Origin of the sequence: Rhizobium glycinendophyticum, from assembly GCF_006443685.1 — a bacterium.
GTDB classification, from domain to species: Bacteria; Pseudomonadota; Alphaproteobacteria; order Rhizobiales; family Rhizobiaceae; genus Allorhizobium; species Allorhizobium glycinendophyticum.
Genome location: NZ_VFYP01000007.1, coordinates 57,672 through 113,853 on the forward strand (window position 1 = coordinate 57,672; position 56,182 = coordinate 113,853).

Genomic DNA, 56,182 nt, shown 5'->3' on the forward strand with positions numbered 1-56,182 from the left:
ATCGTAAGCCCCTTGCTCCGCGGCATAGTCGACCTTCACCAGTGCTGCCGCAGCGCGCGCCTGCTCGAATGTTTCCGCGATAACGATCGCGACTGCCTGGTGGTAGTGCTGGATCTCGCTCCCGCCGAAAAGCTTTGCTGTGTTCTTCTCGCCCTTGGGGAGGTCGCCGATATCTAGGGTCGTCAAGACATTAAGGACACCGGGAGCCTCTTTTGCGGCATCGGTATCGATCGCGGTGACATGGCCTTTGGCGATGGCTGCACCCACTGGATAACCGTACACATAGGCGAGGTCGGGGTCATGCCACTCATAGGCATAGGTCGCCTGGCCGGTCGTCTTGAGCGGGCCGTCGATGCGATGGGTCGGCTGGCCGACGACCTTCAGGCGATCGATCGGGTTGGCTGTTGCTGGCTTGTCGAATTTCATGATCTTATCCCTTCGCCTCGGCGAGCACTGACCCCAGCGTGCGCTGGACGAGATCGACCTTGAACCGGTTCTGCTCCGTAGGACGGGCCCCTTCAAGGATGGCCGCACTTGCCGCGCGGGCACCGTTCGGCAATGCCGTCTCTGCCTCCTCGACCCGCCACGGCTTGTGCGCGACACCACCGATCGCGACCCGGCCCGTCCCGTCCGGATGGATGACGGCTCCGACCGAGACAAGGGCAAAGGCATAAGACGCCCGATCCCTTACCTTACGGTAGATCTGCAGCCCTCCGATCGGAGCCGGCAGTGTCACGGCAACGATAAATTCGCCCGTTTCCAGCACGGTCTCGATATGGGGCGTGTCTGCGGGCAAGAGATGGAACTCGGCGATCGGGATCGACCGTCGCGACCCGTCCGCCTTGACCGTTTCGATAACGGCATCCAGTGCCCGCAGGGCAACAGCCATATCGCTGGGATGGGTTGCAATACAGGCATCACTAACGCCAATCACTGCCAGCTGCCGGGTGATACCACCGATGGCCGAACAGCCACTGCCGGGGTTTCGCTTGTTGCAGGGCAGATTGGGGTCGTAAAAATAGGGACAGCGAGTTCGCTGCAGGAGGTTTCCAGCGGTCGTCGCCTTGTTACGCAACTGACCGGACGCACCCGCCAGCAGCGCCCGCGACAAAAGCGCGTAGTCGCGCCGTACGATTGCATGCGAGGCAAGGTCAGTGTTGCGAACCAAAGCGCCAATGCGCAAGCCACCTTCCGGGGTCTGCTCGATCTCGTCGAGACCGAGACCATTGACGTCGATCAGATGCGACGGCGTTTCGATCTGCAGTTTCATCAGATCGAGTAGATTGGTGCCGCCCGCGATAAATTTGGCACTGGGATTGGCAACAACCGCCTGGGCTGCAGCCTCAACGGAGGCGGCGCGTTCGTAGGTAAACTCTCTCATGCCGGCTCTCCTGCAACGTCGAGAATGGCATCGAGGATGTTGGAATAGGCTCCGCACCGACAGAGATTGCCACTCATGCGTTCGCGGATCTCGTCCGCCGTCACCTCGGGTTCGCCGGTCAGGTCATCGGTGACATGGCTTGGAATGTTGGCGTCGATTTCGGCAAGCACTGCAACGGCAGAACAGATCTGCCCTGGCGTGCAATAGCCGCACTGAAAGCCATCATGCTTGACGAAGGCGGCCTGCATGGGGTGCAGATTGTCCGGCTGGCCAAGGCCCTCAATCGTGGTGATTTCGTCGCCCTCATGCATCACGGCAAGCGTCAGGCAGGAATTGATCCGGCGTCCCTCCACGATGACGGTGCAGGCGCCACACTGACCGTGATCGCAACCTTTTTTGGTGCCGGTCAAATGCAGGTGTTCGCGCAGCGCGTCGAGCAAGGTGGTACGATTGTCAATATCAAGCGAACAGTGCTCGCCATTGACCGACAATGTGAGTGAGCTTGTTGTCGTCACTTGGTTCCCCATGAATTTTGGCAGGTTAAGGTGCCACGGATCGGCACCCTCGAAACGGGCCAGTCGGAACACAAATTAGATCAGGGAGATAAAGTTCCGCCTCGATCCGAAAACGATGGAAACCTTCGATCCCTTTGCTGATAAACGGTATCTCGTTTGAGAATCAGCCTCGTGAGATCAAATCAAAGACGAGTTCCAGTTCATCAACTCACTATTCTTCAGATTACCTTCAGATTGCTTCGCTTTATAATTTTAGACAGTTGCTCGAACGGAACCTTGACCGCCTCACCGAGCCGAACAACATCCAACAACTCTCCGCTACTATCACGTATTTCGACACTAGATATCGCACAAGGCAACCCCTGTCGAATAGCCTCTGCGACTATATCTCGAATCCCATCTACCGCTGAAGCGCGTGCAGCACGAGGATTCTCAAGTTCGATACCATCCACGTCCACCACGGGGTTCCCATCGAACACGGCGTGGAAAAAATATCTTTGCAATCGACCACTCCTTCTTGAGACAGATCTGATCAATTTTGGAAAAACGGGCTACATCTTAACACAATCGGTAAGCAGGGAGGTATAGGCGTTTCGGACAGCAGCTTCTCGTTGGGTAAAAATAGACGCAGGATTTATATCAGACAACCCTATGAGATCCTGTTTCGAGCACTGAAATTTCGGACACGACGCAGTATTGAGAAGGCAATCTTAGCAAGGGCACGCTGGCTTTTAATCGTCTGCTTCAGTCGGACGAACGCTCCCGCCCCTGCAGCGATCGCCTTGCCCTTCCGCGTCACGGGCTTGGCCAGGGTGTAAAGATCGCGGGCCTCGCCACCAAACCCACTCTTATAGGCCATATCTCCAACAGAGAAATCCATGACAGTCAGGCCCTGCTCGCGGGCCCAGCGCATATAACGAGCAAGGATCGCCATGCCGGGGGAACAGGCTTGCCAGTCACCCCCGGCCATCGTGACGATCGTCAGGTGAATCGTTTTGTCATGGATCAGCGTATAGGTGGTTGCGATCCATTGGTCATCAACGGCAAGGCCAAAGATCTGCGCCGGCCCACGCCCGCCAATGCCAGCAAGTGCTGCCGCGCGATAGCAATCTTCGATGCCGGGGCCAGTCAGGTGATCGAAACGGCCCAAGTCGCGAAAGCGCTGACGGCGCTGCGCCACCATGACCGGCAGCAGGGTCTCTACCTCCTCGCGCGTCTGCGCTGCGACGAAACGTACTGTGCCCCGCTCCGCCATTCTGCGGGCCGAGGTCTTCAAGATCCGTCGTGTCTGATTGTTTACCAGACGATCGACAAGTGACTCGGGATCGCCCTCAATCATCACGTCGAAACTCTTCTTCGGCGAGAGGGTCAGTCCCGGCAGGCGGGCCAGAGGGTTGGGCCGCCCCTGGATCGTTTCTGTGATCTGATCGATGTGAACCAGATCGGCAGGCGGGAGCGCCGAGGCGATCGCGTGCCAGAGCGTCGGACCGGCATCATCAGGCAGTGTAAAATCCTTTGCCAGCACCGGTGCACTGATATCGCTGACCTCAGAGCCGAGAAAAACGATACGACGATGGGTACGTCGCCTCTGCAGCACCAGCGGCAGCAGCATCACGCATCCACCCGTTACCGTCTCCGTGACCTCGACGACGAAAGCGCGATCCCCGCGCGGGCGAAGAATATGCGTGTCGATCGCCTGCAGCCAGTCGTAGCGCTGGAAGGCAGACAGCGTGCCCTCGCCTTCCAGCCCGCGCCAGATCGGCTCCACTTCTGTGAGGTTGTCATGTCGCCGTGCGGCAAGGCCGAAGCTGGGTTGGCTGGATACTGTTGCTGAAGGGGAGGTTGTCAGGGGCCTGTCCACTCCGATGTGCCATTTCGCGGATATCGCTAATATCTCAGGCGCTCCCTTAATGTTCGGTATAGGAGCAGGCGAAGTGCAAACGGAACCGTACTTCGTCGACCGTCACAGCGAAAACTGTTTCAGCATGCTACAAGTGACACGGGAACCAGCAGCATGAGGGGCGATCATGGATGCATTGCGCGCGCGACTGACGGACCAGGCCTATGAGGAGGCCATCCGCCATTGCACCACGAGCATTCTTCCCATGCATATCGGCGAGCGGCTGATCAACAAGATCTTCGGCCGCAATCTGCAATCCCATGCCGCCGGTCTCCTCGCTGTGCTGCATTGCAAGGCAGAGCTGGGTCTGGGTCAAAGGCCGACGCTGACGCGAATCCAGGAGGAAATGGGGTCGTCACGCACGCTTTCTGCATTTTTCGCTCTGCTTAAATTTGCCGGGTATATCGAAGCGACGCCGGGAGATGACGATCGGCGCAAGAAGGTGTTGACCGCTGGCGAGCCACTTCTCGATGGTCTGAAGACCTGGCTGTCGCACCACATGAGCTGCGCTGAGGTTGCAGGTCTCCTGTCGGACGGTTACGCCGAACGCCTGCGCAATGACAAGGACTTTGCCATTGGCTTTATCGCCTCGTCGAAACCCGTCCTTGAGCGAACGCGGGAAGCGCTCACCCGGCCCGGAGCCTGGCCCTGGTTCGACGATTTCGACTGCGGCGACAGGATCGCGCTTGCGCTGCTGCGCAGCCACTATGCCGGTGCCGACCTCGATGGTGACCGCTGGTTTACCCTGGAATCCCGCGAACTGTCCGGGCAACTTGGTATCTCGCACTCGCATCTGCGCAATGTCGTAAATGCCGCAGAAGTGGAGGGCTACCTGCTCCAGGATCGCCAGTCGCACCGTGTGTCACTCACGCCACGAATGCTTGCGGATGTCCGCAGCTTCCACCTCGCCTTCTGGGGCTGGATCGCTGAAGCCGTCGATCAGGTCGCGGCACGGACAAGGCACAGTGCCTGAACTTGAAGCAAACTTTCACTGAGAGCGGGACTAGGCAGCGGCAACGCGCTCGCCTAGCCTGTCGCAGAACACGTGACAGGGCAGGAAAGGCCGCCGATGGACGAGACACATGACACGAGCCAGCTGGAAATGGTGGTGCTTATGACACCAGACATGGCAAATTTTTCCGGCAAGGTGCATGGGGGTGCCCTGCTCAATCTTCTCGACCGCGTCGCCTATTCCTGCGCCTCCCGCTACTCACAGCAATATGCCGTCACGCTCTCGGTGGATCAGGTGGTGTTCCGCCAGCCGATCCATGTCGGCGAGCTCGTCACTTTCCGCGCCTCGATCAACCATGCCGGTCGAACGTCCATGGAGATCGGCATCCGGGTGGAGGCGGAAAACATCCGAACCGGCGAGCGACGCCACACGAATTCCTGCTATTTCACCATGGTCGCAGTGGATGCAGAAGGGAGGCCCACCGCCGTTCCAGCTTATGAGGCGAAGACCGAAGTTCGCAAACGCCGCCAGCGCGCCGCCGAGATCCGCAGGGCGCTGAGGCTCGAATTCGAGGAGCGCTTCAGGGAGGCGGCAAGCTTGGCGCAAGAAGGCTGAGGATCTCCAACTTTCGCCAGTAGCTTGATTTGTTGCGACGCTGTCAGCCCCTCACCGCCTGATAACCCCGGCGGAAATAGACGAGGGCGGCGTCGCGCTGATTGGCGCGCACGTCCACCACTTCGCACATCAGGATGACATGCGTGCCAACTTCAACGGTCTCGGTGACCCGGCAATCGAAGGAGACGAGCGCGTCCTGCAAGAGGGGCGCACCGGTCATTCCGCGCGTCCAGCTGGCAGCTGCGAAGCGTTCGGCCATGGGCGTCTTGCCGCCGAAAAGCGAGGACACCGTCTCATGCCCCGGCGCCAGCGCGTTGACCGATACCACCTTGTTGGTGAGCACGGCCGGCGCTGCCGAACTCTGGCGGTTGAGGCAGACGAGCAGTGTCGGCGGATCGTCCGTCACGCTGGTAACGGCGGTCGCCGTGAAGCCAGCCGGACCTGCAGCGCCATCCGATGCAATCACGTTCACGGCGGCGGCAAGTGACGCCATGCCTTCGCGGTAGATCTCCCGCGTGACGGGAGGAAGAGCCACGGACGGTTCAATGGGTTTTGCTTCTGTCGCTATCATGGCTCTCTCCTCGTCGTTTCGCCGGATCGGTTCGAGATCTGGTGTCCTTTAGAATTCCCGAAGGTTGTCGCGCAGCAGGTCGTGCGTATAGCGCGTGCGGGCAAGGCCCCGTTTCTGCAGCGCCGGGACCAGTCCGTCGGCCACCTCCATCAGATAACGGCGCGAGACGCGCAGCACCGGCGTCGTCACGAGGAAGCCGTCGCCGCCGACTTCGTCCATCACCTCGCCCATGCGCTCTGCCACCTGATCCGGCGTGCCGATCAATTCGACGGAGGAGACGAGACCGCCGCCGCCGGACACGACCAATTCCCGCAACGTCTTGCCGCTTCCCCATTGCTGGAACTTGTCGAGCGAGCCGGATTCGCCGTTGGTCACGAGCTTTTCCGGAAGGGGTTTGTCGAGGTCGAATTTCGAGAAGTCGATTTCTGTAATAGCCGAGATCGAGGCAAGTGTGTCGGTGATGAAATACTCCGACGACATCTGACGCTTGTATTTTTCCTGTGCCTCGAACTCGGTTTCTCCCAATGTCGGCGTGATGCAGAAGAGCACCTTGATCTCGTCCGGGTCACGGCCGATCTTGGCAGCCCTTTCCCGGATATCGTCGCGGAAGGCTTTCATTTCAGCGGGGCCGGAAGCGACCGAGATGATGGAATCGGCAAAACGAGCGGCAAAGTCGCGGCCGCGCGGCGAGGCGCCCGCCTGGACATAGATCGGACGGTGTTGCGGCGACGGCACTGTGTTGAGGGGACCGCGGACCTGGTAATGCTTGCCGACGTGATCGATAGTCCGGACCTTGCTCGGGTCGACATAGACGCCGTTTTCGCGGTCGAGCACGACGGCGTCCTTGTCCCAGCTGTCGAAGAGCTTGTTGACGACTTCCATGTATTCTTCCGCCATCTCATAGCGCGTCTCGCGCAGCGGCAGCTTGTCCATGTTGAAGTTCTTGGCCGCGAGATCCTCGGCGCTGGTGACGATGTTCCAGCCGAAGCGGCCGCGCGTCAGGCTGTCGATGGTCGAGCAAAGGCGGGCAAGCAGGAAGGGCGGATAGGCCATGGTCGACATGGTCGCGACGACCCCGAGCTTCGAGGTCACCATGCCCATCGCGGTGGCGAGCGGTGCCGGGTCATGTTTCGGCACCATCATGGCGTTCTTCAGCGCAAAGTCGCGCGAACCGCCATAGGTTTGTGGCACCATCAGCTTGTCTTCGATCATGATGTAGTCGAAACAGGCGCGCTCCAGCGTCTGCGCCATTTCCATGTAGAAGCGACCATCCCAGGGATACCCGCCCTGGCCGAAGGGTTCGCGCCATTCGTCGGGCGTAAAATTCATGAACCAGGCGAGGTGCATCTTCTTGGGCATGGGGTTTTCCTCTTTCAACGGGCAGTTTGGAGTGGAATGATCTTGGACCGGGAAAGCTCGAAGCGCGCGCTCTCGCGCACGATGCGCGGCTTGGCTTCGAAGTCTGACGTAATACCGGCGCCGTAGCGCTCGGGCGCCTGCGGGTCGCGGCGCAGCTTGTCGATGGCAATCACGCGGGTGCCAAGTTCGAAAGCCTCGCCCATGTCGTGGGTGACCATGACGATGGTCATCTGCCGCTCGGTCCACAATTCGCGGATCAGCACGTGCATGCTTTTGCGGGTGACCGGATCAAGCGCACCGAAGGGCTCATCGAGCAGAAGCACTTTCGGCTGCATGATCAGCGCCTGGGCAATTGCCAATCGCTGCTGCATGCCGCCCGACAATTGCTGCGGATATTTGGAGGCTGCCTCTTTGAGGCCGACGCGCTCCAGAAGCGCCATGGCGCGGTCGCGCAGGGCTTTGCGCCTTGCGCCAAACAACGTGCCGAGAAAAGCGGAGCCGCGCCATTGCGGCCCCAGCATGACATTGCCGAGGACTGTCTTGTGTGGGAATACCGAATAGCGCTGAAAGACGACGCCGCGGTCATCGGTCGGTTCACCGGCAATCGGTTGGCCGTCGAGCAGGATCCGACCGCGTGTCGGCACCTCCTGGCTCAGCAGCAGGCGCAAAAGCGTTGTCTTGCCGACGCCGCTCGGGCCAACGATCGACAGGAACTCGTGGTCCTTTAGCGTGAGGCTTACATTTTCGAGTATGATGGCGTCGCCATATTCCTTCCAGACCTTGTCGAATACGATCTCGACCATGTCAGCCCTCCTTCAACACGGACCAGGGGAAGAGAAAGGCCGACAGCTTGCGCAGTGCGAGGTCGACGAGGAAGGCGAGCAGCGTGATCCAGACGACGTAAGGCAGGATGATATCCATCGCGAGATAGCGGCGGACGAGGAAAATCCGGTAACCGAGGCCGCCTTCCGCCGTGATCGCTTCCGCCGCGATGACGAAGAGCCAGGTGGCGCCGAGCGACAGGCGCACGGCGTTGATCAGGCCCGGCAGGATCTGCGGCAACACGACATGGATCAGCATGTGCCAGGATGAACCGCCGAGCGTCTGGGCCTTGATGATCTGCTCGCGCGGCAGCGCCTCAACCCGCAGCACCACATCGCGCATGAGGAAGGGCGCCACCCCAAAGACGATCAGGACGATCTTGGAAACTTCGCCGAGACCGAAGAGGATGAAGAGGATCGGCAGCATGGCAAGCGGCGGCACGAGCGAGATGGCGGCGAGCACCGGATCGAAGGCGGCTCGCAACTGCGGGATGAAGCCGATTGGCGCGCCGAGCACGAGACCGAGCAGGGCCGATAGACCGAGGCCGACAAAAAGCCGCCAGAGGCTCAGATAGGTGTCAAACCAGAAGAGCAGCGCGCCGCTTGCCCGGTCCTGCTCGAACATCATCCGGTTCATGGCCGAAAGGAAGGAGGACAGTGCCGGCATCAGCTTGTCGGTCGGATTGACGGAGAGCCGCGCTTCCGACGCCAGCACATAGGCGAGCAGGATGAGAATGAAGGGCAGGACGCCGAGAAAGAGGCGTTGGCCGCGGGAGGGAGGGTAGTTGATGATACGTTTCATGAAACCGTGTCCCTTCCCTCGCCGTCCCGATCAGAGCCCGCCGTCCGCGCCGAGCTTGGCGTAGGAGGCGTCGATGCGCAGTTTCACATTGGCGGGATCACCGAGCACAGTGCCATCGGCAAGCTCGATGCCGATGGCATCCACCGAGGTCGCCCCCTGGCCGAACAGGCCACGATCGAAGGAGAACTTACGGATGTCGTCCATTATCGTGCCGGTCTTGGCATCGCTGAGGAAGGTCGCGGCTTCTGCCGGGGTGTAGAAGAAGAAGGTCGTATCGATCTGGGTCTTCAGGCCCGCCTGGTCGGTGCCCAGCGCACTTGCCATGTAGTCGTTGACGGGCTTGGCTGTATCGCCTCCGGCCTTGATCGCGGCAAGCGCCTCATACCAGGCGCCGGTCAGCGCCTTGCCGAAGGCCGGATTGTCTTTCAGCACTTGTGTATTGCCGATGAAGACATCCATGATTTCGCCAGGGATTTCAGAGCTGTCAAACAGCACCTTGGTCTCCGGCGAGCCCGCAATCATGTCGGCCGTCATCGGCTTCCATGCGGCGGCATTCTGAATGTCGGCGTTGGAGAGATAGGCGGCGGCGATATCGGCATCAGAAATGTTGACGGTTTTCACCTCACCGACACCGCTCAGGCCATTCATGACAAGCGCGCGATTGAGGAGGTAGTGCGAGACGCTGTATTCGACGAGATAGACGTCCTTGCCCTTGAGGTCGGCAACAGACGTGGCCGACTTAGACATCAGCACATCATTGCCGTTGGAATAGTCGGTGATCAGGAAGATCGAAGTATCGACCCCGCCGGCAGCTGGCATGGTGAGTGCATCCATGCCGGCGACGCCGACGGCATCGAGATCGCCGGAAATGAACTGGTTGATCGAGCCGACATAGTCGTTGATCGGCATCATCTCGATCTCGATGCCGTATTTGTCGGCCCATTTCTTCAAGATGCCGCTTTCCTTCATGTAACCCATGGGCATGAAGCCGACATAGATGGAGTAGCCAACCTTGAAGGCAGTCTTCTGCGCAGCAGAAGCGCTTCCGGCCAAGGCCAGAGCGGCGCCAATTGCAATGATGAGGAACTGAGTTAAGGCACGCAAAGAGGTTTTCATGGGCTGGGCTCCCGACCTTGTCATGCTTGATATTGCACCTAACTAAGCAAGCGTTTAATAGCTTCGCAAGTGCAAAAATGACAAAGATCAAATTATGGGCAAGCTTGCGAGAGCCTTTGCGTAGAAGGCGTTTTTTTAAGCTGGGATAGATGCTGCACTGCACATTCACGCGCCACAAATTCACGCTGGTGAAGCTCTCGAAAGCGCTATAATCGAACAGGTCTGTCAGGGAAGGACGAGATATTTGGCCAAGGCTGCACGACAGAGACTGGATCCGAACCAGCGGATCGAACTCATCCTCGACGCGACGCTCGGACTTGTCGGCACCTCGCACTTCTCTGTTGTCACCATGCGCGACATAGCGCTTGCCTGCGACGTCAATGTCGCGCTGCTCTACCACTACTTCAGCAGCAAGGATCACCTGGTCAGGCTCGTGCTCGCACGGGCGCTGGGTCAGGTGACAGATGACTATGAGGCCCGGCGTGGCGCCCACGGCCAAGATTTCCTCGGCGATATCAGTGCGTGGTTCTCCACCCATGCGGCGATGGCGCCGAGCATGATGTCGCGCATGGTGAAACTCATGTCTGATCAGGCGGCACTTCCGGTGCGCGACCCGGAGCTTGATGCTCTCGTCATGGGCTTCTACCAGTTCGAAAGGGATCTGATCGTCCACACCCTGGAGCAAGGAATGGCCATCGGCCGCTACAAGAGAGTGGAAAGCGAAAAGCTTGCGCGTTTCGTCGGCCTGCATCTGGACGGCATTTTCCATGGCGCGGAAAGTCGCGGCCAGATCCGCATCGCAGATGATATTGCCGATCTGCGCGAGATGCTGGAGGCGCAGTTGCGTCCGTGAGGAACCTCAGGTGGTGATGCGGGAAAAGGCGGCGAGCACGGTGCGCTCGGACTGGGCAAGATAGGCTTCGAGCGCTGTCGCCGCCTCCTTCGGATGGCCCGTTTCCAGTTTCTCAAGGATCGCGGCATTGAGCTCGACATAGGGTGCGTGCAGCAATTCGGGATCGTCCAGCAGGCCAAAGCTCAGGCGCAGTTCGGCGGCGATCTGGGCGTAGAAGGCACTCAGCCTGACGCTGTCGGCAAGCTCGACGATCGCCGAATGGAATTTCATGTTTTCGCTGCCAACCCTGCCCCAGTCGCCAGCCTGTCGCGCGAGCCGGGCCTCGTCAACAGCGGCCCGCATGCGGATAACAGCTGGGTGGTTCGGATAAGCATCGGCAAGCGCGCGACATTCGACAATGCGGCGGACGCGGTAGATGTCGATGATCGAGGCCATGCTGGGCGTAGCCACGAAGACCCCGCGATTGGGCTCATGACGAAGGAGACCTTCCTTGGTCAGTAGCCGGAAGGCTTCGCGGAGCGAATTGCGCGAGACATCGAGATCAGCACTGAGGGCAGCTTCCGACAGGCGCTGACCGGGCTTCAGTTCCCCGCTAATCAGCTTGTTGCGGATATCCTCCGCCAGTCGTGGCGCCAAGGCTGCCGCCGGATCCGTTTCTGCCATGCTTGTCTCCCCTACCCCGACGATCGGTCGCCCCTTGCCGACCTCGGCCCTTACGGCGTCGACACGCTTTCTTCTCGCCACTCGCGACCGTAACCGCCGTCTGTTCACCTGCGTCAGCCTTATTGTCCAAACCCCCGAAAACGGCAACTACGACCGGGACGTCGATTAGAAATTGTCCGAAAGCAGGTCAAACATCGACCAAATTCTGGATTTTTGCTCAACATTTCGGCACAATAGTAGAACGATCAAATAATATCGTTGAACAATCTTGACAGAATTGTGAAACGCGGCGAGGCTGAGACCTGTCGATCATCAAGTCTGCCGGAACAACTGGCGCAGGATCACGGAGAGGGTAACATGGAACAGAATACGACAGTTCCGGCGAAAGCCGGGCCGGACGGCATGTCAAAAGCGAAACGCGGCGCCTTCGTCGCGGCGATATTTCTGATGGCGACCTCCGCCATCGGCCCAGGCTTCATCACGCAGACCGCGACCTTTACCACTAAACTCGGCTCGGCATTCGCCTTTGCGATCCTTGCTTCGATCCTGATCGACTTCGTCGTCCAGCTGAACATCTGGCGGATCGTGACGCTGACGAAAATGCGCGCCTCCGACATCGCCAATGCTGCAATCCCCGGAACCGGCTATGTGCTGGCCGTGCTTGTCATCATCGGGGGATTGTTCTTCAACATCGGCAATATTGGTGGGTCGGGGCTCGGCCTCAACGCGATGATGGGAATAGATCCCAAATGGGGCGGCGCGATCAGCGCCTTAATCGCGATCGGCATTTTCAGCTCCAAGCGGGCCGGTGTAGCGATCGACCGCCTGATCATTGTCGCTGGTATCGCCATGATCGTACTGACGCTTTACGTGGCGATCGTCTCGCAGCCGCCGGTCGGTGACGCGCTCTTCCAGACCTTCCTGCCGTCCACAATCGATTTCGCGACGATCACGACGATCGTCGGTGGTACGGTCGGTGGCTACATCACCTATTCCGGCGCCCATCGTCTGCTCGACAAGGGCACCGTCGGCATCGAGAACCTCGGCGCCGTCAACCGTGCCGCCTTGACCGGCATCGCAGTCACTGGACTGATGCGCTACGTGCTCTTCCTCGCCATCCTCGGCGTGGTCGCTTCCGGCGTGGTAATCGATATATCGGGCAAGGGCGCGAACCCCGCTGCCCAGGCCTTCCAGGCAGCCGCCGGCGACGTCGGCTACCGGATCTTTGGCGCCGTTCTCTGGTTTGCCGCCATCACTTCGGTCATCGGGGCTGCCTATACCTCGGTGTCCTTCATCACGGTGTTCAAGGCCGACATCAGCGAGCGCGCCCGCAACATCGCGACCGTGATCTTCATCGCTGTCTCCCTGTTCTTCTACGTCATTATCACAACGCCGCCTGCACAGATGCTGGTCTTCGTCGGCGGTCTGAACGGCCTCATCCTGCCAATCGGGCTTTCGATCTTCGTCTATGCTGCCTGGGCACGCTCCGACCTGATGGCGGGCTACCGTTATCCGCGCTGGCTGCTGGTGCTTGGCGCGCTCACTTGCGCCCTCACCTGGTACATGGGCTACAAGTCGATCGGCCCGATCTTCGCGCTGCTGACAGGCGCCTGATCACAAAACGCCTAACCGACACGGGAGGAAGACATGACTGCCATCGATCTCAACAGCGACCTCGGCGAAAGCTATGGCGCCTGGGCCATGGGCGACGACGAGGCCATGCTCTCGATCGTCTCCAGCGCCAATGTCGCCTGCGGTTTTCATGCAGGCGACCCGCTCGGCATCTGGAAGACCGTCAAGGCGGCGGCTGAAAAGGGTGTATCGATCGGTGCGCATGTCTCCTATCCCGATCGCGTCGGCTTCGGCCGGCGCGACATGGATGTGACCTCGGCGGAACTGACCGCCGACGTCATCTACCAGATCGGCGCGATCAAGGGCGTGGCGGCGGCAGCCGGCGTCACCGTCGGCTACGTCAAGCCGCATGGCGCGCTCTACAATCGCATCGCCCATGATCCAAAGCAGGGCCAGGCGGTGATCGACGGCATCAAGGCGATTGACCGAAGCCTGGTCTTGATGGGGCTTGCCGGCGCGCCGATCCTTGAACTCGCGCAGAAGTCCGGCCTCAAGACCGTTGCGGAAGCCTTTGCCGATCGGGCCTATACACCCGGCGGCGAGCTGGTCTCTCGCCGCGAAACCGGATCCGTGCTGCATGATACCGACCTCATTGCCCGCCGCATGCTTCAGCTCGCCCAGGAAGGTACGCTCGAGGCCATCGACGGCTCGACCATCAAGGTCGATGCGCAATCGATCTGCGTGCATGGCGATAGCCCAGGCGCTGTTGCCATTGCCCAAGAAATCCGCCGCGCCTTTGAGGCAGATGGCATCACCGTCCGCTCCTTCCTCAAAGCCTGACAAGATCGCCCGAACACCGTCTGGAGCACTGTCATGATCGCACTCGACCACCTCCGTCATGTGGATGCAACACCCGCTCGGCTTGCCCGCGAAAGCTACCGGGCCGGAGAGATTGCCCCAACCTCTGGTGTTGCGCCCGGTTTCACCCAGGCCAACATGATCGTTCTGCCGCGCGACTGGGCCTTCGACTTTTTGCTTTATGCCCAGCGCAACCCGAAGGCCTGCCCGGTGCTCGATGTGTCGGATCCCGGCTCGCATGCCACACATCTGGCGCCAGGTGCCGATCTTCGAAGAGACCTGCCGCTCTACCGGATCTGGCGCGACGGCAAGCTTGCCGAGGAAACACCGGATGCGACAAAAGCCTGGGCCGAGCATCCGGATCTGGTCAGCTTCCTGATCGGCTGCAGCTTCACCTTCGAAACCCCTATGCTGGACGCCGGCATCGAGATCCGTCACATCACCGACAAGTCCAATGTGCCAATGTATCTGACCAACCGGCCTTGCCGTCCCGCCGGCCGCCTGCATGGCAATATGGTCGTGTCGATGCGGCCGATCCCGGCCTCGCGCGTGGCGGATGCCGCGACCATTTCCGGCCGCTTCCCGGCGGTCCATGGCGCACCCGTTCATGTCGGCGCACCTGAAGAGATCGGCATCCACGATCTGGGAAAACCGGAATTCGGCGATCCCGTTCGTATTGAGCCGGGCGAGATACCGGTCTTCTGGGCCTGCGGCGTCACACCCCAGGCGGCCGTCATGGCGTCTGGCGTCCCCTTTGCCATCACCCATGCGCCGGGTCATATGTTCATCACGGACATTCCCGACACTGCCTATCACGCCTGAGGTGCCCATGCGTTTCTTGCCCGTCAGCCTGACCGTCCTGCTTGTCGAACTCACAGATCTCGACGAGACGTTGGCGCTGTTTGCCTCTCTCGAAGCCGATCCGGTCGAGGGCATTGAGGACATGGTGCCGGCGGCGCGCACGCTGATGATCCGCTTTCGCCCGGATCGGCTGTCGGCCGAAGGTCTCGCCGCAACGATCGCCGAGCGCGACCTGTCAGCCCGCATTGCACCCTCGGACGTGCTGGTCGAAATCCCGGTGCAGTATGACGGCGAAGACTTGGACGACGTCGCGAGCCTGACGGGCCTTTCGGTCGAGGAGGTTATCCGCCGCCACACGGAAAGTACCTTCACCGTCGCATTTTGTGGTTTTGCTCCTGGCTTCGGTTATCTGGTTGGCGGTGATCCGGCCCTCCAGGTGCCCCGGCGACAAAGCCCGCGCACGAAAATCCCGGCAGGCTCAGTGGCGCTTGCAGGCGCTTTTTCGGGCGTCTATCCGCAAAACAGCCCCGGCGGTTGGCAGATCATCGGCACGACACCTGTGAAGATGTGGGATCTGAGCCGCGATCCGCCGGCCTTGTTCCAGCCCGGCTACCGCGTTCGCTTCGTTGATCTCGCCCACCGGACCACCGCAGCGACCGTGACCCCCTCGGCGGCCAACACGCAACACGCAGCGAAAGAGATGGACGACGCCGTCTCGATCACCGTGCTGGCTGCCCCGATGCCCGCCCTCTTCCAGGATCTCGGTCGCTTCGGCCAGACCGGCCAGGGCGTGTCGGCATCCGGCGCGCTGGACCAGGGCGCCTTCAAGGCGGCGAACCGGGCCGTCGGCAATCCCGTCTCGACGCCGGCTCTCGAAATCGCGCTTGGTGGCTTCTCCTTTGAGGTGTCCGGCCGAGCCGTCATGGCCCTGACCGGCGCTCCCTGCCCGATCACTATCCGCGACGCCAGGGGTCGCGAGATCAAAGCCGAAACCTATCGTCCGATCTCGCTCGAAGCCGGCGACGTGGTGACCCTCGGGTTTGCGCCGAAGGGTGCCCGCAGCTATCTCGCCTTCCGGGGCGGGCTTGAGGTCAAACCGGTACTAGGCAGCGCCTCCACCGATACGCTGGCGGTTGTTGGACCTGAGCCGGTCGCGATCGGCGCAAAGCTGCGCATTGCCGGGGGCCAGGGTCTCTCCCCGGTCTCGCTCGACGAGAGACCTGCCTTTGATTGTCCGAAGCCTAACGAAGTCGTTTCGCTCGACGTCATCATGGGACCGCGCAGCGACTGGTTCACGGACCTTGGTCTTGCGACGCTCAGTGCGCAGCTCTACACCGTGACACCGCAGTCGAACCGCGTCGGTATTCGGATCCAAGGACCCAAGCCGCTGGAGCGCAAGGACAAAGCGGAGCTGCCAAGCGAAGGCACGGCGACCGGCGCAATCCAGGTGCCGCATAGCGGCCAGCCCGTGCTTTTCCTCGCCGATCATCCCTTGACCGGCGGTTACCCGGTCATCGGCACGGTTGCTGAATACCATCTCGATCTTGCCGGGCAGATCCCGGTCAATGCCAAAATCCAGTTCCGGCCCGTGACGGCTTTTGCCGAGATCACGCCCGCCAAGGGATGATCCGCGACGGCGCGCACGAAGAACCGTCAAATAACAGTGAGGAGACCCCGATGAAGAAAGTGCTGATCGCCAACCGCGGCGAAATCGCCGTGCGCATCATTCGCGCGTGCCGCGACTACGGCCTGAAATCGGTCGCCGTCTATGCCGATCCGGATATGGACGCGCTCTTCGTGCAACTCGCAGACGAAGCCTATGGGCTGGGGGGCAGCCGCCCGGCCGAGACCTACCTCGATATGGAGAAGCTGATTGCGGTTGCTAGAAGCTCGGGTGCTGACGCCGTCCATCCGGGTTACGGTTTCCTCTCCGAGCGCGCCGAATTCGCCCGCGCCGTGCAGGATGCTGGCCTCACCTGGATTGGTCCGGATCCGCATGTGATCGAAGCGCTTGGCGACAAGGTCGAGGCGCGACGGATCGCGACCAGCGTCGGCGCGCCGCTTGTGGCTGGCAGCGACGGCCCCGTCGAGACGGCGGCCGAAGTCATTGCTTTTGCCGAGCAGCACGGTCTCCCGGTTGCGATCAAGGCGGCCCATGGTGGCGGCGGGCGCGGGCTTAAGGTCGCCTGGAAGATCGAAGAGGTGGCCGAACTCTACGAATCCGCCGTCCGCGAGGCAAAAGCCGCTTTCGGCCGTGGCGAATGTTTCCTCGAACGTTTCCTCGATCGCCCGCGTCATATCGAGGCACAGGTGCTGGCCGACAGACATGGCAATGTGCTGGTCATCGGCACCCGCGATTGCTCGCTGCAGCGGCGTAACCAGAAGCTCGTTGAAGAGGCGCCCGCCCCTTTCCTCACCGACAGCCAGCGCAAGTCAATTCATGATGCCGCCAAGCGCATTTGTGCGGCGGCTGGCTATTCAGGCGCCGGCACGGTCGAATTCCTGCTCGGCATCGACGGCACGATCTCATTCCTGGAAGTCAACACCCGCCTCCAGGTCGAGCATCCTGTCACCGAAGAAACCACCGGCATAGACCTCGTCGTCGAACAGTTCCGGATCGCCGAGGGTAGAGCACTGGAAGTGACCGAGACCCCTCTACCGCGGGGTCATTCGATCGAATTCCGCATCAATGCAGAGGATCCGGGCCGTGGCTTCCTGCCGACGCCGGGTCAGATCACCCTGTTTGAAGCCCCTTCCGGGCCCGGTATCCGGCTCGACACCGGCGTCGTCTCGGGCTCGACAGTGCCCGGCACCTTCGATTCCCTGATGGCCAAGCTGATCGTGACGGGTGCAACGCGAGAACAGGCAATCGCGCGCGCACGCCGCGCCTTGCATGAGTTCCAGATCGAAGGTGTGGCCACGGTGCTCCCCTTCGACCGCGCCGTGATCGAGCATCCCGACTTTACCGGCACCGATGGGTTCAAGGTACACACCCGCTGGATCGAGACGGATTTCGCCGGCGCGCTGGAGGCGATGGCACGGCCGGAACCTGTGACTGGCAGCCAGCTGATCCGTACCCATATCGAGATCGACGGCAAGCGCCACGAAGTTGGCATTCCGGCGACCTTGCTTGCAGGACTTGGCGGGGTGTCCGGTGCCAACACCGGAACGCCTCCAATGAAAGCTGAGGATGAAAACAACATCACAGCTCCGATCGCCGGCACTTTGCAGGCCTTTAAAGTCGAAGACGGAGCGATGGTTGAGGCGGGAGAGCTTGTTGCCGTCATGGAAGCGATGAAGATGGAAACCCAGGTTACGGCGTTAAAGGCTGGACGCATCACCCTCAAGGCTGCCGCAGGTGACTATGTTCAGGCTGGAGAGGAAATCGCGCGTTACGAGGAATAACTCTGCTTCGTCGATCTACCGCGATGGTGCCGCCATCGAAGCTCAAGAAGCGGGATGGTACTTTCACCTCAGCTATTCCCTGACGTTCCAAGGATTGACGATCTTCAACCCGATATCTGCAAAATCCTTGGTATTGCGCGTTGCCAGAGCGAGATCGTGAGCAAGGGCCGTCGCGGCAATGAAACCATCCATGGAAGCCAGTCCGCCACCTTGTCGCTTGGCCAGTGCCATCAAACCACCCCAGGCGGCAGCGACTGGGCCATCCACGGTGAGGACCCGGCCATGGAAACGTTGCTGCAGGTCATGGTTCAGCCAATCCATGAGGGCGTCCCGCTTCTTCCCGCTGTCCATCAAGGCCACGCCACGGTGGATCTCCGCTATCGACATAATGCTGATGAATGTCCGGTCTTCATCGAGTGCATGAAGCCAATTCAAGACGCCCATGTCGGGACGCGGCTTCGTGACTTCCGATAAGACGTTCGTATCGAGGAGCAGCATCACAGCGACAAGTCGCGCGGCTCATCTCTCGGTCGCTCGATTTCGATATCAGCGCTACGAAGGGGAGATTGTAGCAGGAAATCGGCCAGCGACCCCTTTCGTGCGATCTTCTGCTGCCACTCTTCTGCCGAGACGATAACCACGCTTGGTTTTCCGTTCTTGGTTATGGTCTGGGGTGCCAACTGTGCTTTTTCCATCACTTCTGACAATCGTGCCTTGGCATTGGCGACAGTCCAGTTCGCGTCTTCTTTTCGTGAGGCTGCCATGACCCTCTCCTTGACCATAATGACTATATTGACCATACCGAAAGAATATGCGGAGGGCAAGGGCTCGGTTCATGGCGAGGCACAAGCGGAGCTTCGGTTTTCGCTAATCGCGACAGCAAAAGGCCCGCACGATGGCGGGCCCGTTGTTCAGTCTATGCAAAAAGCCGTCAGACCTTGTCGACGACGTTCTTCACGGCGTCTTTGGCCTCGCCTTTAGCCTGCTGGCCATGGCCCTTGGCTTCCTGGACGGCGCCCTTGGCTTCCATGCTGTGGTTGTCGGTGGCGTCACCGATGGCCTGCTTGGCCTTGCCCGTCAGCTCGTTTGCCTTGCCGGAAATCTTGTCAGCTGTAGAACCCATAATCGTTCTCCTTTATCGACGGTAACGCGCTGCCCTCAAGTCGCTATCCGGTCAAACGCCGGGGAAGTCCGTCTTGGGCGGCTTGACGATCCGCTTGTCTTTACAATGCTTGCCGGGGCGAAACGTTCCGCAGCTTTTGCGGGCAATCCAACGCGTCCTCCAAGGCATTTAAGAGAACGAACACGGTTACGGCCGTCCTTCAGCGCTTGTAGGCACCAAGGCCGGGGCGGAAGCTCTTGTCGTCGAGGAACTGCTTCAGACCCTCGGCACGGCCATTGCTCTTGTCGAGAAAGAGCATCTGTTCGAGCTTGGCATAGATGTAGTCGTCCGCCTGTTCGAAGGGCATATTGCGTACGCGCTTGAACGTGTCCTTGGCGGCTTTCAAGACCACCGGGTTCTTTTCCAGGAGGCTTGCGCAGATAGACCGCACGCGGGTCTCGAGATCGGCCAGCGGCACGGATTCGTTGACGAGGCCCATTTCGCGGGCCTTCTGACCGCCGAAATTCTCACCCGTCATGATGTAGTAAAGCGAGTCGCGGTGGTTCATCACCTCAGCGACGGCACGGGTGACATTGCCGCCGGGCAGAATACCCCAGTTGATTTCGGAAAGGCCAAAGGTTGCCTCGTCGGCCGCAACCGCCAGATCGCAGGCAACGAGCGGCGTAAACGCTCCACCGAAGCACCAGCCGTTGACCATCGCGATTGTCGGCTTTTCGAAATACATCAGGCGGTTCCACCAACCGCCGGACTGGCGCCGGCTCTTCAGGACGGCACCGCGCCCCTTTCCGTCATTTTCGCGGAAATACTCCTTCAAATCCATGCCCGCCGACCAGGACTGGCCGGCGCCACGCAAGACGAGCACGCCGCAGCGATCGTCGGCCTCCAACTCGTCGAGAACCTCCATCATGCGGATGTTGAGGGCCGGGTTCATCGCATTGCGCTTTTCCGGGCGGTTCAGCGTTACAAAGGCAATGCCGTTGTCGAATTCGACGAGCACGGGGCTCTGCGGTTTCTGGTCGGTCTCGGTCATGTCATGCTCCTTGGAATGGCTGGCTGCGGCAATCTTTGCCACTGTCGCCCGTGTAAGATCAGGATGGCAGGTGGCTCTGGCGCAGGATGTGTTTCTGCGCCTTGCCAGAAGCTGTGCGAGGAATGGCATCAAGAAAGACGATGCGGGCGGGACGTTTGTAGGAGGCGAGGCGCTCAGCGCAGTGGGAAAGAAGCTCGTCCACGGTCGGGTGCTCGTCATGCGGCACGATGAACGCGATGCCGCATTCGCCCCATTTCGGATCGGCGATACCGATCACAGCGACGTCTCGCACCTTATGGTGCGCGCCAATCACCGCCTCGACCTCGGCCGGAAAGACGTTTTCGCCGCCTGAGATATACATGTCCTTCAAACGATCCGGCACGTGGATGACACCGCCGTCGCCCCGGCATCCAAGATCACCGGACCGATACCAGTCGCCGACGAAGGCTGCCGCCGTCTCTTCCGGCTTGTTCCAGTATCCGGGCGTCACCGAGGGGCCTCGCAGCCAGATTTCGCCAACCTCGCCGTCGGCCACGTCCTCACCCTTTGCGTCCACCAGCCGAACCTCCAGCAGGGGAGCGGCAAATCCGACGCTACCAGGGTGGCGGGCAACAACGGCTCGGTCGAGCGGCATATGGACCGCCGTTCCCGCTTCACTCATGCCGTAGCCATTGACAAGAGGTATACCGTCTTCGAGGAAGGTCTCGATCAGGCTCGGCGAGAGCGGCGCGCCGCCGACAAAGATCGCTTGCAGAGCCTTGAGAGCCGAAGGGTCCCAGCCGGGAGCTGCGCGCAATGCTGCCGCCATCTGTGGTACGGCAAAGTAATGGGTGACCCCGAGCGCCGGATCGGCAAGCGTGGCGAGCGTGCGGTCGGGCATGAACCGGTCGGAGATCACCAGCCTGCCCCCCATCATCAGGGTGGTGCGTCCGATCGCAATCAGTCCGATCGTGTGGAAGAACGGCAGGTCGCACAGAGTGACGCTATTGGCCGTCACCTCTCCTACCACTGCAAAATTGATGGCCGAAGCAAAAGCGTTGCGGCGCGTGATGATGACGCCTTTCGGCATTCCCGTGGTGCCGGACGTGTAGAGCATGATGCAGGCTTGATCGGCATCGATGGCAAGAGCGGCAGCAGGGTCAAGCCGGGCTGCGTATGAAAGCAAGCCCTCCGCCCCCGCGACCGGCAGACCCGGCACATGAAGGTCGTTTATGGCGGAAAGCGTCGCGGCAAATTCTGCGTCATAGACAATGACAGAAGGCCGGCAGTCATCGATGATGCGCCCCAGTTCGGCTGGCCCCAGCCGCCAGTTGAGCGGCACGAACACCTGGCCCGCCCGTTGACAGGCAAGACAGACGCTGATCTGCGCTATGGAGTTTCGGCCTAAGAACGCGATGCGGGGAGCGGACTCCGCTGCGCCGAACTTTGAGATCAAAAAGGCTGCAATCCGGCCAACCAACAAGTTGAGTTCGCCGTAGCTGCAAGTTTCACCGGATGCCACCTCGAATACGGCTGGGCGGTCAGGACCGGTCTTCGCCCGATAGATCAACGGATCGTCAGTTTCCAACCCCACCGATCGCCTCCCCTTAAGGGGCGAGGCCAAGTCTTGCTGCATGCTCTTCCTCCTCCATGCCACCTCAAATGAGGCCTCCCGGCATATTGTATGTTATACTTACTATTATCGCGTTTGTCTGGCAAGAGCAAATTGACTGTTGCATCCGAAAGTGGTCATGAATGGTCGTTCGCGTGACGGACAGAACAGCGGAATGACAGCGATGACGACACCCAAGGACCTGAAGCCCGCGAATGATGACGAAGGTTTCGAGCTGGGCGCCCCTTTAAGAACCGGCCGGCTCGACGACATTCTCGGCTTTCATTTGCGCATGGCCAATGTCGCCATCTACCAGGACTATACAGCCGCCATGGGCGATCTTGGCCTGACGCAGAAACAGTTTGCGGTTCTTGAGTTGGTCGCAGCAAACCCCAAGGTCGGGCAGATCGACATCGCCAATCAACTCAGCATGGACCGTGCAACCATGATGGCGCTGGTCAATCGTCTGGAAGGCCGCAATCTGATCGCAAGACAACCGTCTTCCGTGGACAGGCGACGGCAGGAATTGATCCTCACGGGCGACGGCGCCAATATGCTGACCAAAGCACGCCAGATCCAGACCGAGCACGAGGCCCGCTTCACGGCCCGTTTCTCGCCGCAAGAATTGCAGGACTTCATCGCAGCCCTCAAACGCATCTATCGTGACATCATGCCGGAGACAGACTGAGAGCAGCCTGAATACCCGTCTTTCTGACGCCGCCGACAGGCATCCCCAGGCTTTCCCGGCCTTTACAGCCCCGGAACGTGAAACGGCCGCCCCATGGGGGACGACCGTCACTCTCGGGGGAGGGTCTCAGAACGGGTAATGCTGGTTCGGATCTTCGATGGTGATCCAGCGCAGTTCGGTGAATTCGGCAATCGCCGCCTTGCCACCGAAGCGACCATAACCACTGCCCTTCACGCCACCGAACGGCATTTGCGGCTCGTCGAATACGGTCGGGCCATTGATGTGGCAGATACCGGATTCGATGCGGGCGGCGACCGAAAGGGCGCGGCGGATGTCCCGGCTGAACACGGCCCCGGAAAGTCCGTATTCCGTATCGTTGGCGATGCGGATCGCCTCTTCCTCGCCATTGACACGGATGATCGGCTTGACCGGTCCGAAGCTCTCCTCGGAATACATGCGCATCGAGGCGGTGACGCCATCGAGCAGGGTTGCCTCGACGACGCTACCCTCGCGCTTGCCGCCGGCCACGAGCTTGGCCCCCTTGGAGACTGCGTCGGCGATCAGGTCGTCCATCTTCTTGGCCGATTCCAGGCTGATCAACGAGCCGAGGACGACATGGCCCTTGGGATCGCCGGCCGGCAGTTTGGACGCTTTGGCCGCTAGCTTCTCGACAAATTCGTCAGCGATCTTGGTGTCGACGATGATGCGCTCCGTCGACATGCAGATCTGGCCCATATTGGCGAAGGCACCGAAGGCGGCAGCATTGACGGCCGCATCGATATCGGCGTCGTCAAGGATGACGAGTGGCGCCTTGCCGCCGAGCTCCAGGATCGCCGGCTTCAGGTGACGACCGCAAAGCTCGCCGATGATCTTGCCAACCTTCGTCGAACCGGTGAAATTCACCCGCTTGACGGAGGAATGCGTGATCAGACCTTCGACGATCTTGGCAGCATCTTCCGGCGCATTGGTGATGACACCGATGGCGCCGGTCGGCAGGCCCGCTTCGACGAGGCATTGCGCAATCAGGCGATGGGTGCCCGGGCATTGTTCGGAAGCCTTGAGGATCACCGTATTACCGCAGGCGAGCGGCATGGCAACCGCACGAGTGCCGAGAATAATCGGAGCATTCCACGGCGCGATGCCAAGGCAGACACCGACGGCTTGGCGCATGCCCATGGAAAGCGAACCCGGCTTGTTGGACGGAATGACTTCGCCCGAGATCTGGGTCGTCATCGAGGCAGCTTCGCGCAGCATGCTGGCGGCGACCATGACGTTAAAGGCACCCCAATGGCCTGTCGCACCCGTTTCGGCAACGACGAGATCGCTGAACTCGGCCGTCTTCGATTCCATGATATCGGCTGCTTTGAGCAGGATCTTGCGCCGCTCCCCGGGGCCGGTCTTCGACCAGCCTGGGAAGGCTGCTGCTGCGGCCTCGACGGCGGCATTCGCATCTTCGAGGCTCGCGGCAGAGGCCGTGGTCGCCACTTCCTGCGTGAACGGATTGATGCGGTTGAAGGTCCGGCCGCCATGGGCTGCCTTTTCGGCACCGTTGATCAGCAATGAAATATGCATGTTCATGTGAATGTCTCCTCCGTGAGCGGTTGGGCAGCCGTTGACGGCTGCCTGTTGCAAGTCTCCGTTCGCCGCTATCGCCCAGGCATCTCCCCTGCCCTGCTGCGCCCGGTTGCCGGCCGGCCGCTGATGTCATAGCAAGCCTGGCGGTCATTCCGATCAATTAGTAAGTGTAGCGAACAATTGGCAATGCGCAAGTGGCCTCGAATCAATAGGGCAGGCCGACATAGTTCTCGGCCATCGCGGTGGAGGCGGCGCGTGACTGGGTGAGATAGTCGAGCTCCGCTTCCTGGATCTTCTGTCCGAAGTCGCCAGTGTCCGGGAAGCGGTGCATCAGCGTCGTCATCGACCAGGAGAAACGAACAGCCTTCCAGACCCGCCTCAGCGCCCGCTCGGAATAGGCATCCAGACCAGCTTTGCTCTTGTCCTGATAGTGCTCCAGAAGGCCGGAGAGCAGGTAGAAGACATCAGACGCTGCAAGATTGAGACCCTTCGCTCCGGTCGGGGGCACGATATGGGCAGCGTCGCCAACGAGGAAGAGGCGACCGAACCGCATAGGCTCGGCGACGAAGGAGCGGAGCGGCGCGATCGACTTTTCAAAGCTCGGCCCCGTCACCAGAGCTTGCGCATGGTGCGTCGGGAGACGACGGCGCAGTTCGTCCCAGAAACGGTCGTCGGACCACATCTCGACCTTATCGTCGAGCGAGCACTGCACGTAATAACGGCTGCGTGTATTTGAGCGCATGGAGCAAAGCGCAAAGCCGCGCGGATGGTTGGCGTAGATCAGTTCATGATTGACCGGCGGCACCTCCGCCAGGATACCAAGCCAGCCAAACGGATAGATCTTCTCGAACGTCTTGATGGCGTCTGCCGGGACTGCCTTGCGGCTCGCCCCGTGGAAACCGTCGCAGCCAGCGATATAGTCGCAGTCGATGCGGTGGGTGACACCTTCCTTTTGATAGGTGACGTAAGGATGGTCCCCGTCGAAGCCGGCCGGCGTCACCTCACTTGCTTCATAGACCGTCACGCCGCCATCCCGTTCGCGCCTTTCAATCAGATCGAGCGTCACTTCGGTCTGGCCGTAAACCATGACGCGTTTTCCACCCGTCAGGTCGAAGAGGTCGATACGGTGGTCGCGACCATCGAAGGCCAGGGAAAAACCTTCGTGTGGCAGTCCTTCACGGTGCATGCGCTCGCCGACACCCGCCTTGTCGAGCAGGCTGACCATGCCCTCCTCCAGCACGCCGGCCCGTACACGCGCAAGAATGTGCTCGCGGCTCGATCTGTCCACGATGATGTTGTCGATGCCCGCATTGCTCAGCAACTGGCCGAGCAGAAGCCCTGAAGGGCCTGACCCGATGATGGCGACTTTGGTGCGCATGGTTCCTCCCGATGGCCTGCCGTCACTTGGCAATGCGCAATTCTTGGCGAGGAGAGTTGATTTTCACAATGGACGAAAACAGCGTTCCATTGCACAAATCGAACATGACAGAACGCAATATCGACATGGCCGGCAGCATTCCCACCTATCAGCTCTACGGAGAGCATGAGAATTCGTCGGCGCAGTTTCGGTTGCACTGCGAAACAATTCCGTCGAGAAGCAGCCTACATCACTGGGAAATCGGCCAGCATCGGCACGAGCACTTCTTTCAGATCCTGCTGATTACCGGCGGCTCCGGAGATGCAGTTTACGGCAGCGAGATTGTGCGCTTCGAACCTGTCTCGGTGCTGACAATACCGCCATCGATTGGTCATGGTTTCCGCTTCTCGGCCGATATCGATGGCTTCGTGTTCACCATCCTGACGAGCCGCCTGCCCATTCGCCCCGGGGAGCCAGGCTCTGTCGGCGCCTTCCTGTCACGACCGCGCGTAACAAGGCTTCCCGAGAACAGGGGGCAGGCAAGTCCTGTTCGCAGCGCCTTGGAGAGCGTTGTCGAAGAATGGACAGCCCGTCGCAGTGGACGTTCGGTGTTGATGGAAAACGGCCTTGCAACGGCTCTTGTTCTCACCGCGCGCATCGCCGCCGAAGGGGCAGACGAAACCGAGACGAGTGATGACAATGATCGTCGTTTGGACGCCTTGCTGGCGCTCCTGCATCGCGAGGTCCGCCAACATCGGCCGGCGTCTTACTATGCCAGGGCCCTTGGCATCTCGACGACGCATCTTGCCCGGATCGTGAAGGCAAAAACGGGACTGAGCACCCAAAACCTCATCGCTCAACGCCTTCTCGAAGAAGCGCAGCGCGAACTGCTGTTCACGCCAGATAGCGTGCAGGGGGTGGCCTACAGGCTCGGCTTTGCCGATCCCGCCTATTTCTCCCGTTTCTTTACGCGCCAGACAGGGCTGACACCTCGCACCTGGAAACAACGCGAGCAGGCGCGGCTTGCACAGGATGAGGGGCCCGGAATTTATATCGACAAAGGGAGCGCTCCTGTCAGCGGTGGCTGAAACGATCGATCAGCACCTGGCGCATATCGTCCATCCCCCATTCACGTGCCGTCGCCGAAGGCAGCATCCCTGGGGAAAACCCTTCTGCCTTAAAGCCCGCGATCAGATCGCCGTCGCCGCTCACAATATGGACCGGCACGGCACGCGAGGCATTCGGGCCGGTCACGATGGTAGCAGGCTGGTGGTCGCCGAGAATGATGAAGACCGTGTTCTTGCCAAACCGGCCCATGTAGCTGCCAAGCGTCTCCAAGGAATAATTGATCGTGGCAATATACTGGTGCCGCACGCGCTCGGGATCCGACCAGACGACCGAGGGGGAATCGCCCGCAACGGCCTGTTCATTGAACACCGAACCGTCTCCGACATCATCCCAGTCGATCAGATGCGCGACAGGGGTCCAGGGTGCATGGCTGGAAATCAGGGCAATTTCCGCCATCACAGGCTGAGCGCCTTCTCGCTTTGGCCCGCGCACCAGGCGCTCGAAGGCAGAAAGCGTGTACTGGTCCGGCATGGTGATCCAGTTGAACGGCTTGCCGCGATAGCCGAGCCCTGCTGCCGGCAGGATCTGGCTGTATCCATAATAATCCGCATCCGGCCAATCCATGGTGATTGCCGGCATTACGGCTGCCGTCTGCCAGCCGGCCTCGGCAAAAAGCCGGTTGAGGCTAGGCTGGGTGCTGCGCATCAGGCGGTCATAGCGTGCCTGGCTATCGACCCAGAGACCCGATAAAAGTGTGCCATGGGCAAGCCAGCTCAAGCCGCCGACTGTGGGCGAGGTTACCCATGCGCTTGCAGATTGAAGGCCGGCGGCCTTGAGCGTTTCGTCGACGGATTGCAGGCGTGGACGGGTGACTGGAGCGTAACGGGCATCTTCGATGGCACTTCGGCCATAGGATTCCACAAAGATAAGGACCACATCCTTGTCCGTGATCGCCTCGAAGAGGCCGCGCCCTGAACGTGGGCCCGGCCCGTTTGCCAAATCGGTCTCAAAATGCCGCATGTCATCGATCGAGCGCACGACCAGTGACAGTCGTGCGGAAAGATAGCGCGCCATATCGAGTTCGATCCCGGGCAGGCCGAGGAGATAAAGCAGACTGCCGAGCGTCGATAGAGCGACGAACGTGGCGATGAGGAGGAAGCGGGAAGATGCACGGGCGAGCGTCATCCAGCGCATGGATCGAAGGAAAAGCAGCATCAGCAGAATAAGAGCCGCAACTGCAACCGATGCAGTCAGCACAGCCAGAGGCGGCCCAAATGTGCCGGACACGAGGTTCCAGCCATCTCCGATCATCTTGACGTCAAGATAAGGATTGAAGGGTCTCTGGAAGGCGGCCTGCGTGCCGATGTCCGCGATTTTCAGAAAGAGAATGACGAAGACCGTTACTGCCACCATCAGAGCAAACAGACGGCGCAGATGTCCCTGGCTCAACAACAACAAGAGTGCGATGAGTGGCCATTCGAGCGGCAGTCTGGCAAAAGTCGAGATGGAGAAGGCGTCCGGATGGTCGGGAAGCGTGAAGGCCAGAAAAGCGATCAGACTGAAGAGCACCGTGCCGAGGATGACACGCCAACGCGGCTGCGCTAACCCGACGATAGAGCGGGTCTCGTAAATGTTTCCGGGCATCCTATGTCTCATGCAGTCCGATTCCTACTTGCCCCGTCCCCAGTCGTAATCGCCCCATCAAAGGGCTGACGCGGCGTCTGCCAAGCCCGGAGATTTCTCGCGCTGTGTCGTCTCGTATCAGGATCCTGCCGCCGCTCCTCGTTGCCATACTCTTCGCCATACTGTTGTGGCGGACCGACATGCACGCCGTGCATGATGCATTCCTGCAGATTTCTTATGGCCCAGTGCTCACTGCCCTTGCCATCGTCCAGCTCCAGGTCATCCTGTCGGCAATCCGGTGGCGATTTACGGCGCAGAGGCTCGGCCAGACAATAGGGCTCGCTGAAGCTATCCGGGAATATTATGTCGCAAGCCTTCTCAACCAGAGCCTGCCGGGCGGCATGGGAGGCGATGCGATCAGAGCCTGGCGAACACGCGTTGAAGGCAAGGGTGGCTGGAAGCTTCCGGCAAAGGGCATTCTTTATGAACGTCTGTCGGGCCAGGCGGCCTTTCTCGTGATCGTGATCATCGGCCTGCCCCTCTGGCCGGTCCTGATCTCCGGTTCTGCGCCAATCTCGCTCGGCTGGGGAGCGGTCGCACTTTGCGCCATCGGTCTTGCGGCGGGCGCCGGGCTTTGGTGGCTTGCTCACCACTCGACCAACCCGATCCTGCGGCAGATCCGCCAAGACGCCTCCGAGGTCTTCCTGCGCCGGCAGGCCTGGCTTGTGCAATTGGGCCTGAGCGTGGTTGTGGTTGCGGCCTATATTGCGGTCTTCATGATCTCTTCCCAGGCGATTGGTGCCGGTCTGCCAATTCAGGCAGCACTCACGATCATTCCGCTTTGCCTCCTGTCCATGCTGATCCCCGTCGGGCTGGGAGGCTGGGGAACGCGCGAGGCAGCTGCCATGGCGCTCTGGCCGCTCACAGGCTTCACGGCGGCAGACGGGTTCGCGGCGAGCCTGCTTTATGGTTTTCTTTCGCTTGTGGGATCGGCACCCGGCCTCGTCATCCTGGGGCTCGAAGCCATAGGCGCCCGTCGACGTCCAGGCTAAATCTCGCCTCACCGCGTGGCCAGGGGTTTGCGCAGCAGGTAACGGAGGTCGACGGCAAAGGAATATGTAAGGAGGGCGAGCGCAGCAAAGGCTATCACCGTCGAGACCGGCGGAATAACGAAGGGCGCCAGCAACAGGCAAAGTGCCGAGATCTGTACAACACAGACAAGCTTTCGTCGGAAGGACGGGAATAGCTCGCCCTCCAGCCGCGGATCCACCCACGACGCAAGAACGAACGCATAGCGCATGAGGCCAATCAGCATGACCCATAGGCCGGCCTTGTCGAGAAGCGCTGCAGCGGAGGAAAGAACGAGAATCATCAGCGCATCGACTTCCATGTCGAAACGCGCGCCGAAAGCTGACTCCTGATCAAACCGTCTGGCGAGATAGCCGTCGACGCCATCCAGCGCCAGCGTGAGGAGAACGATACCGATCATGACGAGCAGGACGGGTTTTTCATGGACGAGACCCTCGAAGCAGAAGAGGGCAGCGCCTATCAGGCTCACAAGGCACGCCCGAAATGCGGTCACCAGATTTGCATAGCCGAACCGGTCGAAGGGGTGGTCGGACAGTGCACCCAGACACAAGCCAAAGATCAAAGCCGCCCCTGAGACCGAGAAGAGAACAAACTCCCAACCGAGTTCGGGGCGAAGGCTGAGGCAGAGACCGGCAAGAGCAGTCGCGGCAAGAAGAAGGGAGAAATCGAAAACGGTATCGCGCAGCAGATTATCGGGAACCGATAACCGCTCCACCCAATTTTGCCGCCACTCCCCCAGCCTGTCCGGCCCGCTCGCCATGTCCGTGCTCCTGCCTGACCGTTGCGCCAATTACTCAGCTGCAACCAGACTTGCGAGATCCATCATGTGGCCGGCCCGCAACGTCTTCGTGCGCAGATAGTTCTCGTTTTCGGCCGTCACACGACCTGTAACAGCGGCGCGTGCCTCCACCTCGATCCCGCCCAGGCGCAGACCCTCGATCTTCGTCGGGTTGTTGGTATAGACGGCGACCCGGCCAATATTCAGATGCTGCAACATGGCGACTGCGGCCTCATAACGACGATGATCATCGCGAAGACCGAGTTCCGCATCCGCGTCAATCGTGTCAAGGCCCAGATGCTGGTAGCCATAGGCGCGCATCTTGGCACCGATGCCCGTGCCACGTCCTTCCTGGTCGAGATAAAGCAGAACACCCCCGCCGGCATGCTTCAGCAGCGACAGGCCGTTGCGAAGCTGGTCACCGCAATCGCACTTCAGTGAACCGCAGAGATCCCCGGTGATGCATGAGGAGTGGATCCGGATCGGCACGGTCTTCGTCACGTCCGGCTTTCCAACGACAATGGCAACCTGGTCCTTTTGGGCAAGGCCACCCCGGAATACGACGAAATCGGCATCGCCCAGATCCTTCAAGGGCACTCTCGTCCGTACCACCTGATCGAAACGCTGCCGCGCGACATCGGCACCCTTGAGGCCAGCGGATGAAAGCGTGCAGCAACCGGCAAACAGGTCTGCTGCATCGGAGACATCTGCAACCACCATGGCCGGCAAGAGCAGGGCAAGGCGCGCCAGTTCGGCCGAGAGAGACGCGAGATCGTCGGCTGCCTGCCAGGACCGCGGCGCCTCGGCGCCGAGCGAATAGGCGAGACGCGACGCCTGATCGAACGATACGCCCGTGAGAGGCGAAAGAACGTCACCGGTTGCGCGCAGCCCGAGCCTTGATGCGCGGGGCGCTGTCAGGAGCAGCGAGTGACGCGCGTCCGTGGCGGCAGCAAACTGGTCGTAGACGGAGGGGGCCACGCAATCCAAAGCGAGCGTGGCGAGCGTTCGGCTCCCCTCGGTCAAAAGCACGGGGCGTCCGTACCGCAGCTCAGATACGGCCCGTTCTACCGCGATTTCGGGCGTAGAGAACTGGAAGACGGCCTGGCTGGACTTCGACATGATGTTACTCTCCTTGAGACGGTGGTTCCACTACGCCGCGCCGCCGCCGGCGGATTGCGGAACCGCCATAAAATAATATTGAACATCCTCAAGGAACCAAATGCGTGTTGAGATCATACGTTCCTCGTCCGTGGAACATAAATGGGCATTGAGGGGATTGAAGTGAAGAGCCACAGTGATGAACAGAGCGTCTCGCTAAGCCTCGAGGCGAAGGCCCTATGGATAGAAGCTGCAGGTCAGTGTGATATGCGCCGGGAGGTGCTGAAGCTGCCCGGCCCCGATGAGGTTCTGGTCCGCACGCTCTACAGCGGTATCAGTCGCGGCACGGAATCGTTGATATTCGAGGGACGCGTGCCACCAAGTGAATACGAGCGCATGCGTGGACCGGGCATGGAGGGGGATTTCCCCTTTCCCGTGAAATACGGCTATGCTGCCGTGGGCGTGGTCGAGCAAGGGCCGCCAGAGCTTCTGGAACGCGAGGTCTTCTGCCTCCATCCGCATCAGGATTTCTTCGTTGTGCCGGCCGGACGCGTCACGATGCTGCCGCTCTCGCTCCCGCCGCGTCGCGCCATTCTCGCCGCCAATATGGAAACTGCTCTCAATGTTGTCTGGGATGCAGCCATTCAGCCGGGCGACCGTGTCGCCGTCTTCGGTGCAGGGGTTGTTGGGACATTGATCGCCTATCTCTCCTCAAGGATTGCCGGAACGGATACGATCCTGATCGACCGGGAGCCGCGCAGAGCTTCGCTCGCCGCTTCCCTCGGCCTTCACTTTACAACGCCCGAGGACATTGGCGAAGTCGCAGACTTGGACGTGGTCATCAATGCCACGGCATCACCACAGGCGCTCGCCGCAGCGATAGAGCTTGCAGGCCTTGAAGCCCGGATCGTCGAGGCAAGCTGGTATGGCGATCGGTCCGTCGCGCTGCCGCTCGGCGGCGCCTTTCACGCGAGGCGTCTGTCGCTGGTCAGCTCGCAGGTTGGCAATCTGCCTGTATCCCACCGCGCGCGCTGGACCTTTGCGCGGCGCATTGCCAAGGCCCTCGATCTTCTTCTCGATGTCAGGCTCGACAGCCTGATCTCCGGCGAAACCCCCTTTGCTGAACTGCCCGCCGCCTACGCACGTATCCTGTCGCGACCGGATACGCTGTGCCATCGCATTCGTTACTGAGAAAGAGAGTCCATGTTCGCTGTTGAAGTTCGAGACCACATTATGATCGCCCACAGCCTGCCGCGCCCGGTCTTCGGGCCAGCGCAAGGTATGCATGGCGCAACCTTCGTCGTGGATGCAGCCTTCTTTACGAAGGACGTCGACGAGGACGGACTGGCCGTCGATATCGGGGCAGCAACCACGGTGCTGTCCGAAGTTTTGAAGCCGCTCAACTACCAGAACCTTGATGAGGTTGACGTCTTCAAGGGCAAGGTCAGCACGACCGAGGTGATTGCCAAGCACATCTTCGATGAACTCGCGGCCGCTGTCGCAGCCAAGCGCTTGGGCCCCGGAAGTGGTCGCATCTGCCATCTCAAGGTGACACTGCATGAATCCCATGCAGCGCGCGGATGGTACGAGGCAGATCTTTGAGCCTCGACATCACCTTCGCCTATCCTGGTGATCTCGCACTCAAGACCGGCGGTTATGGTTACGACCGCAAGCTGATCGAGGGTCTTGAGGCGCTTGGCTGGAAGGTCGAGCTTCTTTCGCTCGGCGACGGCTTTCCGTCACCATCGCCCGAGGTTCTCAAAGAGGCCGAGCGCAGTCTGTCTGCTCTGCCTGATGACGCTCTGTTGCTGATCGATGGGCTGGCCTTCGGCGTGCTCGACGCCTGGGCCAGCCGTGAGGCTTCACGCCTTCGGCTGGCCATCCTCGTCCATCACCCGCTGGCGCTCGAGACCGGTCTTTCACAGGAAGAGCGCCTCATCTTCACCGAGAGAGAGAGGCGCGCTCTGTCCCATGCCGCGCAGATCTTCGTAACATCTGCGATGACGGCACGCGAACTCGTGGCCGGCTATGATGTTGACCCTCAGAGGCTGACGATTGCCCTACCGGGGACCGATCGCCTGGGGCTGGCGCCGCGAAGGGGGGATCCGCCGATGATCCTCTCGGTCGGAACGCTCACCCGCCGCAAGGGCCATGACGTGCTCGTGCGTGCGCTCAAACAGATCGAAAGCCTGCCCTGGCAGGCCTGTATCGTCGGGGCGGGTACACTCGACCCACGAACTGCCGATGCGCTCGAAAACCTGATTTTGTCTGAGGGGCTTTCCAACAGGATCAAGCTTGCAGGCGAGGTCGAAGACACTCGTTTGGAAATGCTCAACGCCGATATATTTGCTCTGGCCAGCCGTTATGAAGGTTACGGAATGGTCTTTGCGGAAGCTCTGTCGCATGGCCTGCCCATCGTCGGCTGCGCCACCGGCGCCGTACCGGATGTCGTGCCTGAAGAGGCGGGCATTCTGGTTCCCGTCGACGATGTAGACGCTTTCACCGATGCGCTACGCCGGCTCTTGGCCGATCCACACCTGCGGGACGAAAAGGCGCAAGGATCGGCGTTGGCCGGAGAGCAACTTCCGACCTGGGCCCACACGGCCGCCATCTTCTCCAGCCGATTGCAGGACCTGACATGAGTGGTTTCGATAAAAATTGGCTGGCGCTGCGTGAACCGGCAGATCGCCTCGCCCGGTCCCGCCCGTTGATCGGTACGCTCTGTCGCCATCTGGCAGAGGCCCGGCAAGCGCCCTTACTGCTCGATATCGGCTGTGGGACGGGCTCGACCTATAGAACCCTTTCACCGCTTCTCCCGGCGCAAACACGCTGGCTTTTGTTGGATTATGATCCGCAACTGCTGCTGGAAGCGGAAAGGCAGATCACGTCTTCCGACGGGATCTCCTTCCGCCAACATGACCTCAACGACCTTGCTGATCTGCCCCTCGACGGGGTCTCCATGGTCACGGCCTCGGCGCTTTTCGATCTGTGCTCGGCGTCGTTCACCGACCGTTTTGTCGAACGCCTTTCCTACCAAAAGACGGGCCTCTACGCCGCGCTGAACTATGACGGCGTCATGGAATGGGGCACGAGCCATCCGCTCGACACGCAGGTCGTCGATAGCTTCAATCGCCACCAGGGTTTGGACAAGGGGTTTGGGCCGGCGCTCGGACCGAACGCCACGCACCATCTCGGCCAGTCGCTGAGATCTAAGGGATACAGGGTCGAGATCGGGCACAGCCCCTGGCGCCTTGGCCCCAATCAGCATGCACTGCAGGCGGAACTTCTGCGTGGCATCCAAGCCGCTGTCGCAGAAATCGGGGCTATCGCTCCTGCCGAACTCGAAGACTGGGTCGCTTACCGCCTTGATGTGCTTGCGGACGAGCAGAGCCTATGCGTGATCGGCCACGCGGATCTTCTCGCCATCCACGATCGATGACGCGACAGATGCCTGCAATTCGCAGTCGAAGAGAATGTCGCTGCCGAGACTGTAGATCTTGGCAGGCGGGCGATGGGCGCTGGTCAGATTTTCAATCGGCGGCAAGCTGATGCCGGCCGGCCCAGAGCCGATGATCAGGGGGGCGATCGCCACATGCAGCCGGTCGACCAGACCGGCATCGATGAAACGGGCGATCGTGCGCGCGCCACCTTCGACCAGAATTCGCTGGAGACCCCTCTCTCTGAGCCGCGCCAATATCTCCTGAGGATCAAGCCCAGTTTGGCCCTGGCTTACGCGCAGGACCTCCGCGCGGTATCGTTTGTGGGGTACACGTTCGCTCTGGATCAACAGAATGGGAGCGCCGCCATCGCCAAACATACATTCGTTGCCGCTGAGTTCACCGCGGCAATCGATGACCACGCGGACAGGATTGGGACCCTTCACCGCGCGCACAGAGAGCCGGGGATTATCGGCCTTGACCGTGCCGATACCAACGATCACGGCTTCCACCAGCGCTCGGCAACGATGCAGGTGAGCGATCCCGTCAGGTCCCGAGATATCACGCGCGTCACCGCTTGGGGTCGCAACGCGTCCATCGAGAGACTGTCCAACTTGCGCCAGAACGAAGCCCGCGCGTGCTGAGGCGATGGGGCCATAAAGAGCGAGCGCCGGATCCGTCTCTTCTCCAGGTCCAGCGCGATGCCGACCACCCCGCATGGCGAGAAGCCTTGCCCAGAGCTGGTCGTTCATCTCGATCTTGCGCATCAGGCGTGGCCCCGGCTTCAGAGGATACGGTAAAGGGTTTCGTCGCGGCGCACGACATGGTGAAACAATGCGGCGCCAATATGCAACGCAACCAACGTCAAAAGGATCCAGGCGCTCCACTCGTGGATGGAGGAAAGTGTCCAGGCAATATCGGGCGACTTGCCGATCGGGCTCCAGATCGTCACGAGGCCGAACCATTTCAGCGGGAAGCCATGGGCGTTTGTGGCGAGGAAGCCGGAGACCGGCATCAGCACCAGAAAGAGATAGAGCAGACCATGGACGCTGCCTGCAGCCAATCTCTCGATCGGGGGTGCGGGGCGCGAAGGAGCGGGTTTCGTCAATCGAAAGCCGACACGAAGCAGCATGATCCAGAGCACCAGAAATCCGAGGCTTTCATGCACGAGATAGAAGTCGAGCTTCACCTCGTCTTTGGCGAACCCTATCATCAGGCCGAGGGGCCAGGTTAGAAAGACCAGAGCGGCAACAATCCAGTGCAGGATCCTGAGGGCCGGCCGGTAGCGCCCGCTGCTTTCCGCGTTATCGATAAGCTCCATCCTCTCGCACTCCCATGCGGCGGCCTGAAAAGGTCTAGCTCCCATTCCCTCTGACGAGGTCGAATGTGGCGCATGTCCGCAAAGTAGATCGGCAAGCCTCAGGTCAAATTGCAAGTCACACAGTGGTGATCTGAAGGCGAAGGAGAGAAACGGGCCTTCGCATGGCTGCCGCAACCGCAGACGGACGGCTCTTGGTGCCGGCCGTGCAAGAGAAGCAAAAAGCTGCCGCTCGGCGCAATCCTTTTGTCTTTGCGACCCGCTTATCCTCTCAGCGCTCCGTCAGAGCGGCAGAACGCGCCTTGTTGATGGGTTTCATCAGATAACTCAAAACCGTTTTTCTGCCTGTCAAGATATCGACAGACGCAACCATCCCCGGAATAATGGGATAGGAGACGCCGTCCTTGACCAGGGATGACTGATCAGTCTTGACCTGAACCAGGTAAAAGGTTTCTCCATTTTCCTTCTCCACCAGGCTGTCGGCCGATATGTTGGTGACTTGTCCCTCAAGCCCGCCGAACACCGAGAAGTCGTAAGCCGTGACTTTCACGACAGCTTTTTGCCCTCGCTGGATGAAGGCGATATCGCGGGGGGAAATCCGGGCTTCAACGAGAAGCGTATCGGCCGTTGGCACAATTGCGGCTATGACAGATCCCGGATCGACATAGGCTCCGATCGTATTGACCTCGAGCGTATTGACGATGCCATCCACCGGTGAGCGGATATCGGTCCTTTCGACCCGGTCTGAGGCCCCTCGAATAGTCTCATCAATCACTGATAGCTCGGCTAGAACTTGGGCTTTTTCTGTCACTGCTTGCTGTTGCAATTCTATCGGGAGCTCCTCGACCTGAAGCCGCGCTTCATCCACGGCGCCGCGCAGGCGATCAAGGCTTGCGGTATAAACCTCCACCTGTCCCCTTTGCTCCGAAAGCTCGCGCTCCACGGTGATGGACTGCATATGGGCCATCAAGCCCTTGTCTGCCAAAGAATTCATCAGGGCAAACTGCCGGCTCGACACCTCGATGTTCTGCCTCAGGCGCGCGATGTTGACCTGCGCCTCCTTGAGCTCGTTTTCTCGCTGTAAAAGCCGTTCCTGCAGCACGCGGAGCTTGTTTTTAAATCTGGCCTTGTTGGCTGCAAAGAGGTTCTCCTCATTGGCGCAAACCTTGGCCGCAACGGCCCTGACATCCTGCGGGCAGACGAATGCAGCGTCGTAGTCGCCAGCTTCCTCAAGCGCTAGACGGGCAACCTTTGCGCCAAGTGCGCGAGCCTTGGCGCGCGCCTCGCCTAATGACGATTCGGTCGTGATGTTGTTCAACTGGACAATGAGTTCCCCCTTCCGAACGATCTGACCAAGCTGCACGGCGATCGTCTGGACAATCCCGGCCTCAGACGACTGCACGATCTGTGTCTTCGAGACGGGAATGACCTTACCTTCTCCTCTTGCAAGTTCGTCGATCTGGGTAAATGCCGCCCAGGCGAGGAAGCTCATGAGCAAGAGTACCACGAGCCACAAAAGCATGCGGGCAATGAAGGGAGGTCTATCGACTATGGCTCGGTTCATAGCCGCGCCATCGCTTTCTGCTGCAAATTCTCCAGCACATTCGCCTTTGGTCCGTCGGCGACCACCTTGCCCTGGTCGATGACGACGAGGCGATCGACAAGTTCAAGCATGCTCATTCGGTGCGTGGCAAGTATCACCGTCGTCTGAGCCTCGAACGTCGCTGAAAGCCGACTGATCAGGTTACGTTCACTTGCAAGATCCATGGCACCCGATGGCTCGTCCAGGAATACGATCTTGGGCTTCGTCAACAGCAGGCGCGCAATTGCCAATGCCTGTTTCTGGCCGCCGGAGAGATTATTGCCTCGCTCTCCGACGGGCATGTCAAAACCACGCGGATGACGGGCCACGAATTCCTCGACACCGGTGATGCGGGCAACTTCGAGAAGTTCTTCGTCGGTTGCGTCAGCCCGACCTATCATCAGGTTCTCCTTCACCGTTCCTGAGAAAAGATCGGAGGATTGACCAGCAACACTGACTGCAGAGCGGACTTCAGAGACATGGTATTGTCTGATGTCAACACCATCAATGAGAATACGGCCTTCGGTTGGGATGAAAAGACCGTCCAACAGGCGCCCAACTGTCGTCTTTCCCGAGCCGATCCTTCCAATGATGCCAACCTTTTCACCAGCTGTTACATTGAGGTTGAATTCGCGAAGAACGGGATAGTCGGTTCCGGGATAGCTAAAGGACACGTTCTGAAAGGCAAACCTGCCTTTCGTGATTCTGCGATTGACGAAGCCCACATTGGACGGTCGGTCTTCAGGCTGCTCCATTACCTTGTTCAATATTCGAAGTGACAAGGTCGCCTGGCGAAGGCGCGCAAGCGTCATTGCGATTTGACCAAGCGGCGCACCAGCCCGGCCAGCGAGCATGACTGTGGCAACGATCGCACCCATCGCAAGCTTACCCTCGGAAAACTCGTAGGTGCCAGCGATGATGATCAAAACGCCGACGACCTGCTGGATGAAAGTGGTCAGGTTCATCGCAGTGCTGGAGATGTGCTTGATCGCTTCCTGCGTTCGGCTCGACTGCTTCATCAGTTCTTGCCAGCGGCGCAGCATAGTGGCTTCCGCACTCAAGCTTTTGACCGTTTCGATGGTGGAAATCGTCTCCACCAGAAGCGACTGACGTTTGGAAGCTTCATTGTTGGCAGTTGCCATTCGACTGCCGATCTGCGCCTGAGCACGCAGGCCAACGGCGACCGTCAGCACTAGAGCCACTGCCGGGATGACCGCAAGCCAACCTGAAATGAAATAGATGGCGATGAGGAAGATGAAGACGAATGCCGTATCAACGACAAGACCTATGGTGTTTGAGGTGAAGAACTCTCGAACGAATTCATACTGCATCACGCGGCTTGCGTATTCACCGGTCGACAAGGGTCGCGACGACAGGCTGGTGTTCAACACCTTGTCGAAAATCATCTGAGACAGCTTGAGGTCCGCTTTTCGACCTGCATGGTCAATCAAGGCGGCCCTGGCGGTCTTCAAGAGGAAGTCGAACAGGTAAGCGATGAGGATCCCGAGCGACAGGACCCAGAGCGTCGGGATGGCCCGATTGGGCAGCACCCGGTCATAGACATTCATCGTAAACAGCGGCGAGCCGAGTGCGATCAAATTGATGAACAGGGCGGCGATGATGACCTGGGTGTAGCTGCGCCAATATGGCGCCAGCGTACGAACCAGCCAGTTCCCGCGCTCGATCTCACTTCCCGCCCCGACCTGCGCTTCATCGCCATCGTTCTTGTAAAACAGTGTGAATACAAAGGCAGACTGGACATCGAGTGAACGCAGCTGGCCGAGGCTGAGCTTCTGTCTCAACGAGCCGCCATCCTTGTCGTCGACCAGGTAATCGCCGGCTTCGGTCGCCTCCAGAAGCGGCACAGTGCCGCCGTCCTTCAAAACCACGATCGCTGGACAGTCGAAGTCTCCGGCGCGAACAGCCCGTGCATCCACTGCAACGACCTGAAGACCGATGCGCTCGCCGACATGTTCGACATCATCAAGCTCCAGCGACTCGACGATTTCGTCGGGAAGTCCAGAGAAAAGAACGGTATCGGAAGTCGGACGACCATAATAGCGGGCCACGGCCGCCAGGGACAGTTTGAACCTTCGCGAAACTGCATTCGAAGCAGCATTGTCAGGGCTGTCTGCCATCTTGATCGATTGACCGAACATCAAAGAGAGGTCACGGCCAAAAGGCCGATCTACTGATCAACACTTTGACGCGAGAGGGATGAAAAAAGCATGAGCAGCTGTCATGCTGACGCGATTTTTCAGCATCCGGATCAAAGCCGCAGCTCTCTCGTGGCCAGCGAGCCTGGCATCGGCACCCAGGCGCTTCAGATTTGGCGCGGCCCGAAGCTTTAACTACAGACGCGACCTGTTCAGGGGCCGACCTTCACGCCCTTCCAGAAGGCCACCCGACCGGCGATCTCTTTTGCGGCAGACTTCGGCTGCGCATAGGACCAGGCGGCGTCCACATTGGGCTCACCGTCGACCTCCAGCGTGTAATAGCTTGCCTGCCCCTTCCAGGGACATTCGGATTTGCGGTCACTGGGGCGCAGATAAACCTGGTTGACCGAGGTGAAGGGAAAATAATGGTTGCCTTCAACAATCACCGTATCATCGCTTTCAGCAATGACGGCTCCGTTCCAAGTTGCCTTCATGGTCCAGTCTCCCCTGTCTGAGTTCTAGTAAGCCCGTCATGCCGAGCGACGTCGCGCCGTCGAACCAAGGGCGGTATCTTGAGGATTCCCAATTGATGAGAAAGATAAGGCTCCGTCGATGATTGGCCATATCACGAAGCGACGAAACTTTATTCTCGACCCCCAATAGAGATAGATCAGGCTCGGTTCTTTTGGTTTCATGCAGGTGTCTGCCTTCGAATAACGGCAGCAGAGCGGTCGTCTTTTGACGGGACGACCGGCACCTGGTCTGATCGGCGAACATGGCACGTCGATTGTTTCAAAGTATAGCAGACAAGCCAAATACAGGCTTTTGAGAATGGGCAGATCGGTGTGAGATCTGCGCCCTCTGGAGGCGGGATCCGGCCTGATGTGCGGACGGTAATGTCGCCTGTGATAAAGGCGCCGGAGAAGCTCCGTCATAAACGCGACAAGGATCCCGGTCATCAAGAAGATCCAACCGGCGGATCCCTTTCAGTCGGACCGCAGGCCTCGCCTTCGCCTGTCAACGCCTATTCATCTTCTGCAAAGATTGGATCGCGGACGAAGGGACCGCCCTGATAGATGGCGATTGGGTCGTCTGGCGCTGGTTTCGCCACCGTGGCTTCGATCTCGGCCCGAAAACGTTCTGCATTGTCGCGCGGATGCCAGCCGAGATAGGAGACATGGGAATTGTCCCACCAGCGCGTATCATTGTTGGAGCAGCCCCAGATCACCGGACAACCGAGGCGCGGCACACGGAAAATGCATTCGATCATGCTGAGGAAGTCATCATAGCTCATCCAGGTCGACAGCATGCGGTGGTTTTTCGGCTTCTCCATGCAGCTCCCGATCCTGACCAGCGCCGTTTCCTGTCCGAATTTGTCGAAATACATCCGAGCCAGTGCTTCTCCGAAACATTTGGAGACGCCGTAGAGCCCGTCGGGTCTCAGCGGCGCGTTATGGTCGAGATATTCGTCCTGGCGATAGAAGCCGATCGTATGGTTGGAACTGGCAAAGAGGATACGCGGCATGCCGTTTGCTCGCGAGGCTTCATAGAGATTATGAAGGCCCAGCAAGTTGGCGTTGAGAATCTTGGAGAATTTGTCTTCGACCGAGATGCCGCCGAGATGAATGATCCCGTCGCAGCCTTCGACGAGTTTATCCACGGCAGCGCGATCGCCCAGATCACAGATGACACCCTCTTCATGCGGGGCCAAGCCCCCCAAATCGGCGATGTCCGATACGCGCAGGATATCCGCCATGTCCTTGAGCCGTCCACGCATGGCGCTTCCCAGCCCGCCGGCCGCCCCCGTCAGCAATAGTCGTTTCACTGCACATCCTCCGCACAATTGATTTACACTTATCATACAGGTACGGTGAAACCGGTCAACATCACCACAGTCGCTCCGTGTTCTCCTTGCAAATTCGACATACGAGTTTATGCATGGGCCGAGGGCAAGACAGCGGGGGCAGGCATGGCATTTCAGTCGAAACAGGATGCGGGATCGGGAACGCTGGTACAAAAACTGGGCGATACGCTGCGCAAGGCGATCGGGTCGGGGCAGTATCTCCCAGGCGCCAAACTTCCGAGCGAGGCCCAATTGTCGGAGGCCCACGGGGTGTCGCGCACTGTGGTGCGGGAAGCGATCGCTTCCCTCAGGGCCGACCGCCTTGTCGAAGCGCGCCAAGGGGCCGGCGTCTTTGTGTTGAAGCCCGCTGATCCTGCTCCCGTACCCCTTCTCATCGGCACCGTTGATCCGGCCCGCGTCTCCTCCACCATTGAACTTCTGGAGCTTCGCACCGCCGTCGAAGTCGAGGCAGCGGGCCTTGCTGCTCTTCGTCGATCACCCGCCCAGGAAGAAGTGATCATCGAGCGACATTATGCCATCCGCACCTGTCTTGAGGCCGGCCAGTCGACAACGGATGCAGATTTCGCACTTCATCTGGCCATCGCCGAGGCGACCAATAATCCGCGCTTTCGAGAATTCCTGGCGATGATCGGCAAGAACGTCATCCCGCGCGCAGCCCTCAGGGACGAAGACAATGAGCAGGATCAGGCCGCCTATCTGCGGCTGATCGACGGCGAACATGCCGAAATCGTGGAAGCAATCTCGGCCGGCGATGAAGATCGCGCCCGCGAGGCGATGCGCCGGCATCTGCGTGGCAGTCAGGCCCGGTACCGGGCTCTGTTGAGGGAGCAACGCCAACCTGTACGATAACATTTGACAGATGAGCGTCTTAGACGTATGACAACTTGGCCGGAGGAGGCCAAGAGAGGACATTCGAACATGACGCCGCAAGACATCAAGGCCGCGCTCGGCGCCGGCCTTCTCTCCTTCCCTGTCACGCATTTCGATGACGAGGGACGGTTCGAACCGACAAGCTATCAGCGCCATGTCGAGTGGCTGGCGGGTTTTGAGGCTCCGGTGCTCTTTGCGGCCGGCGGTACGGGAGAGTTCTTTTCGCTGACGCCGTCCGAAGTGCCGCACGTCGTTGCCGCGGCCAAGGAGGCATCGGGCAAGACAGCCATCGTGTCGGGTTGTGGTTATGGCACAGAGGTCGCAGTCGAGATTGCCCGGTCTGTCGAAAAGGCGGGTGCCGACGGTATTCTGCTCCTCCCGCATTACCTGATCGATGCGCCACAAGAGGGCATGTATCGCCACGTCAAGCAGGTCTGTCAGTCGGTCGGGATCGGCGTCATGGTCTATAACCGTGACAATTCGGTGCTTGGGGTCGAGACCCTGCAGCGCCTTTGCGATGCGTGCCCCAATCTGATCGGCTTCAAGGATGGAACTGGCGAGATCGGCCTGATCCGCCAGATCACGGCAACACTTGGCGATCGGCTGACCTATCTCGGCGGCATGCCGACAGCCGAACTCTTTGCCGAAGCCTATCTGGGTGCCGGTTTCACCACCTATTCCTCCGCCGTCTTCAACTTCGTCCCGGGTCTGGCCGTCGAGTTCTACAAGGCATTGCGTGCTGGCGAGCGGACGCGCTGTGAAGAGATCCTGCGCGATTTCTTCTACCCCTTCATGGCAATTCGCGCACGCCGCAAGGGTTATGCCGTCTCCGCCGTCAAGGCAGGCGTCCGTCTGCAGGGTTTTGCCGCCGGCAAGGTGCGCCCACCGCTCGACGACCTGACGCCAGAGGAAGAGGACATCCTCGCCCGCCTGATCGAACCGTGGAAGCGCTCGAACCCATGAAGATCGCCGAGGTCCGAACTCACCTTCTCGAGCACACGCTCGACGTGCCCTTCCAGAGCGCCTCGATGCGCTTTGACCGGCGCGCCCATGTGCTGGTCGAGATCGTCTGCGACAACGGAGCGACCGGCTGGGGCGAATGCCTTGGACCCGCTCGGCCGAATGCGGCCGTGGTCGCCGCCTACAAGAACTGGCTGATCGGCATGGATCCGCTGGAGACGGAAAAGATCTGGGCCGTTCTCTACAATGCCCTTCGCGACCAGGGCCAACGCGGGCTGACATTGACTGCGCTCTCAGGCATCGACATTGCGCTCTGGGACATCAAGGGCAAGTATTTCGGCGTGCCCGTCTCCACCCTTCTCGGCGGCCGCTTTCGCCAAAGCGTGCGTGCCTATGCGACCGGTAGCTTCAAGCGCGACGGGGTCGACCGCGTCGAAGACAATGCCCGCGATATCGCGCTTTATCGGGCCGAGGGTTTTCACGCCTCCAAGATCAAAGTGGGTTTTGGCATTGAGGAAGACCTTGCGGTGATCCGCGCAGCCCGAGAAGCAGCCGGGCCCGACATGCGTCTGATGGCCGATGCCAATCATGGATATGGCCCACTCGAAGCGATCGAGTTTGGACGGCGCGCCGCCGTTTACGGCATCGACTGGCTGGAAGAACCTGTCGTGCCGGAACATCTCGCTGCCTATCGCGAAGTGCGGGCCAAGCAGCCGATCCCGGTTGCCGGTGGCGAGACCTGGCACAGTCGCTGGGGCATGAAAGAGCCGATCGAAACACGGGCGGTCGACATCATCCAGCCGGATCTGGCCGGCGTCGGTGGTTTCACAGAGGCCAAACGGATTGCCGATCTGGCAGCCCTTCACGGGATCCGGGTCGTGCCGCATGTCTGGGGAACGGCTGTTCACATCGCCGCGGCCCTCCAGTTCATCGCGGCCATGGTTCCAGATCCGGTTCGCATCAATCCGGTCGAGCCAATCCTGGAATTCGATCGGACGGACAACCCTTTCCGTCAGGCGGTGATCAAGACACCGATCGAACACGAAAACGGCGTTGTCACCATACCAAACGGCCCGGGTCTCGGCATTGAGATCAACCGCGACGCGCTTGTCGAATTCAAGATGAGGGAGGAAGCATGACCCTCGTTCGCCCGCTTACCGGCAAAAAGCCGAAGATCACACTGCCGGAAGGCACGATCGATACCCAGATGCATGCCTATCTGCCGGGCTTCCCGTCGGTCCAGGGCGGACCGGAACTTCCCGCAGGCGATCTCCCGACACCCGATCAATACCGTCAGTTCATGGATTGGATCGGCATTGACCGGGTGATCGTGACCCAGGGCAATGCGCACCAGTTCGACAATTCGAACCTCATTGCCTGCCTTCATGCCTTCGGGGAGATCGCCCACGGGATCGCCAGCGTCGATGCCCGCACCACCGAGACGGAACTGGATGCTCTCTCGGACGCGCGCGTGGTCGGGTTGAGGGTCATGGACCTGCCCGGTGGCGCCGCCGGTCTCGAAAAGCTCGAGGAGATCGACGCGATCGCGAAATCTCGTGGCTGGATGGTAGCCGTCCAGTTTGATGGCAGCAACATTCTCGACCACGAGGCCAAGCTGTCGAAGATCCGGTCGCGATGGGTCCTTGATCATCACGGCAAATTCTTCTGCGGCGTGGCGCCTGATAGCCCGCAGGTTTCGGCCGTCAGGCGGTTGATCGACGGCGGTCGCTGCTGGTTCAAGTTTGCCGGAGCTTACGAATCGTCAAAAAGCGGTGCTCCGGAGTTTGCCGATGTCGGCGCGGTCGCGAAATCCATCGCCGTTCATGCGCCTGAACGGATCGTCTGGGGCTCGAACTGGCCCCACAACCTGGCCCGCGCCCAAAGCGATTATCCCGATGACGCGCAACTGACAGACACTGTTCTCGGCTGGCTGGCCGATGACGCGGCTCGCAAACGCGTGCTTGTCGACAATCCGCAAGAACTTTTTGGCCTCACGTCGCTCAAAGCGACATAGGCCGAAGAAGACGACCCGTCGAAGCGGGAGGTTTCGACGGACCATCAAAGAGGAGGAAGACCAATGAAGACTGCAGCAATGCTCAGCCTCGCCATGGGGCTCACGCTCGGCGCCAGCGCCGTATATTCTCAGGAAATCACGCTCCGCTCGGCCGACATCCATCCAGACGGCTATCCGACCGTCGATGCCGTCAAGTTCATGGGCGAGCTGGTCTCCCAGAAGACCAATGGCCGCATCAAGATCGAGGTGATGAACAATGGCGCACTTGGCGCCGAGAAAGACACGATCGAGCAGACCCGCTTCGGCGTCATTGATATGAACCGGGTCAACAGCGCGCCATTCAACAATCTCGTTCCAGAGACCGTCGTGCTTGGCCTGCCTTTCCTCTTTCGCGACACCGAGCATATGCACAAGGTGGTCGATGGCGAGATCGGCGACGAGGTTCTGGCCGCCTTCGAGCCGCATGGTCTGATTGGCCTTGCCTTTTATGACAGCGGTGCCCGCTCCTTCTATTCCACCAAGAAGCCGATCGAGAAGCTCGCCGATCTCCAGGGCATGAAGGTGCGTGTCCAGCAGTCCGATCTCTGGATCGCGATGATGGAGGCCTTCGGTGCCAACCCGACACCGATGCCTTTTGGCGAAGTCTATTCTTCACTTGAGACGGGGGTGGTCGATGCGGCCGAGAACAACTGGCCGTCCTACGAATCTTCGCGCCACTTCGAAGTCGCCAAGAACTACACGTTGACCGAGCACTCGCTAACCCCGGAAATCCTCGTGATCTCCAAGATGACTTGGGACAAGCTGTCACCGGAAGACCAGACGGTGGTGCGTGAAGCCGCCAAGGAGTCCGTCGGCAAGATGCGTGAGCTCTGGCAGGCCCGGGAAAAGGCCTCGGAAGAGAAGATCCGGGCCGCTGGCGTCAACGTGATCAAGGTGGACAAGACGGAATTTGCCGCTGCCATGCAGCCTGTGTACGACAAGTTCATCACCGATCCGAAGATGAAGGAACTGGTCGAACGCGTGCGCGCGGTCAAGTGACCTTATGGACATGCCGGCCGCAGGATCGACCTGCGGTCGGCAAATGGTTCATCGCCGGGTTTCGGAGGATTCCCATGTATCGCTTCATGCGGGCCATTCGGCCCGGGCTCGCAAGGCTGAGCCTTGCCTGTCTCTATCTCGCAGGCCTGGGCGTTGTCGCCATGACGCTGATTATCGGCTGGCAGGTTTTCGCCCGCTACGTGCTCAACAACTCACCCAGCTGGTCCGAGCCGCTTTCCCTGCAACTGATGTCCTGGTTCATTCTTTTGGGGGCCGCCGTCGGTGTTCGCGAAAGCGTCCATCTGGGGCTGGACTTCGTTCGACATGCCATGCCTCCTTCGATCCAGCGACTGATGGATCTGATCAGCCTTGGCCTGATCACCGTTTTCGGTGTCGCCATGAGCTATTACGGCCTTGTCCTTGCCCGCGGCACCTGGACCGCCACCATTCCGGTCCTCGGCTGGCCGGGCGGGGTCGATTTCTTTCCCCTCGTCGTGGGCGGCATCATGATCGCGATCTTCGCACTCGAACGCTTCATCGACACGCTGGTCGGCAGCCAAGCGGTTGGCGAACCCAGCCTATTCGAGGTCGTCTGATGGCATACACAATCCTCTTCGGCACCTTTGCCATCCTGATGATGATCGGCACTCCGATCGCCTTTTGCCTCGGCTTTGCGTCCCTAGCGACGGTCCTTTACCTCGGCCTTCCGCCGATCGTGGTTTTTCAGCAGATCAATTCGGGCATGAACGTCTTTGCCATGATGTCGATCCCGTTCTTCATCTTTGCCGGCGACCTGATGGTGCGCGGAGGCATCGCGACCCGTCTCATTCGCTTTGCCGCCGGCCTCGTCGGCCACTTGAGGGGTGGGCTTGGCCAGGTGAACATCATAGCCTCCACGCTTTTCGGCGGCATTTCCGGCTCGGCTGTCGCCGATGCCTCTGCCGTCGGCGGCCTGATGGTCCCGCAGATGGCAGCCCGGGGCTATGACCGCGGCTACGCCGTCAACGTGACGGTAAGCTCCTCGATCATCGCGCTTTTGATCCCGCCATCGCACAACATGATCCTTTATTCGATCTCGGCCGGCGGTACGGTCTCCGTTGCAGACCTCTTCACGGCCGGCGTCATACCGGGCCTTCTCCTGACGCTTACACTGATGGTCACCGCCTATATCGTGGCACGGCGCCGCGGTTATCCATCCGAGCCCTTCCCGGGCTTTGCCAAGCTCGGTTACTTTCTTCTGTCGGCGCTGCCGGGCCTGCTCCTCATCGCCATCATCTTCGGCGGTGTGCGCTCCGGCATCTTCACGGCCACGGAAAGTTCTTGCATTGCCGTTCTCTACGCCTTCCTGGTGGCACTTCTGGTCTATCGGGAGCTGGACTGGCACGGCTTTATCGAGGCGGTACTGGGGGCGGTGCGGACAACATCGCTGGTGCTTCTTGTCATCGGGACCGCGGCATCCTTCGCCTGGCTGATGTCCTTCCTGCAGGTCCAGACGACACTGATCCAGGTGGTGCGTTCGGTCTCGGACAATCCGCTCATCGTCCTGCTCTTGATTAACATCACGCTCCTCGTCCTTGGCACCTTCATGGACATGGCACCTCTGGTCATCATCTCGACGCCGGTTCTTCTTCCGATCGTCAAGGCGTTCGGTGTCGACCCTGTGCATTTCGGAGTGATCATGATCCTCAATGCCGGGATAGGTCTGATCACGCCGCCGGTGGGTACGGTTCTCTTCGTCGGCTGTGCGGTCGGTAAAATCACGATCCGCGAAGCGATGCGCACGATCTGGCCCTTCTTTACAGCAATGCTTGCCGTCTTGATGGCGGTGACCTACGTGCCCGCGCTATCGCTTTGGCTGCCAGGCCTGTTCAGGTGATCCACTCTTTGCTTTCTCTCCAAAAGATGCGTTCAGCGGGAGCTTCGGCTCCCGTTTCTTTTCGAACATGCAGCTGACAGTTTGCCACATACCGCCAACCTTTCTGTAAAAAGCTCCGATCAAACCGACAGATTTTCGCCATTACGTTCAATCCCGATTGTTCCTAGATTGCTGATGTGTGAACTCTTGCGCCCGGTGATGCATGACAGCCCCTGCCCCTTCGGAAAAAGCCTTCGTCCCCTTCGTCAGCGTCGAAAACATGATGCACCTGGTGCATCACATCGGGATCGAGCGGGTGCTGACGGAGTTGACAGATGTCATCGAAGCCGACTTCCGGCGCTGGCCGCTGTTCGACAAGACGCCGCGGGTCGCGTCTCACTCGCGCGAGGGCGTGATCGAGCTGATGCCAACTTCCGATGGCGCGATCTACTCATTCAAATATGTCAACGGCCACCCGAAAAACATGGCGCAGGGTCTGCAGACGGTGACAGCCTTTGGCCTGCTTGCGGAAGTCGAAACGGGTTATCCCGTTCTTCTCACCGAGATGACGCTGCTGACCGCGCTCAGAACCGCCGCCACCTCGGCTATGGCCGCACGTCATCTGGCACCGAAGGGCGCCACCACCATGGCGATGATTGGAAACGGCGCCCAGGCGGAGTTCCAGGCGCTGGCGATGAAGGCAGTGCTGGGGATCACCCACCTGCGCCTCTTCGACATCGACCGCCGGGCCACCGACAAGACAATGCGCAATCTTGCGAAATCGGGGCTTCATCTTGCAGCCTGCGACACTGCCCAATCTGCCATCGAGGGTGCGCAGATCATCACCACCTGCACCGCCGACAAGCAGAACGCCACCATTTTGTCCGACAACATGGTTGGTGCCGGCGTGCACATCAATGCGATCGGTGGCGATTGCCCCGGCAAGACCGAACTGCATCGCGACATCCTCAAACGCGCCGAGACCTTCGTGGAATTTCCGCCGCAGACCCGCATCGAAGGCGAAATCCAGCAGATGCCGGCCGACTACCCCGTCACGGAGCTGTGGCAGGTCCTCACAGGCGATGCCCCGGGTCGGCGCGATGCAGGACAGATCACGCTTTTCGACAGCGTCGGCTTCGCGATCGAGGATTTTTCCGCCCTGCGCTATGTCAGAGAGAAGGTCCGCGGGACCCCCTTCTTTCAACCTGTCGACCTGATCGCCGATCCCGACGACCCTCGCGATCTCTTCGGCATGCTGCAGCGGGCGAAAGACTGATCCTCAAAGCCTAGGCAGCATCCGGCAGGGCGAAACTATTCCGCCTCCCGCAAGTTCCCCTTCAAACAACGCAGATCGAAGGGAGCGGGTGATGGCGAAGGACGATACGACGATCAAGTATGATGGCCCGGCCGGTGGCTGGGGTTCGCTTCGTGGCATCGCCCGCATTGCCGGTCAGGAAGGGATAACGCCCGGCGCGATCGCGACGCTTCTCGAGCAGAACAAGCCGGGTGGTTTTGCCTGTGTCTCCTGCGCCTGGACGAAGCCCGCCGAGCATCATCCCGTTGAATTCTGCGAAAACGGCGCCAAGGCGACGCTTTGGGAGCTCACCGGTCGCAAAGCCGGCAGGGAAGTCTTTGCCCGGCACAGCGTGACGGAGCTCAGATCCTTCAGCGATTACCAGCTCGAACAACTCGGGCGCCTCACACAGCCTATGCGCTATCACAGGGCAAGCGACCGCTACGTGCCCTGCTCCTGGGACGAGGCTTTTGGCGAGATAGGCCGGGAGCTTCGCAAAATGGATCCGAAGAAGACGGTCTTTTATACATCCGGCCGCGCGAGCCTAGAAACGGCTTACCTATGGGCGCTCTTTGCCCGGGCCTATGGGCATAACAACCTGCCAGACAGCTCGAACATGTGTCATGAGACGACGTCGGTCACGCTGAAGAAGGTGATCGGCTCGCCCGTTGGCACGATCGTTCTCGATGACTTCAAGCACTGCGACGCAATCTTCTTCTTCGGCCAGAATACTGGGTCGAACAGTCCCCGCTTTCTGCATGTGCTGCAAGCGGCCGTCCGGCGCGGCTGTCGGATCGTGACCTTCAACCCTGTGCGTGAGCGCGGGCTTGAAAGCATGATCAACCCGCAAGAGCCGACGGCCATGGTGAGCGGCCACGAGACCGCTCTCTCTTGCCAATACCACCAGGTAAAGCCGGGTGGCGACATCGCGGTTCTGCTCGGGCTTTGCAAACATGTGCTGGCCGCCGACGATGTGGCGCGGACTGACGGGAGAAGCGTCGTCGATCGCGCCTTCATCGCCGAACACACAACCGGCTTTGCGGAATTTGAAGTACATGTCAGAGGGCTCGACTGGGCTGAGATCGAGACAGTATCAGGGCTCAGCCGCGCTGCCATCGAGGCGGCAGGCAGCGTCTATGTCGAGGCGAACAGCACCATCGGCATCTACGGCATGGGTCTCACCCAGCATGTCCACGGCTTCGAGAATATCGCGACCTATATGAACCTGCTTCTGATGAAGGGCAACATCGGCCGCAAGGGAGCGGGCATGTCACCGGTGCGGGGACATTCGAATGTCCAAGGACAGCGGACGGTCGGCATTGCGGAGAAGCCGGAACTAGTTCCCCTTGATCGACTGGCTGAGCTTTATGAATTCGAGCCACCACGGGACAAGGGGATGAACACGGTAGAGACCTGCGAAGCGATCCTCAAAGGCGATGTTGGGGCCTTCATCGGCCTCGGTGGCAATTTTCTGCGGGCAATTCCCGAACAGAAGGCCATGGAAGAAGCATGGCCGCGCATGCGAATGACCGTGCAGATCGCAACCAAGCTTAATCGAAGCCATCTGGTAAACGGCGAGATCGCCTATCTCCTGCCTTGTCTTGGCCGAAGCGAAATGGACACGCTGACGGCCAAGCCGCAGGTCGTGTCCATGGAAGATAGCCTCAGCTGCGTGCATGGCTCGGTCGGCAAGCGCAAGCCGGCCTCCAGGCAGCTCAAATCGGAACTCGAGATCGTCAGCCGGATCGCCCAAGCCACCTTGCCTGCCAATCCGAAGATGGCGTGGGGCGCGTGGGCGCGCGATACAGCCCTGGTGCGCAATCTCATCGAACGCACCTATCCCGACCAGTTTCGTGACTTCAATGCCCGGATCTTCACGCCCGGCGGTTTCTACCGGGGCAATGCAGCGCGAGAACGCCAGTGGAAGACACAAAGCGGCAAGGCTGAATTCGTCACTCCCAAAATGCTGTCTGCCACGGGTTTCGAGAGCGCGCCGGGCCGTGTGAGCCTGATCACCATGCGCAGCAATGACCAGTTCAACACGACAATCTATGGCTATAGCGACCGCCTGCGCGGCATTGAGGGGAAAAGAAATATCTTGCTGATCAGCCCCCGGGAGATCGAGCGTCACGGATTGACGGTCGGCGAGACGGTGACACTGGTGAGCGATGCCGGTGACGGGATCGACCGCAGGGTGAGTGGGCTCGAGGTTCTGCCCTTCGATCTTCCGGATGATTGTGTCGGGGGCTATTACCCCGAACTCAATCCGCTGGTCCCGCTCTCGCACCACGATCGGCAGTCGAAGACCCCGGCTTATAAGTCTGTGCCTGTGCGGATCGAACGCCAAAGCTGACGAAGCGTGCCCATCGCTTTAGCGGCGCAGCGAGGATGGAGCGACTTGGCGACCACTGCTGCTCATCTATCCAGAGCAGCCATTGCCATAATTGACCTGGACCTCCCCGTTCTGCCTCTCGGAGAACTTGGCGATATAGCCCTGCTTGCCGTTGAGACGCGTCACACACCAAGGGCCGGTATCATCATCATCGAAGCAGGCCCATATGGGCAAGCAGGTGCCCGCGGGAATGACAAAGTGAACAGGCTGATCAAAGCCGATCTTTGCCCTGAAGTTCAAACCGCTGAAGACGGTAACATTGGCCGCCTTGGTGTAGCTGGTCGAATTGCGCGGCAGACCCTTCGGCAGACCCAGATCCTGCTTGGACGCACACGCATCGCCCGCACCCCGCTTGACGCAGCCAATACCGACAACGAAGGGTTCGGTCTTTCCAACAGTTGCCCCGCCGCTTGCAAGTGGCACTTCACTCCCCTGCGGAATGGGTGTGGTTCTCTTGAAAGCAATCCGGCTGCCATCGGCGAGACGAACTGTGAGCTTTCCTTGTGAAAGCGAAAGAGTGGCAACTGACTTGTTGAGAATGGTGTAAAGCTCGACGCCCTTGGCCGTTGGTCGCCAGCCACTTACGAAAGCCCAGTCGCCGGAGCAAAAATTGGTCTCGGCGGCATACTGACCGAGCGCATTTGGACCCTTCAGGTGAAGCGTGCACCCGCTATAGGTCCAGCTCCCGATGTAGAAGTTGTTGGCCAGAGCGCCTGTCGCAAGAGACATTCCAGCCATAAAGAGAATAATCCAGACCCTTCGCATATGATCCTCCCCAAACCCTCTCCAATCTGGCCATGAGGGGAGTAAAACGTCAACGTCATCGCGATCACAGAGGAAGACCTCAAATCGGCCGAAGAAGCATTTCCTCTGCTTCGTCCCGGTCCATTTCGATTACCCGTTTGGCAAGCTCGAAACCGAACCCTTGCCTGGCAAAGGAGGCGATCTCCTTGCCCCATCTCTTGTCGTCGGCGTCGACATCGGGGCGCCGAAAGGGGCCAAACGCCTTCTTTCGCGCATAGACGACGGCTGCCCTCAATTCGTCCATCTCTGCGAGGGCTTCCTCTATGATGGCGCGCTCGATCCCCTTTTCGGCGAGCTTGCGCGCAACCGCCCTTACCGATTTTCCGCTTCGCGCGGCCGACGCCGAGCGCAGCTGAGCATAATTCTCGTCGTCGAGCGCTTTCATGCTGCGGCCAAAGGCGACCGCGTTTGCCGCCAGCGCCGCCAATTGTGCCTGCGTGATACCTTCGAACTTCGATTTGGCTTTTCGGGTGATGGCATCGGCCAATTCGCGCTCGCTCATCATCCGCCTTGCCAAGCGATAAGCGGCCGAGTTCTTCGACCAGGCGAGCATTCTTGCCGTGGGAGACGATGCTTCGGAAAGATCCGTGGCATCGTCTCCCGGTTCTGCCGTCGCTCGTTTCTCGAAGCCGTCGCGGTTGACCATCTTTGCCTTGCTCATTCGCTTTGTCGCTCGAGTGCCTGCAGCATGGGATAGATGCTGAACGCGGATCGCTCGGCCTTGCGCGTCAGATCGCGAAGATACCCACCGGGCGAGCGGATTTCGTCAACTCTTTCCAGCATGACTGCAATCACGACCGCCGCCGCCTGTTCGCCCATAGCTTTTCGGGCTTTTGCCCAGGCATCTGGAGATACACCGAGCATTGACCGGACCAGATCTGCCGCCCGTATCAGGTCCTGCCAGTTCTTCAGTCCGCCTTGCGCGTAATCGCCGATCTGCGGGCAGACCTTTCGCATCCGGTCAAGGCTGACTGCAACCCGTCTTTCCGGCGACGTCTCCGCCGCCACCTTGGTCTCGCCGCCGCCGCTCCCCGGCTCCGCCCCTTCTAATTCTCTTTTGCCGTTTAATTCAAATGATAGGTCTGTGTTTGAATTCTGAATATGGCGCTCGTTTTGAACGTCATTGCCGCTCATTTCTTCTTCGGAGAGGCTTGATAGATATGCATTTTCCACCTCAGCCCTGAAAGCTACCAGGCGCGTGCGCAGGCCCGACAACATGGTTGCATCAGGGCGGCGCGGCAGGCTGCCGAAAGACATTTGCTGAAACTCCGCGACCAGCCTGTCCCAGTCTCCCGCACGCGCTTCCTCGATCGCTGCCGTGATGATCTTCGAGATGTCACGCAGATGCAGCGTCACCTCGGTCTTGAGCATTCGCAGCGCCTTTGCCTCGCTGCGCACCGCTTCGGCGCAAGCGTGGATCTCGGCAGCTTTCAGAGCAAGCGGCGCAAGATCAAAGCCGAATGCCTCATCGACCAGTCCGTGGTCGTCACGCACGCAGTATCGCTTGCCGTTGGCACTGTCGCGGCGGAAGATCAGTCCGGCGTCGATAAGAGCTGCCAGGTGCCGGCGAATGGTCGCGGGCGCCATGCCACGGGCACGGATGGATAATTCCCGGTTGGACGGAAAGACGATGATCGGTTTCGATCCATCAAGAATGCGTTCAGTGGTAAAACTGACGAGCGCCTCCAGGAGGCCGATCGCCCGGTCACTCAGTCCGAACTGCGCCCGCGCTTCCGTCAGCGCCCGCAACAGCTGCCATTTGTCGCCGCCGCCTGTGTCGTTACCGCCTTCGCCAGCGCGCAGTTTTCCCTGCCTCTCGGAGACGGAAGCCTGGCGGGCAAAAAGCCGCGCAGACATCCTGCCGCCGCCGAAAGGCGTCGTCGCAAGTCTGTCCATCATGATCCGGTCCTCTTCGAAGAGGCAAGTCAGGCCCTTTGGACGATGCGTCAGGCACAGCAAGACAGGCTCGGATACGACAATGATGCCGCCGACTCTTGACTTTGTCTGCTGGAAGTGATTCTCTCAGATTGCTACATACGAGAGGGCTTCCGAAACGGTCACGTTTTGGGGGCCTTTTTTCTTGTCTCCGCGCTTCCTTTCCTGGGTTCGCGTATGTCTTCCCGAACAGCCGGACTTCAATCGCCCGAATCAGTTCGAACTGTCACCGGAACGGCACGCGCCATGGCGCCGCCGCCCCTATTTGTTAGCCTTCAGATGCGCCGCATAGGCTTCTCTCACATGCTCTGAAAGAGCATCGAGGAAAGCCTCGTCGACATCCTTTGAAAATTCGATCCGCACAACACGCCCCTGACGCTTGTAACCCGCAAAGGCACGGCCACCGGGCGCCAGGAGCTCCGACGGCTGCACCTTTGCAGCCGATGTCTCCGTGGGCCGGGCAAGGCGGGCCAACAAGAGCTCGAAACGCCTGTCGGTATCCGCTGCCCGAAACGTCGCCCGACCGATCTCGTCAGATGAGAGATCGACAGCGCTCTTTGTGCCGAAAAGCTCGACCAACTTCATCCATCGTTCACGACCGGCCTTGGGTGCCGGACCGATTGCGCGGATGACAGCTTCAGGTATCCCGTCTGCAACCTGAAGGAGCCTCGACAATTCCGACTTTTGTACCGCAAGCGCATCGCCGATCAGCCGGCGATCAAAGCCGCGGGTAACGAGTGTCCGGGCAAAAACAGCGCGCTCGATAAAGGAGAGATTACGCCGCTCTGCATTTTCCTTGCCCTGAGCCAGAACGAGCTGATCATCGGTCAGGTTGCGAACGAGAGCCTTGACTTCAATACCGAGGGCCGTCGCTGCGCGCAGGCGCCGGTGGCCGTAAGCAACCTGGAAACGGCCGTCTTCGCTCGGGTGCGGGCGAACAAGGATCGGTACTTGTTGCCCGCTTTCACGCATGCTCTCGACAAGCTCGGCAAATTGCGGATCGTCCACTTCGCCGGCCGTCAGACGATCCGAGACAAAGGAAGCCTCGATGCGGCTCGTCGGAAGAGACAGGACCCTTTCGCCTTCTTCAAGCGCCTGGCGAAGATGCCGCGCTTCTTCCGCTTCCCGGGCGATCGTGTTGAGAGACAGGCCCATGGCCTTGACGGCGCCTGAGGCAGCACGAAGGGGAGATGCGGCTCCATCCGAGGGTGCGGATGCAGCAGGCGTGGAAGGCTTTAGCGGGAGCGGCTGAACGTCCGCGGACTTGACGTCGGGAACCTGCGATGCAGGCGCGGGAGGCGAAGCCGGCGTCGGCGCAATGGCGTCGCCGAACAGCGCCTTGATCGAATTTTTTCGGTCGCGCCCGGTCATGTGGTGCGTCCCCATGCCGTGTGAACCAGTGCCTCGATTTCGCTGTTGACGGCATCAAGCGCTTCCATGGCGCGGTCATAGGTGCCGC

General features: G+C 60.0%; 57 protein-coding genes (2 of these 57 only partly in view). 25 read left to right on the top strand and 32 right to left on the bottom strand.

What is annotated here, in order from left to right; translation table 11 throughout:
• From paoC to FJQ55_RS22080, 5 genes are all read right to left on the bottom strand, one after another.
• Positions 1-426, bottom strand: partial view of an aldehyde oxidoreductase molybdenum-binding subunit PaoC gene (paoC, locus tag FJQ55_RS22065; protein WP_140832100.1) — the 5' end (the start) only. 1,773 nt of this gene lie to the left of the window's left edge; 426 of the gene's 2,199 nt are visible here — the first part of the coding sequence; its start codon is at positions 424-426; its stop codon lies off the left edge, out of view.
• Between the two features lie 4 nt (positions 427-430).
• Entirely contained in the window at positions 431-1,381 is a 951-nt protein-coding gene (locus FJQ55_RS22070; protein ID WP_140832102.1) for an FAD binding domain-containing protein, read from the bottom strand.
• Positions 1,378-1,896: an aldehyde dehydrogenase iron-sulfur subunit PaoA gene (gene paoA, locus FJQ55_RS22075; RefSeq protein ID WP_246085242.1), complete on the bottom strand. Its 519-nt coding sequence runs from the start codon at positions 1,894-1,896 to the stop codon at positions 1,378-1,380. Before paoA ends, FJQ55_RS22070 begins: the two co-directional genes overlap by 4 nt.
• A gap of 218 nt (positions 1,897-2,114) precedes the next feature.
• Positions 2,115-2,432: a DUF6894 family protein gene (locus tag FJQ55_RS24040; protein WP_425467579.1), complete on the bottom strand. Its 318-nt coding sequence runs from the start codon at positions 2,430-2,432 to the stop codon at positions 2,115-2,117.
• Between the two features lie 113 nt (positions 2,433-2,545).
• Complete coding sequence (locus FJQ55_RS22080; RefSeq protein WP_140832106.1) at positions 2,546-3,664, bottom strand: GNAT family N-acetyltransferase; 1,119 nt, start codon at positions 3,662-3,664, stop codon at positions 2,546-2,548.
• 259 nt (positions 3,665-3,923) lie between these two features.
• Between FJQ55_RS22080 and FJQ55_RS22085 the strand changes: the two genes are divergently transcribed.
• Both FJQ55_RS22085 and FJQ55_RS22090 read left to right on the top strand, forming a co-directional pair.
• On the top strand, positions 3,924-4,769 hold the full coding sequence (locus FJQ55_RS22085) for a hypothetical protein (RefSeq protein WP_140832108.1): 846 nt from the start codon (positions 3,924-3,926) through the stop codon (positions 4,767-4,769).
• Between the two features lie 96 nt (positions 4,770-4,865).
• On the top strand, positions 4,866-5,363 hold the full coding sequence (locus tag FJQ55_RS22090; protein WP_140832110.1) for an acyl-CoA thioesterase: 498 nt from the start codon (positions 4,866-4,868) through the stop codon (positions 5,361-5,363).
• A gap of 43 nt (positions 5,364-5,406) precedes the next feature.
• On the opposite strand, the gene FJQ55_RS22095 is transcribed toward FJQ55_RS22090, so the two are convergent.
• The 5 genes from FJQ55_RS22095 to FJQ55_RS22115 are packed head-to-tail and all read right to left on the bottom strand — an operon-like array spanning position 5,407 to position 10,032.
• Complete coding sequence (locus tag FJQ55_RS22095) at positions 5,407-5,934, bottom strand: flavin reductase (protein ID WP_140832112.1); 528 nt, start codon at positions 5,932-5,934, stop codon at positions 5,407-5,409.
• 48 nt (positions 5,935-5,982) lie between these two features.
• Entirely contained in the window at positions 5,983-7,293 is a 1,311-nt protein-coding gene (locus tag FJQ55_RS22100) for an NtaA/DmoA family FMN-dependent monooxygenase (protein ID WP_140832114.1), read from the bottom strand.
• A gap of 14 nt (positions 7,294-7,307) precedes the next feature.
• Positions 7,308-8,096 carry an ABC transporter ATP-binding protein gene (locus FJQ55_RS22105; RefSeq protein WP_140832116.1) on the bottom strand — a complete coding sequence of 263 codons (789 nt, stop codon included), beginning with the start codon at positions 8,094-8,096 and terminating at the stop codon, positions 7,308-7,310.
• A gap of 1 nt (position 8,097) precedes the next feature.
• Positions 8,098-8,916: an ABC transporter permease gene (locus FJQ55_RS22110; protein ID WP_140832118.1), complete on the bottom strand. Its 819-nt coding sequence runs from the start codon at positions 8,914-8,916 to the stop codon at positions 8,098-8,100.
• Positions 8,917-8,946: 30 nt separating this feature from the next.
• Positions 8,947-10,032, bottom strand: a complete 1,086-nt coding sequence (locus FJQ55_RS22115) for a putative urea ABC transporter substrate-binding protein (protein ID WP_140832120.1) — start codon at positions 10,030-10,032, stop codon at positions 8,947-8,949.
• A gap of 244 nt (positions 10,033-10,276) precedes the next feature.
• Between FJQ55_RS22115 and FJQ55_RS22120 the strand changes: the two genes are divergently transcribed.
• Positions 10,277-10,885: a TetR/AcrR family transcriptional regulator gene (locus FJQ55_RS22120; RefSeq protein WP_140832122.1), complete on the top strand. Its 609-nt coding sequence runs from the start codon at positions 10,277-10,279 to the stop codon at positions 10,883-10,885.
• A 6-nt stretch (positions 10,886-10,891) separates the two neighbouring features.
• Here FJQ55_RS22120 and FJQ55_RS22125 read toward each other — a convergent pair whose 3' ends face one another.
• On the bottom strand, positions 10,892-11,548 hold the full coding sequence (locus tag FJQ55_RS22125) for a GntR family transcriptional regulator (protein WP_140832124.1): 657 nt from the start codon (positions 11,546-11,548) through the stop codon (positions 10,892-10,894).
• Here FJQ55_RS22125 and FJQ55_RS23385 point away from each other — a divergent pair.
• The 6 genes from FJQ55_RS23385 (at position 11,547) to FJQ55_RS22150 (ending at position 18,184) form a co-directional block, all read left to right on the top strand.
• On the top strand, positions 11,547-11,717 hold the full coding sequence (locus tag FJQ55_RS23385; protein ID WP_161597024.1) for a hypothetical protein: 171 nt from the start codon (positions 11,547-11,549) through the stop codon (positions 11,715-11,717). The two genes, FJQ55_RS22125 and FJQ55_RS23385, sit on opposite strands and share 2 nt — an antisense overlap.
• A 233-nt stretch (positions 11,718-11,950) precedes the next feature.
• Positions 11,951-13,162, top strand: coding sequence for an NRAMP family divalent metal transporter (locus tag FJQ55_RS22130; protein ID WP_425467583.1), 1,212 nt, complete (start codon positions 11,951-11,953; stop codon positions 13,160-13,162).
• A gap of 33 nt (positions 13,163-13,195) precedes the next feature.
• Complete coding sequence (locus FJQ55_RS22135) at positions 13,196-13,960, top strand: LamB/YcsF family protein (RefSeq protein ID WP_140832128.1); 765 nt, start codon at positions 13,196-13,198, stop codon at positions 13,958-13,960.
• Positions 13,961-13,993: 33 nt separating this feature from the next.
• On the top strand, positions 13,994-14,800 hold the full coding sequence (locus tag FJQ55_RS22140) for a putative hydro-lyase (protein WP_140832130.1): 807 nt from the start codon (positions 13,994-13,996) through the stop codon (positions 14,798-14,800).
• Positions 14,801-14,807: 7 nt separating this feature from the next.
• Entirely contained in the window at positions 14,808-16,406 is a 1,599-nt protein-coding gene (locus FJQ55_RS22145) for a 5-oxoprolinase subunit B/C family protein (protein ID WP_140832132.1), read from the top strand.
• Between the two features lie 50 nt (positions 16,407-16,456).
• Positions 16,457-18,184 (top strand): acetyl/propionyl/methylcrotonyl-CoA carboxylase subunit alpha, encoded by a 1,728-nt coding sequence (locus tag FJQ55_RS22150; protein WP_140832134.1) that lies wholly within the window; start codon positions 16,457-16,459, stop codon positions 18,182-18,184.
• A gap of 72 nt (positions 18,185-18,256) precedes the next feature.
• Here FJQ55_RS22150 and FJQ55_RS22155 read toward each other — a convergent pair whose 3' ends face one another.
• The 5 genes from FJQ55_RS22155 to FJQ55_RS22175 form a co-directional block, all read right to left on the bottom strand.
• On the bottom strand, positions 18,257-18,685 hold the full coding sequence (locus tag FJQ55_RS22155) for a type II toxin-antitoxin system VapC family toxin (RefSeq protein ID WP_140832136.1): 429 nt from the start codon (positions 18,683-18,685) through the stop codon (positions 18,257-18,259).
• Complete coding sequence (locus FJQ55_RS22160; protein ID WP_140832138.1) at positions 18,682-18,948, bottom strand: type II toxin-antitoxin system Phd/YefM family antitoxin; 267 nt, start codon at positions 18,946-18,948, stop codon at positions 18,682-18,684. The genes FJQ55_RS22155 and FJQ55_RS22160 overlap by 4 nt, the downstream gene beginning before the upstream one ends.
• Positions 18,949-19,115: 167 nt before the next feature.
• The gene (locus FJQ55_RS22165) at positions 19,116-19,307 is read right to left on the bottom strand and encodes a CsbD family protein (protein WP_140832140.1); all 192 of its coding nucleotides are present in this window, start codon (positions 19,305-19,307) and stop codon (positions 19,116-19,118) included.
• A 199-nt stretch (positions 19,308-19,506) separates the two neighbouring features.
• A complete protein-coding gene (locus tag FJQ55_RS22170) occupies positions 19,507-20,337 on the bottom strand; it encodes a p-hydroxycinnamoyl CoA hydratase/lyase (protein WP_140832142.1) in 831 nt (276 codons plus the stop codon).
• A gap of 58 nt (positions 20,338-20,395) precedes the next feature.
• Positions 20,396-21,952: an AMP-binding protein gene (locus tag FJQ55_RS22175; protein ID WP_140832144.1), complete on the bottom strand. Its 1,557-nt coding sequence runs from the start codon at positions 21,950-21,952 to the stop codon at positions 20,396-20,398.
• A gap of 160 nt (positions 21,953-22,112) precedes the next feature.
• On the opposite strand from FJQ55_RS22175, the gene FJQ55_RS22180 reads away from it, so the two are divergent.
• Positions 22,113-22,616, top strand: a complete 504-nt coding sequence (locus FJQ55_RS22180) for a MarR family winged helix-turn-helix transcriptional regulator (protein ID WP_140832146.1) — start codon at positions 22,113-22,115, stop codon at positions 22,614-22,616.
• 126 nt (positions 22,617-22,742) lie between these two features.
• Here FJQ55_RS22180 and FJQ55_RS22185 read toward each other — a convergent pair whose 3' ends face one another.
• Both FJQ55_RS22185 and pobA read right to left on the bottom strand, forming a co-directional pair.
• Positions 22,743-24,188 carry an aldehyde dehydrogenase gene (locus FJQ55_RS22185; protein ID WP_140832234.1) on the bottom strand — a complete coding sequence of 482 codons (1,446 nt, stop codon included), beginning with the start codon at positions 24,186-24,188 and terminating at the stop codon, positions 22,743-22,745.
• A gap of 208 nt (positions 24,189-24,396) precedes the next feature.
• Complete coding sequence (gene pobA, locus FJQ55_RS22190) at positions 24,397-25,569, bottom strand: 4-hydroxybenzoate 3-monooxygenase (protein WP_140832148.1); 1,173 nt, start codon at positions 25,567-25,569, stop codon at positions 24,397-24,399.
• 125 nt (positions 25,570-25,694) lie between these two features.
• On the opposite strand from pobA, the gene FJQ55_RS22195 reads away from it, so the two are divergent.
• On the top strand, positions 25,695-26,636 hold the full coding sequence (locus FJQ55_RS22195; RefSeq protein ID WP_140832236.1) for a helix-turn-helix domain-containing protein: 942 nt from the start codon (positions 25,695-25,697) through the stop codon (positions 26,634-26,636).
• On the opposite strand, the gene FJQ55_RS22200 is transcribed toward FJQ55_RS22195, so the two are convergent.
• Entirely contained in the window at positions 26,623-28,260 is a 1,638-nt protein-coding gene (locus FJQ55_RS22200; protein ID WP_246085243.1) for an alkaline phosphatase family protein, read from the bottom strand. The genes FJQ55_RS22195 and FJQ55_RS22200 overlap by 14 nt on opposite strands.
• A 104-nt stretch (positions 28,261-28,364) precedes the next feature.
• On the opposite strand from FJQ55_RS22200, the gene FJQ55_RS22205 reads away from it, so the two are divergent.
• A complete protein-coding gene (locus FJQ55_RS22205) occupies positions 28,365-29,291 on the top strand; it encodes a lysylphosphatidylglycerol synthase transmembrane domain-containing protein (RefSeq protein ID WP_246085244.1) in 927 nt (308 codons plus the stop codon).
• An 8-nt stretch (positions 29,292-29,299) separates the two neighbouring features.
• Here the strand turns inward: FJQ55_RS22205 and FJQ55_RS22210 are convergent, their stop codons facing one another.
• Positions 29,300-30,088 carry a CDP-alcohol phosphatidyltransferase family protein gene (locus FJQ55_RS22210; protein WP_140832150.1) on the bottom strand — a complete coding sequence of 263 codons (789 nt, stop codon included), beginning with the start codon at positions 30,086-30,088 and terminating at the stop codon, positions 29,300-29,302.
• Between the two features lie 30 nt (positions 30,089-30,118).
• A complete protein-coding gene (gene ribA / locus FJQ55_RS22215; RefSeq protein WP_140832153.1) occupies positions 30,119-31,225 on the bottom strand; it encodes a GTP cyclohydrolase II RibA in 1,107 nt (368 codons plus the stop codon).
• A 162-nt stretch (positions 31,226-31,387) separates the two neighbouring features.
• On the opposite strand from ribA, the gene FJQ55_RS22220 reads away from it, so the two are divergent.
• From FJQ55_RS22220 to FJQ55_RS22235, 4 genes are read left to right on the top strand one after another with little or no spacing between them, the layout of a single operon-like run.
• Positions 31,388-32,395 carry a zinc-dependent alcohol dehydrogenase gene (locus tag FJQ55_RS22220; RefSeq protein ID WP_140832155.1) on the top strand — a complete coding sequence of 336 codons (1,008 nt, stop codon included), beginning with the start codon at positions 31,388-31,390 and terminating at the stop codon, positions 32,393-32,395.
• Between the two features lie 12 nt (positions 32,396-32,407).
• A complete protein-coding gene (locus FJQ55_RS22225) occupies positions 32,408-32,806 on the top strand; it encodes a 6-pyruvoyl trahydropterin synthase family protein (protein WP_140832157.1) in 399 nt (132 codons plus the stop codon).
• Positions 32,803-33,846: a glycosyltransferase family 4 protein gene (locus FJQ55_RS22230; RefSeq protein ID WP_140832160.1), complete on the top strand. Its 1,044-nt coding sequence runs from the start codon at positions 32,803-32,805 to the stop codon at positions 33,844-33,846. Before FJQ55_RS22225 ends, FJQ55_RS22230 begins: the two co-directional genes overlap by 4 nt.
• Positions 33,843-34,643, top strand: coding sequence for a class I SAM-dependent methyltransferase (locus tag FJQ55_RS22235; RefSeq protein ID WP_140832162.1), 801 nt, complete (start codon positions 33,843-33,845; stop codon positions 34,641-34,643). The genes FJQ55_RS22230 and FJQ55_RS22235 overlap by 4 nt, the downstream gene beginning before the upstream one ends.
• Here the strand turns inward: FJQ55_RS22235 and FJQ55_RS22240 are convergent.
• From FJQ55_RS22240 to FJQ55_RS22265, 6 genes are all read right to left on the bottom strand, one after another.
• A complete protein-coding gene (locus FJQ55_RS22240; RefSeq protein WP_140832164.1) occupies positions 34,596-35,408 on the bottom strand; it encodes a RibD family protein in 813 nt (270 codons plus the stop codon). The genes FJQ55_RS22235 and FJQ55_RS22240 overlap by 48 nt on opposite strands.
• A 17-nt stretch (positions 35,409-35,425) precedes the next feature.
• Entirely contained in the window at positions 35,426-35,962 is a 537-nt protein-coding gene (locus FJQ55_RS22245; protein WP_140832167.1) for a cytochrome b, read from the bottom strand.
• 268 nt (positions 35,963-36,230) lie between these two features.
• Positions 36,231-37,523 (bottom strand): HlyD family type I secretion periplasmic adaptor subunit, encoded by a 1,293-nt coding sequence (locus FJQ55_RS22250; RefSeq protein ID WP_140832169.1) that lies wholly within the window; start codon positions 37,521-37,523, stop codon positions 36,231-36,233.
• Positions 37,520-39,679 (bottom strand): type I secretion system permease/ATPase, encoded by a 2,160-nt coding sequence (locus tag FJQ55_RS22255; protein WP_140832172.1) that lies wholly within the window; start codon positions 39,677-39,679, stop codon positions 37,520-37,522. The genes FJQ55_RS22250 and FJQ55_RS22255 overlap by 4 nt, the downstream gene beginning before the upstream one ends.
• Positions 39,680-39,909: 230 nt before the next feature.
• Positions 39,910-40,191: a DUF427 domain-containing protein gene (locus FJQ55_RS22260; RefSeq protein ID WP_140832174.1), complete on the bottom strand. Its 282-nt coding sequence runs from the start codon at positions 40,189-40,191 to the stop codon at positions 39,910-39,912.
• Positions 40,192-40,721: 530 nt separating this feature from the next.
• Positions 40,722-41,522, bottom strand: coding sequence for an NAD-dependent epimerase/dehydratase family protein (locus tag FJQ55_RS22265; RefSeq protein ID WP_140832177.1), 801 nt, complete (start codon positions 41,520-41,522; stop codon positions 40,722-40,724).
• A 144-nt stretch (positions 41,523-41,666) separates the two neighbouring features.
• On the opposite strand from FJQ55_RS22265, the gene FJQ55_RS22270 reads away from it, so the two are divergent.
• The 9 genes from FJQ55_RS22270 (at position 41,667) to FJQ55_RS22310 (ending at position 51,945) form a co-directional block, all read left to right on the top strand.
• Entirely contained in the window at positions 41,667-42,410 is a 744-nt protein-coding gene (locus FJQ55_RS22270) for a FadR/GntR family transcriptional regulator (RefSeq protein ID WP_140832180.1), read from the top strand.
• Positions 42,411-42,479: 69 nt separating this feature from the next.
• Entirely contained in the window at positions 42,480-43,394 is a 915-nt protein-coding gene (kdgD, locus tag FJQ55_RS22275) for a 5-dehydro-4-deoxyglucarate dehydratase (protein ID WP_140832183.1), read from the top strand.
• Positions 43,391-44,530: a mandelate racemase/muconate lactonizing enzyme family protein gene (locus FJQ55_RS22280; protein ID WP_140832185.1), complete on the top strand. Its 1,140-nt coding sequence runs from the start codon at positions 43,391-43,393 to the stop codon at positions 44,528-44,530. The genes kdgD and FJQ55_RS22280 overlap by 4 nt, the downstream gene beginning before the upstream one ends.
• The gene (locus FJQ55_RS22285) at positions 44,527-45,405 is read left to right on the top strand and encodes an amidohydrolase family protein (protein WP_140832187.1); all 879 of its coding nucleotides are present in this window, start codon (positions 44,527-44,529) and stop codon (positions 45,403-45,405) included. Before FJQ55_RS22280 ends, FJQ55_RS22285 begins: the two co-directional genes overlap by 4 nt.
• A gap of 63 nt (positions 45,406-45,468) precedes the next feature.
• Positions 45,469-46,443 carry a TRAP transporter substrate-binding protein gene (locus tag FJQ55_RS22290; RefSeq protein WP_140832190.1) on the top strand — a complete coding sequence of 325 codons (975 nt, stop codon included), beginning with the start codon at positions 45,469-45,471 and terminating at the stop codon, positions 46,441-46,443.
• 74 nt (positions 46,444-46,517) lie between these two features.
• Positions 46,518-47,039 (top strand): TRAP transporter small permease, encoded by a 522-nt coding sequence (locus tag FJQ55_RS22295; RefSeq protein WP_140832192.1) that lies wholly within the window; start codon positions 46,518-46,520, stop codon positions 47,037-47,039.
• Positions 47,039-48,319, top strand: coding sequence for a TRAP transporter large permease (locus FJQ55_RS22300; RefSeq protein ID WP_140832194.1), 1,281 nt, complete (start codon positions 47,039-47,041; stop codon positions 48,317-48,319). The genes FJQ55_RS22295 and FJQ55_RS22300 overlap by 1 nt, the downstream gene beginning before the upstream one ends.
• Before the next feature lie 202 nt (positions 48,320-48,521).
• Positions 48,522-49,574: an ornithine cyclodeaminase gene (locus FJQ55_RS22305; RefSeq protein ID WP_140832197.1), complete on the top strand. Its 1,053-nt coding sequence runs from the start codon at positions 48,522-48,524 to the stop codon at positions 49,572-49,574.
• Positions 49,575-49,665: 91 nt separating this feature from the next.
• Entirely contained in the window at positions 49,666-51,945 is a 2,280-nt protein-coding gene (locus tag FJQ55_RS22310) for an FdhF/YdeP family oxidoreductase (protein WP_140832199.1), read from the top strand.
• Between the two features lie 66 nt (positions 51,946-52,011).
• On the opposite strand, the gene FJQ55_RS22315 is transcribed toward FJQ55_RS22310, so the two are convergent.
• From FJQ55_RS22315 to repA, 5 genes are all read right to left on the bottom strand, one after another.
• A complete protein-coding gene (locus FJQ55_RS22315) occupies positions 52,012-52,722 on the bottom strand; it encodes an SH3 domain-containing protein (protein ID WP_140832202.1) in 711 nt (236 codons plus the stop codon).
• 106 nt (positions 52,723-52,828) lie between these two features.
• Positions 52,829-53,341, bottom strand: a complete 513-nt coding sequence (locus FJQ55_RS22320) for a regulatory protein RecX (protein WP_246085249.1) — start codon at positions 53,339-53,341, stop codon at positions 52,829-52,831.
• Positions 53,342-53,445: 104 nt separating this feature from the next.
• Entirely contained in the window at positions 53,446-54,687 is a 1,242-nt protein-coding gene (gene repC, locus FJQ55_RS22325) for a plasmid replication protein RepC (protein WP_140832204.1), read from the bottom strand.
• A 297-nt stretch (positions 54,688-54,984) separates the two neighbouring features.
• On the bottom strand, positions 54,985-56,094 hold the full coding sequence (gene repB / locus FJQ55_RS22330) for a plasmid partitioning protein RepB (protein ID WP_140832206.1): 1,110 nt from the start codon (positions 56,092-56,094) through the stop codon (positions 54,985-54,987).
• Positions 56,091-56,182, bottom strand: the final stretch of a protein-coding gene (gene repA, locus FJQ55_RS22335; protein ID WP_140832207.1) for a plasmid partitioning protein RepA. The gene runs 1,165 nt beyond the window's last position; the window shows 92 of its 1,257 coding nt (coding positions 1,166-1,257); the start codon falls outside the window, past its right edge — the gene reads right to left on this strand; the stop codon is at positions 56,091-56,093. Before repA ends, repB begins: the two co-directional genes overlap by 4 nt.

Coding starts and splice junctions, on each gene's coding strand:
- FJQ55_RS22210 (WP_140832150.1), bottom strand. CDS start 30,088: ATGGCGAGCGGGCCGGACAGGCTGGGGGAGTGGCGGCAAAATTGGGTG.
- FJQ55_RS22145 (WP_140832132.1), top strand. CDS start 14,808: ATGCGTTTCTTGCCCGTCAGCCTGACCGTCCTGCTTGTCGAACTCACA.
- FJQ55_RS22270 (WP_140832180.1), top strand. CDS start 41,667: ATGGCATTTCAGTCGAAACAGGATGCGGGATCGGGAACGCTGGTACAA.
- FJQ55_RS22100 (WP_140832114.1), bottom strand. CDS start 7,293: ATGCCCAAGAAGATGCACCTCGCCTGGTTCATGAATTTTACGCCCGAC.
- FJQ55_RS22140 (WP_140832130.1), top strand. CDS start 13,994: ATGATCGCACTCGACCACCTCCGTCATGTGGATGCAACACCCGCTCGG.
- FJQ55_RS22225 (WP_140832157.1), top strand. CDS start 32,408: ATGTTCGCTGTTGAAGTTCGAGACCACATTATGATCGCCCACAGCCTG.
- FJQ55_RS22070 (WP_140832102.1), bottom strand. CDS start 1,381: ATGAGAGAGTTTACCTACGAACGCGCCGCCTCCGTTGAGGCTGCAGCC.
- FJQ55_RS22115 (WP_140832120.1), bottom strand. CDS start 10,032: ATGAAAACCTCTTTGCGTGCCTTAACTCAGTTCCTCATCATTGCAATT.
- FJQ55_RS22185 (WP_140832234.1), bottom strand. CDS start 24,188: ATGCATATTTCATTGCTGATCAACGGTGCCGAAAAGGCAGCCCATGGC.
- FJQ55_RS22315 (WP_140832202.1), bottom strand. CDS start 52,722: ATGGCTGGAATGTCTCTTGCGACAGGCGCTCTGGCCAACAACTTCTAC.
- FJQ55_RS22180 (WP_140832146.1), top strand. CDS start 22,113: ATGACGACACCCAAGGACCTGAAGCCCGCGAATGATGACGAAGGTTTC.
- FJQ55_RS22085 (WP_140832108.1), top strand. CDS start 3,924: ATGGATGCATTGCGCGCGCGACTGACGGACCAGGCCTATGAGGAGGCC.
- FJQ55_RS22170 (WP_140832142.1), bottom strand. CDS start 20,337: ATGACCGAGACCGACCAGAAACCGCAGAGCCCCGTGCTCGTCGAATTC.
- FJQ55_RS22105 (WP_140832116.1), bottom strand. CDS start 8,096: ATGGTCGAGATCGTATTCGACAAGGTCTGGAAGGAATATGGCGACGCC.
- FJQ55_RS22095 (WP_140832112.1), bottom strand. CDS start 5,934: ATGATAGCGACAGAAGCAAAACCCATTGAACCGTCCGTGGCTCTTCCT.
- FJQ55_RS22160 (WP_140832138.1), bottom strand. CDS start 18,948: ATGGCAGCCTCACGAAAAGAAGACGCGAACTGGACTGTCGCCAATGCC.
- FJQ55_RS22135 (WP_140832128.1), top strand. CDS start 13,196: ATGACTGCCATCGATCTCAACAGCGACCTCGGCGAAAGCTATGGCGCC.
- FJQ55_RS22090 (WP_140832110.1), top strand. CDS start 4,866: ATGGACGAGACACATGACACGAGCCAGCTGGAAATGGTGGTGCTTATG.
- ribA (WP_140832153.1), bottom strand. CDS start 31,225: ATGTCGAAGTCCAGCCAGGCCGTCTTCCAGTTCTCTACGCCCGAAATC.
- FJQ55_RS22150 (WP_140832134.1), top strand. CDS start 16,457: ATGAAGAAAGTGCTGATCGCCAACCGCGGCGAAATCGCCGTGCGCATC.
- repC (WP_140832204.1), bottom strand. CDS start 54,687: ATGATGGACAGACTTGCGACGACGCCTTTCGGCGGCGGCAGGATGTCT.
- FJQ55_RS22295 (WP_140832192.1), top strand. CDS start 46,518: ATGTATCGCTTCATGCGGGCCATTCGGCCCGGGCTCGCAAGGCTGAGC.
- FJQ55_RS22310 (WP_140832199.1), top strand. CDS start 49,666: ATGGCGAAGGACGATACGACGATCAAGTATGATGGCCCGGCCGGTGGC.
- FJQ55_RS22175 (WP_140832144.1), bottom strand. CDS start 21,952: ATGCAGCAAGACTTGGCCTCGCCCCTTAAGGGGAGGCGATCGGTGGGG.
- pobA (WP_140832148.1), bottom strand. CDS start 25,569: ATGCGCACCAAAGTCGCCATCATCGGGTCAGGCCCTTCAGGGCTTCTG.
- FJQ55_RS22255 (WP_140832172.1), bottom strand. CDS start 39,679: ATGGCAGACAGCCCTGACAATGCTGCTTCGAATGCAGTTTCGCGAAGG.
- repB (WP_140832206.1), bottom strand. CDS start 56,094: ATGACCGGGCGCGACCGAAAAAATTCGATCAAGGCGCTGTTCGGCGAC.
- FJQ55_RS22200 (WP_246085243.1), bottom strand. CDS start 28,260: ATGCCCGGAAACATTTACGAGACCCGCTCTATCGTCGGGTTAGCGCAG.
- FJQ55_RS22130 (WP_425467583.1), top strand. CDS start 11,951: ATGTCAAAAGCGAAACGCGGCGCCTTCGTCGCGGCGATATTTCTGATG.
- FJQ55_RS22285 (WP_140832187.1), top strand. CDS start 44,527: ATGACCCTCGTTCGCCCGCTTACCGGCAAAAAGCCGAAGATCACACTG.
- kdgD (WP_140832183.1), top strand. CDS start 42,480: ATGACGCCGCAAGACATCAAGGCCGCGCTCGGCGCCGGCCTTCTCTCC.
- FJQ55_RS22195 (WP_140832236.1), top strand. CDS start 25,695: ATGGCCGGCAGCATTCCCACCTATCAGCTCTACGGAGAGCATGAGAAT.
- FJQ55_RS22305 (WP_140832197.1), top strand. CDS start 48,522: ATGACAGCCCCTGCCCCTTCGGAAAAAGCCTTCGTCCCCTTCGTCAGC.
- FJQ55_RS22240 (WP_140832164.1), bottom strand. CDS start 35,408: ATGCGCAAGATCGAGATGAACGACCAGCTCTGGGCAAGGCTTCTCGCC.
- FJQ55_RS22110 (WP_140832118.1), bottom strand. CDS start 8,916: ATGAAACGTATCATCAACTACCCTCCCTCCCGCGGCCAACGCCTCTTT.
- FJQ55_RS23385 (WP_161597024.1), top strand. CDS start 11,547: ATGCTTGTCTCCCCTACCCCGACGATCGGTCGCCCCTTGCCGACCTCG.
- FJQ55_RS22280 (WP_140832185.1), top strand. CDS start 43,391: ATGAAGATCGCCGAGGTCCGAACTCACCTTCTCGAGCACACGCTCGAC.
- FJQ55_RS22125 (WP_140832124.1), bottom strand. CDS start 11,548: ATGGCAGAAACGGATCCGGCGGCAGCCTTGGCGCCACGACTGGCGGAG.
- FJQ55_RS22245 (WP_140832167.1), bottom strand. CDS start 35,962: ATGGAGCTTATCGATAACGCGGAAAGCAGCGGGCGCTACCGGCCGGCC.
- FJQ55_RS22290 (WP_140832190.1), top strand. CDS start 45,469: ATGAAGACTGCAGCAATGCTCAGCCTCGCCATGGGGCTCACGCTCGGC.
- FJQ55_RS22235 (WP_140832162.1), top strand. CDS start 33,843: ATGAGTGGTTTCGATAAAAATTGGCTGGCGCTGCGTGAACCGGCAGAT.
- FJQ55_RS22260 (WP_140832174.1), bottom strand. CDS start 40,191: ATGAAGGCAACTTGGAACGGAGCCGTCATTGCTGAAAGCGATGATACG.
- FJQ55_RS22320 (WP_246085249.1), bottom strand. CDS start 53,341: ATGCTCGCCTGGTCGAAGAACTCGGCCGCTTATCGCTTGGCAAGGCGG.
- FJQ55_RS22250 (WP_140832169.1), bottom strand. CDS start 37,523: ATGAACCGAGCCATAGTCGATAGACCTCCCTTCATTGCCCGCATGCTT.
- FJQ55_RS22165 (WP_140832140.1), bottom strand. CDS start 19,307: ATGGGTTCTACAGCTGACAAGATTTCCGGCAAGGCAAACGAGCTGACG.
- FJQ55_RS22300 (WP_140832194.1), top strand. CDS start 47,039: ATGGCATACACAATCCTCTTCGGCACCTTTGCCATCCTGATGATGATC.